The organism is Planktothrix mougeotii LEGE 06226 (genome assembly GCF_015207485.1).
GTDB lineage: Bacteria > Cyanobacteriota > Cyanobacteriia > Cyanobacteriales > Microcoleaceae > Planktothrix.
The window spans coordinates 57672-115342 of sequence record NZ_JADEWU010000003.1 but is presented as its reverse complement, the minus strand read 5'-3'; the positions used below and the strand labels follow the sequence as shown (position 1 = coordinate 115342).

Below are 57671 nucleotides of genomic sequence, written 5' to 3'. Positions count from 1 at the left end.
TTTAAGAGTTCTTCCGTTCGCATACTCGCCGCAATGGTATTTAAAACAATGGCAATACTTTCTGTTAGTTGATCAAAGAACATTAAGTGAATTTCACTAAAGCGACGGAAGGATGCTAACTCAATAACTGCGGTTACTTGTCCTTCAAATAAAACAGGTAAAACCACAGCATTTAAAGGATTTGCTTCTCCTAATCCTGAACTAATTTTAATATAATTATCAGGAACTTCCGTAATTAAAATCCGCTCTTTTTCTAAGGCACATTGTCCCACTAATCCTTCCCCTAAATGGAAACGATTTGCTAAATGTTTCCGTTCCCGATAAGCGTAGGTACTGAGGAGTTTTAAATAGGATTGATTATCTCCAGAGTCCATTAAATAAAATACCCCATGTTGAGCCGAAACTAACGGAGCTAATTCTGATAAAATCAGTTTAGAAACTGTTTCTAAATCGCGCTGACCTTGTAACATTCGAGTGAATTTAGCCAGATTTGTTTTTAACCAATCTTGTTCGGTATTCTTTTGCGTTGTTTCTCGTAAATTGGCAATCATTTGGTTAATATTATCTTTCAGAATTGCCACTTCTCCTTGTGCTTCAACGGAAATAGATCGAGTTAAATCTCCTTTTGTAACAGCCGTTGCCACTTCTGCGATCGCCCTTACCTGAGTTGTTAAGTTCGCTGCCAGTTCATTTACATTATCCGTTAAGTCTCTCCAGGTTCCCGACGCGCCTGGTACTTTCGCCTGTCCGCCCAGTTTTCCTTCTATTCCCACTTCCCGCGCCACTGTCGTTACCTGGTCAGCAAAGGTCGCCAGGGTATCAATCATTTCATTAATCGTATCAGCGAGGGTTTCAATTTCCCCCTTGGCTTCTAACATTAATTTACGCTTCAAGTCCCCATTCGCAACCGCCGTCACCACCCGCGCAATACCCCGCACCTGGGCTGTTAGGTTTCCGGCCATTGAGTTAACATTATCGGTGAGGTCTTTCCAGGTTCCCGCTACCCCTCGAACTTCTGCTTGACCTCCGAGTTTTCCTTCGGTTCCCACTTCACGGGCTACCCGTGTTACCTCAGAAGCAAAGGAAGATAATTGATCGACCATTGTATTAATGGTATTTTTCAGATCGAGAATTTCACCCTTAACATCAACAGTAATTTTTTTAGACAGATCTCCATTCGCAATAGCAGTCGCAACTTCCGCAATATTTCGCACTTGAGCAGTTAAATTTCCCGCCATTAAATTAACATTATCCGTCAAATCTTTCCACGTTCCAGCAACCCCTTTTACATAGGCTTGAACCCCTAATTTTCCTTCAGTTCCCACTTCCCTCGCCACCCGTGTTACCTCAGAAGCAAAGGAATTTAACTGATCTACCATTGTATTAATCGTATTCTTCAGTTCTAAAATTTCACCCTTGACATCAACGGTAATTTTCTTAGACAAATCTCCATTAGCAACAGCCGTCGTTACTTCAGCAATATTTCGCACTTGGGCTGTTAATGAACCCGCCATAAAGTTAACACTATCCGTCAGATCTTTCCAGGTTCCAGCAACCCCTCGAACTTCCGCTTGTACCCCTAATTTTCCTTCTGAACCGACCTCTCGCGCCACCCGTGTTACTTCTGACGCAAAAGAGTTAAGTTGATCGACCATTGTATTAACAGTATTCTTCAGTTCTAAAATTTCACCCTTGACATCTACTGTAATTTTTTTCGATAAATCTCCATTCGCCACAGCCGTTGTTACCGCCGCAATATTTCGCACTTGGGCTGTTAAGGAACCCGCCATAAAATTAACACTATCAGTTAAATCTTTCCAAGTCCCTGCAACTCCTCGAACATCCGCTTGTACCCCTAACTTTCCTTCTGAACCGACCTCTCGCGCCACCCGTGTTACTTCTGACGCAAAGGATGATAATTGATCCACCATAATATTAATAGTATTTTTCAGTTCTAAAATTTCACCCTTAACTTGAACAGTAATCTTTTTAGATAAATCACCATTAGCAATAGCCGTCGCCACTTCTGCAATATTCCTAACTTGTGCGGTTAAATTACTGGCCATCGAGTTAACATTATCGGTGAGATCTTTCCAAGTTCCTGCTACTCCTCGAACTTCCGCTTGTACCCCTAATTTTCCTTCGGTTCCTACCTCTCTTGCGACCCGTGTTACTTCGGAAGCAAAGGACGACAATTGATCGACCATTGTATTAATAGTATTCTTCAGTTCTAAGATTTCACCCTTGACATCAACGGTAATTTTTTTAGACAGATCACCATTAGCAACAGCCGTCGTTACTTCTGCAATATTCCTGACTTGAGCGGTTAAATTTCCGGCCATTGAGTTAACACTATCGGTGAGATCTTTCCAAGTACCTGCAACCCCCCGAACTTCTGCCTGTACGCCTAACTTGCCTTCTGTTCCTACTTCCCTTGCAACTCTTGTTACCTCAGAAGCAAAGGAGTTTAACTGGTCTACCATTGTATTAATAGTATTTTTCAGTTCTAAAATTTCCCCTTTCACATCTACTGTAATTTTTTTAGACAGATCACCATTAGCAACAGCCGTTGTTACTTCTGCAATATTCCGCACTTGTCCCGTTAAAGAACTCGCCATAAAATTAACACTATCGGTGAGATCTTTCCAAGTACCAGCTACTCCTCGAACTTCCGCTTGACCTCCTAATTTTCCTTCTGAACCCACCTCTCGCGCCACCCGCGTTACTTCGGAAGCAAAAGAGTTAAGTTGATCCACCATAATATTAACGGTGTTTTTCAGTTCTAAAATTTCCCCTTTGACATCTACTGTAATTTTTTTCGATAAATCTCCATTAGCAATAGCAGTCGCAACTTCCGCAATATTTCTCACCTGTCCCGTTAAGTTTCCCGCCATTGAGTTAACACTATCGGTGAGATCTTTCCAAGTACCTGCAACCCCTCGAACTTCCGCTTGTACCCCTAATTTTCCTTCGGTTCCCACTTCCCTCGCTACCCGTGTTACCTCGGAAGCAAAGGAGTTAAGTTGATCCACCATTGTATTAATCGTATTCTTCAGTTCTAAAATTTCCCCTTTCACATCAACGGTAATTTTTTTCGATAAATCTCCATTAGCAACAGCCGTCGTTACTTCTGCAATATTTCGCACTTGGGCTGTTAAGGAACCCGCCATAAAATTAACACTATCGGTTAAATCTTTCCAAGTACCAGCCACCCCTCGAACTTCCGCCTGTCCTCCTAATTTTCCATCTGCACCAACCTCTCTGGCGACTCGTGTTACTTCTGAAGCAAAGGAGTTTAATTGGTCTACCATTGTGTTAATCGTATTTTTCAGTTCGAGAATTTCACCCTTAACATCAACGGTAATTTTTTTCGATAAATCTCCATTCGCTACCGCCGTCGTTACTTCTGCAATACCCCGCACCTGGGCTGTTAAATTTCCCGCCATTGAGTTAACATTATCTGTCAAATCTTTCCAGGTTCCAGCAACCCCTTTTACTTCTGCTTGAACGCCTAATTTTCCTTCGGTTCCCACTTCTCGCGCCACCCGTGTTACTTCGGAAGCAAAGGAATTTAATTGATCGACCATTGTATTAACAGTATTTTTCAGTTCGAGAATTTCACCCTTAACATCAACAGTAATTTTTTTCGATAAATCTCCATTAGCAATAGCCGTGGCAACTTCCGCAATATTTCTCACCTGTCCGGTCAAGTTTCCCGCCATTAAATTAACATTATCGGTGAGATCTTTCCAGGTTCCAGCTACTCCTTGAACTTCCGCTTGAACTCCTAATTTTCCTTCGGTTCCCACTTCCCGTGCGACCCGTGTGACTTCTGAGGCGAAAGAGGAAAGCTGATCCACCATTGTATTCACAATTTTGGCGGTTTGTAGAAATTCGCCTTTGAGGGGCCTATCCTCTATATCTAAAGCCATTTTTTGGGAAAGATCACCATTTGCCACAGCACGAATAACACGAGCCGTTTCTGAGGTGGGTTGGACGAGATCGGTGATCAGGGTATTTACGGAGTTAACACTCGCTTCCCAAGCACCTCCGGCTGACCCCAGGGAAGCTCGTTGATTAATTTGGCCTTCTTTACCGACAACTTTACTGATGCGTTCCAGTTCGGCGGCCATTCTTTGGTTAAGTTCAATAATATCATTGAGGGTATCGGCAACTTTCCCCGCTATTCCCGTTTGATCTAAGGGCATTCGCACGGAAAAGTCGCCTTTTTTAACTGCAACTAAGGTTTTCAGGAGTTGTTTTTCGTCGAGTTGATCGCTGACTTTGGCTAATTGTGCTGTAGACATAAGCTGACGTTTAGGGGGTATTATTTTTAATAAAAGTAAATCGATGACTTAGACTAATTGCTGAAATGAGATGGCATCTATTATCAGGTATAAACCTATGCTAAGTATCTCTATCTAAAGATAGAAGACTTATAACCTGAAGTTTTGCTAACATTTTTTAGAATAAATATTTATAAAAAAATTAAATATCCTTCTTAGCCAACTCATCAGCTTAAGGAACCTTAAAATAGTGTTCATAACCTACGCCATACTCTTCTGCTGATCCTGTTGAAAGAAATAGGGGAAGAAATTGTATAAAAGAATCCTCAAAATTATTAACAAAAAAATACTTATAGCAAGTCTAAATCAGTTGTAGAAATGATTTAAAATCCAATTCATCGTAGGGGCTCGCCTCGCCCCTACACCTGGATTTTTATCCCTTTTTTTTAAAGTTGGGGTATCTAAAACTTGAGAAAAGAAAAGTTAATAGTCAACTATCAACGGTTTTAAAAGCTGCTATTAGCAGGAGATAGATTATTTTGATAGCCATCCTGAATACCGACTCGATAACCGGAGGTATAGCCTGTTCTATATTCCGAACTTGTTCCCGGAACACTGGTATTTACTACATTGGGGTTAGGAGTTGGATTAGAAGAATTTGTGTTAGGATTATTGGGGTTATAATTTTGAATTTGTTGTACTCCTTGTTGATAGCCATCATTAAACCCTTGGACACATTCTGTGGCGTTATTATCTCCTGTATATCCTGTACAAACGCTTGTCCTAATGGGTACAGGAACAGCCCCAACGGTCAAAGGATAAGCTAGGAGTAAAGTTGATACTCCTAATAACATTTTAATTCCGTTTTTTGATAAATCTTGAATCCGTTTCATTTGTGTCCCTTAGCCTCCATTAATCTTCATAATCATTCCCTTAAGGTAAGGGAAAACACTAATATTAGGATTCTCTCAAAAGGTTGAAGTTTACCTCAAGATTTAGTCTGTCTTAATGAATATTAAGCCAGTAGAGAAAATAAGTAGATTGATGGGATAGCAGTTGATTGGCTGAGTTTAAATCTAAATGTATTTTACTTGTATTGTAATACATTTAAAAAGTAAAGACAATCCATCAGGCATGACAGGATAGGATGGATCACCATCGGGAAGCGGGTTAATCACATCCTGAATTCTGGATATCTCCGTCGTAAGTCCCTAAAAAGGGGAGATTCTAAAGACGTGAACTTTCGCCTCCAGACGGGCAAATTTTCAGAACATTCGTTACCCTGGACTTAGGCGCAAAATATTTCCAGTTTTAGTCCTAGATTACAAATGACATAGACAACAAGAAAACGTCCCGTTCTCCTTAGCTCCCAAATCCCAACTCCAGAATCATAATGACTCAGGAATTTCACATTTCCGTCACCCCGGTTGGGGATAATGAATATTTAGTGCGAACGGAAAAAGTCGCATCCGGTGTTCCTTTAGCCGAAGAACAAGTTAAATGGCCTGTGGATGAATGGTTAGCCCACACTCGCCAATTAATGAATGATCCCCTTTTAGGGTTATTAGAAGGCCAAACGGTGGTTCCGTTTCGGGCTGTGGGGAAAAAAACAGAAACTCAATTAACCAGTGACCCCCCTTTATTAAGTTTAGTTGAATTGGGTCAACAGCTTTATCATGGGCTATTTCAAGGAACGTTACGGGATAGTTGGACTTGTGCCCAAGCGATCGCCCAAAATCGTCGGGAATTATTACAATTACGATTAGGCTTAAAAGGTAGACGGTTATCGAGTTTACCTTGGGAAGTGTTACACGCCGCAGATCGTCCCCTAGCAACAGGAACGGATGTGGTGTTTTCCCGTTACCAACCGGGGATGAATTCTATTCTCCACACCCAGGTTAGAAAACCCAATCAACCCTTAAAAATTTTAATCGCCATTGCGGCACCCACTGACCAGGATACGCTACACCTAAAGCGGGAAGTGCTGCATTTACAAGAAGAACTACGACGGGAAAATGGACGCAGTAGAAATACCTTAGAACCGACAACTCCTGATATTCAACTGACTATTTTAGAACAACCTGATCGCGAACAACTCACCCAAGCCTTAGAACAAGGTCAATATCAAGTTTTTCATTACGCCGGACATAGCAATTTAGGTGCTTCTGGGGGAGAATTATATTTAGTCAGTCGTCGGACGGGGTTAACAGAAACCCTGAGTGGGGATGATTTAGCGGGATTATTAGTTAATAATGGGGTGCAGATGGTGGTGTTAAATTCCTGTCGAGGCGCCTATGGAAATACACCCAATGTTAGTGATGATACCGCCCAATTAAATCTGGCTGAATATGCAGTTAAACGGGGAATTCCAGGGGTGTTAGCCATGGCTGAACGCATTCCTGATGATGTGGCGCTGACCTTAACGCGGTTATTATATCGAAATCTGAATCAGGGTTATGCGATTGATTTAAGTTTAAGTCGAGCTAGACAAGGATTAATTTCCTCTTACGGTTCCCATCAATTATATTGGGCTTTACCGATTTTATATTTACATCGAGAATTTGATGGATATTTAACCGCCAGTCAACCCCATGATTCTATTGTGCAAGTCCCGGAATTTTTACCCTTGCCTTCTACCCCCCCCGAACCCAGCTTAAAGTTAAAATCACCTTCTAAAACCCTATCATTATCTGAATGGGATAGTATGAACGAGGATGATGTCGAAGAGCTATTAGATGATCTGGTTTATGATGATCATTTAGGCGATCTTGTTGAAGATCGATTAGATGATTTTGTCCCTGAAGATGAGGGAAGCAATGAATTAGGAAATACAGATTTTATTGGGGATTTTTTGCGTCAGTCAACGGTGACAGAATCTACACCCAAACCGACAACGGTTGAAAAATCCGACTCGTTAAAGGTAACGTCAGTCTCGCCAAAATCAACTTCTTCTCCATCGAGTCTCACCTCTGTTGATGGGTTAAAGGGAAAACGATTATTATGGGGGCTGCCGTTGCTCTTCCTGGCCCTCGGTTTTGGGATTTGGTTCGGTCAAAATCAAGCTTTACAATCCCAACGATTAGACCGTGAAGGAACGCCTTCTGAAACCACCTTAGTTCGAGCGAATTCTAATCAACCTCAAGCTACAGATTTAAAAACAGCTAATACAGATTATGTTTTAGGTATTGCCGTTGAACAATTTTATCAACGAAATCTATTAGCGGCTGAAGAAGCTACCACAGAATTATTAGATCGAAGAGCATTAGAAAAAGCAAAAGCAGCATTAGCGGCGGTGCAGGTTCAGGATCTTAATCATCCGATTGTTAATTTTCTCAATGGTCGGTTAGCTTGGCAATCCATTCAACAGGGAAGTGCAGATTATAAAATTGATGATGTGCGTCGATATTGGGAAAAAGCGGCTCAACAAAATCCTCAATCCGTTGAATATAAAAATGCCTTGGGTTTTGCCTATTATACCGAAGGAAAGTTAGAAAATGCTTATCAAGCTTGGACTCAAGTTTTAGAGATTTCTGAACCTGCTTTAGTGGGGAAAGCGAAACCGGGAACGGCTAATAATACCCTAACTCAAGTACAACAACATGATAAGTTAACTGCTTATGCGGGTTTAGGATTAGTTTGGCGAAAATATTCTCAAACTTTACCTAAAAAACAAAAAGAATTTATGTTAAGTAAAGCGGCTAAATTTGGTGATAAAGTTATGAGTGAATCTCCCACAAAATTTAAAACCAATCAATTATCTAAAAATTGGATGTGGTCTAAAGAGTTAATTCGAGATTGGCAATTATTACAAGAAAATAAATAAAATAATTAATTGATGTAATAACTACTTTGAACTAAGCCTAAAGCACTTTTAAAAATCAATGCTCATCATCAAAAGGAAATTTTTTGTAAGAAAGACAATACTTTTCAAAATTTACTAAACTGGTACTATCACTTTTTGATGAATTTCCATCAGTAGATCCAGATGATAAGGTCGTGTCAGATATTTTATTTAACTAGAGGATGTAATCTCGTTGCTAGTATCATTATCTTCAAGTCCAAATCTTTGATACAGGTCATTGATTGTTTGTGGTTGAACTGTTCCTGCCTTTGAACGTTCCAATGCTGAAGTTAAGCGAGCAGCATTTAACTTCTAACCCATTGCCTATTCCCTATTCCCTAAAATAATTATCAATATAATCAGTAATTTCTTGATAAAAACCCTGCCCTTTTTCGCGACTGCTCGTTGCAGTAACCAATAACCTTAAGGTTTCCATCAGTGAAGTCAGAGCAGCATCATAAACCAAGTCAAAAAGTTGCCCTAAATCATCTTGGTTTTGTTGTCCATAAGCCAACGCATTAATATAATCATTGCGAATTTGGTTATGAATGACTACAATCGGATAACCTGCACGAATTAATAGTAAATTCATTAATAATCTAGCCGTCCGACCATTGCCATCGCGAAAAGGATGAATCGAAACAAAGCGATAATGGGCGATTGTTGCATACTCGACCGGATGGAGTTTTAAAGCTGTTTCTGAGTTCAGCCAGATTACAAAATCTCTGATTAATTGAGAGAGTAAATAATGGGGAGGATAACGATAATTTGTTCCGGCTGCCATTACATCTAAATTTCGATAACTCCCCGCTTCATTGGGGTTGATTTTTCGGAGAATTAGATTGTGGATTTGTTTAATTTCCCATTCATTAATTGCCGTATCTTTTTGGGCTAAACCTTCAATATAATCAATCGCCTCCTGATGTCCAATTACTTCTAAATGTTCGTCGAGGGTTTTGCCCCCAACGGTAATCCCCTTTGTTAAAACTAACTCGGTTTCACTTTGAGTTAACGTATTCCCTTCAATGGCATTAGAATGATAAGTAAATCGGACATCATAAAGTTTTTTGAGTTCGGCGACAATCATGGGTTCAAAGGGTCTAAAGCTATCTAACCAAGTTTTTAGTTTGTCGATTTGCTCTAATTTAACTTGATAATTCATCGTTAAATAGCTATTAATTAAAGCAGTTAATGAAAATTCTTTTTGCTGATTTAAAACGATGATTTGTTGAATAAATTTATCATAGCATTGAGAAGAAGATCCCAACAAATTATCGTCCCTGGCACTAACCAAAGACTGATTGATTCTAGTCCGATTTTTACCCTGCTGTTTAAGATCAGTTTCTCTTGTCTCCATATTTTTGAACATCCTTTGCGGATAACAAAAATTAAAACAGGTTTCAGCATTTCCTATCTCTGGTTTCCAGGTTGAACCTAGAAACCAGAGGTGATTACAAATCAATAAAGGGTTCAGTGTCGTCAATCATGGGTTCGGGAGGCGTTTCAACGGCTGGAGTCGAAACGTTATTATCCGTTGGATTTTCAACAGGTTGGGTGGAAATATTATTATCTGTTGGTTCTTCAATAGGTTGGGTAGAAACGTTATTATCTATTGGTTCTTCAACAGGTTTAATTAAGGCACTATTCGCCCTTACAAAACAGTTTGCAGGTGTGCCATCGGGTTTTTTCTTAACAAAAATCCAAGGTAGAAATTGATCATCAAAGGTAATTACAAAACCGCCATAGCTCGGTTGTGCCCGGAACACTTCATCCGGTTTTAAAGTGGTGACAGCCGGCCAACTACTAATAGCAGGAAATCCGGGGTTATCAGGATTCCAAATCTCTTCAATCGGGGCATTTCCCATGCGACAATTTAATCCATTTGGATCGGAATCAACCACTTGCCAATACAAATGATCAGATTTAGTCATATAATTTCCTCGATCATTCGGTTCAGGTAGAGACTTCGCCGCCCAAACAGGTGTGATTCCCAATAGGAAAACCAACCCTAAACCTAAAATCACTATCCTATAAATTGCTTTGAATCGGTTTAGCATCATAGTCCTCATTGCATTAGGATTGTTCAACAGTAAGGAATATACCGTTTTATTTAGCTTGGAAGCAACCCCGGTCTAGGGTCACAAAAAATTGGGTAGCACCATAGGTCTATCCGTTCCTATTATTCTAACACTTCTATAGAATTTCCTTAAATAATATCCTCGTAGGAAATACTCAATAATAATACTGATTTATCTCCTCTAACAATCACAATCCTTGGCTCTGTTGCTGTTAAACTATTTCTAATTAAAGAATTCTCTGTTGAATAAATTTATTATATTGAGGAGCTTCTTGTCAATGGTGAGTGATCAATTTCCACCGGATTTTATGTGGGGAGTGGCGACAGCATCTTATCAAATTGAAGGTGCTGTGGCGGAGGGAGGACGAAAACCCAGTGTTTGGGATACCTTTAGTCAAACACCTGGACGAGTATTAAATGGAGAAACGGGTAATCCCGCTTGTGATCATTATCATCGTTATGAAACAGATATTCAACTGATGGTTGAATTAGGGATTAAACATTATCGATTTAGTATTGCTTGGCCGCGAATTATTCCCGATGGACGAGGAACCGTTAATCAAGCGGGAATCGATTTTTATCAACGTTTAGTTGATAGCTTATTAAACAATGGAATTACCCCCCATGCGACTTTATTTCATTGGGATAGTCCCCAAGCTTTAGAGGATTTATATGGGTCTTGGCGCAGTCGAGAAATGGCTCAGGATTTTGCCGATTATGTGGCGGTTGTTGTTAATAAATTAGGCGATCGCATTACCTCTTGGATGACCATCAATGAAATTCCTTGTTTTACCCATTTAGGCTATCAAGTGAATGCCCTTCCTCCCCATGCACCGGGAACCGTTGTTTCCCGCCCTAAAGACGTTTGGCAAACCTCCCATCATGCCTTATTAGCACATGGGTTAGGAGTGCAAGCCATTCGAGCAAATTCGACGTTTCCTTGTACTATTTCTTTAGTCGATAATTGTGCGGTAACAGTTCCCATAACCGAAAGTCCAGAAGATATTTTAGCGGCTCAAAAAGCCTTTGCCCTTTGTGGTCAAAATGGGGGAATTACATTTCCGGCTTTAACCGGTTCCTATAGTCCCGTTTTATTGGAATTATTAGGAAATGAAGCCCCAGATATTTTACCCGGAGATTTAGAAATTATTCATCAACCCTTAGACCAATTAGGATTAAATATTTACTCAGCAACTTATGTTCGTGCATCTGATAATTCTCAGGGGTTTGAATTTTTAGGGCTACCTAAAGGATATCCTCGCATGAATATGCCTTGGTTGAATATTGTTCCTGAGTGTATTTATTGGGGAATTCGTCATATTAGTGAAACCTTAGATCGATCAGATTTACCGATTTTAATCACGGAAAGTGGCTGTGCAGCCGAAGATGAATTAACTCCCCAAGGAGAGGTGATTGATACGGATCGGATTATGTATTTACGTCAGCATTTTAAATCAGCTTATCGTGCCCTTGTTGAAGGATATCCCTTAAAAGGATATTTCGTTTGGAGCTTAATGGATAACTTTGAATGGGCTTGGGGTTATCAACGGCGTTTTGGCTTAATTTATATGGATTATATTACACAAAAACGTATCCCTAAAGCTAGTTTTCAATGGTATGCTGAATGTATTCGGCAAAATCGGGTGGTTTAGCCTCATCTTTAAGCCTAGGGGAAGTTAGAAACAACTTAGACTCAAAGGGTTAGAAACAATTCAATTTTAACCGAGGGTTTAATGTTTTGATCTGTTTCTCCTAGCTCCCTTATACTCAATCTGCGTAATTTTGATTGCTCTGCAAATATTCTCTTTTAACCTTCAATGAAATCTCCATCGTTAATATGAAAAGAATTTTGATTTTTAGCTTATTATTTATAATAAGTTTGGTTTTAGTGACCTGTGCGGAACAGTCTCAACATTTATCTCAAAATACCTCTACTTCTAATCCCCAGTCGCCTTTAACTATTTGGTGGACAAAAGGGTTTTATCCCGAAGAAGATGAAGCGTTGCAAACGGTGATTAAAGCTTGGGAACAACAAGCTGGACTCAAAGCAAAACTGACATTATTTAGTGATGATGAAAACTTAAAACAAACACTAAACGCCTTAGAAACCGAAAATTTTCCTGATATTGTTTATAATAGACGGTTAGAATTTGCCGTCAATCCTAAAGCGGCTTGGGAAGGTAAAGTTGCTGAAGTTTCCGATATTATTAAACCGATCAAAACCCTTTATACTCCCAGTGCGATTCAATCGGTTTATCTCTACAATCAAAAATCTAAAAAATTTAGCTATTACGGTGTACCTCTTCAGCAGCAAACCTTACATCTTCATTATTGGCGAGATTTACTGGAAGAAGCCGGATTTCAAGACAGTGATATTCCTAAAGATTGGAATAATTTCTGGGCGTTTTGGCAAGAGGTACAAAGCCAATTAAGAAAACAAGGAAAATCGGATATTTATGGTATTGGTTTAACGTTTTCTTCCGAATCTAATGACACCTTTTATGAGTTTGAACAAACCTTGGCTGCATCAGGAATTCAACTGATGAATCAACAGGGAGAACTGTTAGTGAATAATCCTGAAGTTCGTCAAGGAATTCTTGATAGTTTAATTTGGTATACTCAATTTTATAAACAGGGATATGCGGCGCCAGATTCTATTGATTGGCTCCCAGAAGATAATAATATTAACTTCCTGAATCGTCGCCTGGTCATGACTCTCAATCCTACCCTTTCTATTCCCGCTTCTCAAAAAACTGATCCTGATGTTTATGCTCAACAAATTGCCACGATTGAACTTCCGAATAAACCCAATGGCGAACCGATGCCAAACTTTGTTTCCATTAAACAAGTTATCACCTTTAAAAACTCTCCCCATCCCCAGCAAGCTAAAAGTTTCCTCTCTTTTTTAGCCAAACCCGAAATCCTTTTAAACTATTTAAAAGGGTCTGCTGGACGTTATTTCCCCGTTATGCCACAACTGTTATCCGATCCATTTTGGAATAATACGAATGATCCCCATCTCAAGGTCGCAGCAGAGCAATTTCGTTTTGTTGCGCCGTTGTCTTCGATTCTGTTTGCACCCTATTCCCAAATTTTTGCTGAAAATGTATGGGGAAAAGCCATAGAACAGGTTATTGTTGAGGGTTTATCTCCAGAAGCAGCAACGGAAATGGCTATTGCTGAAATTCAAACAATATTTGCCGAGTGGAAAGCTCAGGAGTAAACTAATAAAAGATAGCTTTTTAAAGTTGCCTGATTCTAAAGCCTCAATTTCTCCGCATTTCCCCAAGGATTCTAACCATGAGAATAAACTTATTTTCCCGTCACTTTGCAGGATTTATAGCCTTGGTAATGATCAGTTTCATTTTAATCACTTGTACAAGTCAACCCCCTAAAAAACTTGAGAATATTCAACAAAAATCAGAATTAACCATCTGGTGGAATCGAGGATATTATCCAGAACAAGATGAAGCAATTGAAAAAGTGGTCGAGAACTGGAAACAACTCACGGGGAATCAAGTTAAGCTGTCTTTTTTTAGTGAAGAGGATACCTTAAAAGAAGCGATTACAGCCTTAAAAGTCGGAAATCCCCCAGATATTTTATTTTCCGAACGGGCTGATTTTACCTTAATTCCTCAATGGGCTTGGGAGGGAAAATTAGCGGATGTTTCTGGGGTGATGGAACCGATTCAAAGCTTATATGAACCCAGTGCGATCGCATCAGTTTATCTGAAGAATAAAGCCACTCAAAAACGGTCTTATTATGCCATTCCCTTAATGGAGCAAACCCTTCATATTCACTACTGGCGAGAATTGCTTCAACAAGGGGGGATTGATCCTCAAAATTTACCTCAAAATTGGTCAGAATTTTGGCAGATTTGGCAACAAGCTCAAGCTAATTTAAAAACGTCGGGACAAACAGAAATTTATGGTTTAGGTTTACCGATGTCCGTTGAATCTTCAGATACTTATTTAATTTTTGAACAATTTTTAATTGCCCATGATGTTCAACTTTTCGATCAACAGGGATATTTACAATTAGATCAACCCACCGTTCGTCAAGGAATTATAGATACCCTGAATGAATATACTAATTTTTATCTTCAGGGAAATGTTCCCCCGGCTGCGATTAATTGGTTGAATGCGGATAATAATACTAATTTCTTGAACCGTAGTACCATTATGACCCTCAATCCGAGTTTATCCATTCCAGGTTCTCAACGAGAAGATCAAGACATTTATCAACATCAACTGATAACAGCACTCTTTCCTAATACCCCCAAGGGTCAACCGATGAAACATTTAGTTTCTGTTAAAGAAGCGGTGGTTTTTTCAGAAGCTCAGAATCCAAAACTAGCACAACAATTTCTAACCTATCTCATTGAACCCAAAAATCTGAGTGCTTATGTTCAAGGCACTGGAGGAAGGTATTTTCCGGTTATGATGCAACTTTGGAATGATCCGTTCTGGCAAAATCCTAATGATCCTCATTTAAAAGTGGCATCTCAACAATTTCAATCCAATAAAACTCAACCTTTATATCATGTTATTAACCCCGCTTATGCTCAGGTTCAAACGGAAAATATTTGGGGTCAAGCCATTAAAGCCGTATTAACTCAAGAGGTCTCTCCAGAACAGGCAACCGATCAAGCTATTCAACAGATCAAAGAAATTTTTGATCTGTGGCAACAGAAGTGATTACCTCCCGATTGATCGTAACATTTTATTCCCTTTCATCTATTCTGATTTTTCCTATGAATCTTTGGAAAAAAAGCTTATTATTCCAGCTTGTGAGTTCTTTTCTGATTTTATCGTTAATCATTGTTTCTCTTGTTGGATATATGGCTTTTTATCAAGCTAAAGAATCCTTAAAAAACTCAATTTTTAATGAACTGAATATCGCAGCTTCCTTAAAACGGGAGGAACTCAACCATTGGGTGTTTGATCAAAGTCAAGTGGTTTTAGCTATAGCTCAAATGCCTGAACTTCGGACTCCTGCAAAAACACTATTTACCCTGGATAAATCTACTGAGGATTATAAAAATATTCAAAGGTCATTACAAGCTTCTTTAAGTTCATTCACGAGAGAAAAATCGGGGTTAAAAGAAATTTTTATTTTGTCTCGTGGCGGTCGAGTTTTAGTTTCAACTGACCCTTCTCAATTGGGTAAATATCAACCCTTAGTACAATACAGTGATATTCAATCGGACAATCAAAACTCTTTTGTTTCTAATTTTTATCGTTCACCCCTTACAGGTTATCCCCAAATTACGTTAGTCGATCAAATTTTAGATCAAGATGGTAAACGCTTAGGACTTTTAGCGGCCCATTTAAACTTAGAACGAGTTGATCAGGTGATTCGTCAACGCACTGATTTAGATAAAACCGGAGAAACTTATTTAGTGGGAAATATGGGAAGTGGTTTATCCAATCGTTATGTTCTAATTGCGTCTCAAACGTTAGGATCAGATGAATTTCCTGATGGAATTAATAGTGATGGAATTGAACAAGCTATGCAGGGAAAAAGTGGGGAGGGGTTATATCGGAATTATCGAGGGGTTCCTGTGATCGGGGTTTATTATTCTTTATCTAATAAAGATTTAGCTTTAATTGTAGAACGCTCTCAAACAGAAGCCTTTACTCCCGCCCGTAAGTTAGCCAGTTCTATTTTATTGATTGGATTAATTTTATCAGGATTTATGGCGATCGCCATGTTCTTTTTAGGTCGTCAAATTGTGCAACCGATTTTAGCGATTGTAAAAACAGCCCGTGTTATTAGTCAAGGGAATTTTCAACAAACAGTCCCCATTTTAAGTGAGAATGAAATTGGGTTACTCGCCCGAACCTTTAATCAAATGACGATTCAATTACAAATTTATTATCATCAGTTAGAAGATTATAATCGAAATTTAGAATTAAAAGTAACTGAACGGACTCAAGAACTAGAAGATAAAAATCAACGACTGATTCATGCTTTAAAAGAATTAAAACAAACTCAATCTCAACTGATTCAAAATGAAAAAATGGTCAGTTTAGGGCAGTTAGTAGCCGGGGTTGCCCATGAAATTAATAATCCTGTGAGTTTTATTTATGGCAACCTAGATTTTGCCTCGGATTATGGTAAAAATTTAATTCAATTGGTAGAAGCTTACCAAAAAAATTATCCCGAACCCCAGGCAGAAATTGAAGAGATTATTGCTGAAATTGATTTGGAATTTATTAAAAGAGATTTACCCCAGGTTTATCAATCTATGAAAGATGGCGCTAACCGCATTAAAGAAATTGTTTTATCTCTCAAGAACTTTTCCCGTTTAGATGAATCTGAACAAAAAAGAATTAATATTCATGAAGGAATTGACAGTACCTTACAAATTTTACAAACTCGTCTCAAATCTCTCCCTTATTGCCCTGAGATTCAAGTGATTAAAAACTATGCTGATTTACCTTTAATTAATTGCTATCCCGGTCAACTCAATCAAGTTTATATGAATTTGCTCTCCAATGCTATTGATGCTTTACAAGAAGGTTGGGAACCTCAAAATCCAACCTGTGTGATCAAACAACCTCAAATTATAATTCAGACAACGGTGATGGATCAAGAATGGATTACTATTGAAATTCGGGATAATGGTTTAGGAATTCCCCCGGATATTAAAGGGCGAATTTTTGATCCCTTCTTTACGACAAAACCCGTTGGTAAAGGCACTGGGTTAGGATTATCTATTAGTTATAAAATTATTGTTGAACAGCATCAAGGTCAACTTAAATGTGAGTCCAAAATGGGAGAAGGAACACAATTTATCATTACACTCCCTATTCTTCGTTCTGAGTCAGGGTGACTTGGGGAAGTTGATCAATTCCGAGACGACGAATAATTGCACTCAGGGACATGGGAGAACAAACCCCTTCTACAATTCGTGCTGATTGGGGCGGTGCATAGATAAAACTCAATGATCCGATCACGACTCATAGCTCAATCTCAAACCGTAATCTTAGGGGAAACTTTCTAATGAATTTTTAATAAAATTTTAATGAATAGAGTTTTGTCAAATAATTTTAAGCCGGAATACTCAAACTTCAAGAACCAGGTATCATAAAAAAACAATGTTGACCTAAACCGTAACAACATTGTCTCTAGGGAACTCTAAAAACAAAATTTCGTAGAAACTCAGTCAAGTTATCCCTTCCCCTGTGATGATGATCACACCATTCAGTTGATTAAATCACAGAATTAACCCGATATCTATCACTGTATTTCCCTCAATTCCCTATAGAATTAATATCGTAGAATCTTATTTCTACTGTTGTCTAACTTTTACCCCCTCTTTTTTGTAGGAACCTCAATTATGATTTCCCCTAAACAAGCACAACTGATTCAATTTTTACGGTGGGAGTTAGCGATCCCGGCTTCTTCAATTGCAATGGCACTCCGCCACCCAGAACAAGATTCAGGTCAGTTACCGATGATCCTGTGGCAGTATGGGTTAATTACACTCGAACAACTGGATCGAATTTTTGATTGGTTAGAGCGATTTGGCAGCATCATGGAAACAAAACCGACAATGTATCCCCATCCTGAACACTACGAATCTTCAGGAACGGAAACCGTCAATCTTTCAGTTTCTTTAGTGGCTTAATTCTTCAGGGGTTAAACCATTTTAGAAAAGTGTCTTAATCCAATATGAAAAAATTTTGTTTATGTCAAGACGTTTAACAAAACGATTTCAACGCTCACAATCTCAATTTAACACCCCAAAGTCAGCCTTCTGTGAAAGCTGACTTTAATCTTATGAAAGGATTAAAAATTATTCCACCCCTATCTATTTAAACCTTCAGTCGATTTTTCAGGAATTGTTTTTGACACGACATCACCCTGAATCATTCACCCTTGGGTTACAGCAGAATAAACCTGACGAAATATCGCTTTATCTCCCCATCTCCTCAAAGAACTCAAAATTAACCTTATGATAGAAAAGTTCAGGATACACTCTTAGTAATGAACTTGGTTGCATCTGTGATCATGATGAACTTTGAAGAGGCTCTGACAATTACCGATACATTGGTTTTTGAAAAAACCGGAAAACACCTGAGTGATGCACAGCGAGCGGTCATTCAGGGAACTTGGTATTGTCAGAAATATCATGAAATTGCTTTAGAGTATCGCTGTACTCCTGAGTATCTCAAGCAGGATGTCGGGCCAAAATTATGGAAATTGTTATCGGATGAGTTAGGGGAAAAGGTCACTAAAAAAAATTTTCGTACCGTCATGGAACGCCGCACGTTGGAAGAAGAGGAGGGGGAGAGAGGGAGTAGGGAAGTAGAAGCAGTAGAGGAAGCAGGGGGAGACAAGGGGACAGGGAGACAACCGGAGGAGGAAAAGGAAAGACTCACCCATCGTCAACCGTCAATCTCTCCCCACGTAGACTGGGGGGAAGCAACGGATGTGTCTCAGTTTTATGGCAGAATTGAAGAACTGGCTCAACTCCAACAATGGATTTTACAGGAAGAATGCCGCCTCATTGCGGTGTTAGGAATGGGGGGAATTGGAAAAACTTCTTTATCGGTACAGTTAGCTCAAAAAATTTATCCCCAGTTTGAATTTGTGATTTGGCGATCGCTGCGAAATGCACCGCCTTTAACAGAAATTTTAATGGATTTAATTCAATTTTTTGCTAAGGAAACGGAGTTAAATTTGTCTCCCGACCCCCATCGGCAAATTTCCCAATTGATCGATTTTTTACGCACTTCTCAATGTTTAATTATTTTAGATAATATAGAATCAATTTTACAAGAAGGAAATCGAGTTGGGCGCTACTATCCCGGCTATGAAAATTATGGAGATTTATTTAAACGTTTAGGAGAAACCCAACACCAAAGCTGTCTCCTGCTTACCAGTCGGGAAAAACCTAGAGAAATTGCTGCGTTAGAAGGTCAAACCCAGAAAGTTCGGTCTTTACCTTTATTAGGATTAGAGCCGGAAAATTGTCAAGAAATTATTCAATCTAAAGGTGTAGGAGGTTCCTTTGAACAATGGCAAACGTTAATTGAACGCTATGCGGGAAATCCCCTCGCCTTAAAAATTGTTACGACCACGATTTATGATTTGTTTGGGGGAAATGTTGGGGAATTTTTAGACCAAATTCAGCAAGGGACGGCGATTTTTGGCGATGTTAGAGATATATTAGAACAACAATTAGGGCGAATTTCAGAACTTGAATTAGAAACCATGCACTGGTTAGCGATTAATCGAGAACCCTGTACCGTTGTTGATTTAAGAAAAGATTTATTATCGATTATTTCTCCGGTGGAATTAATTGAAGCCTTAGAATCCTTAAGTCGGCGATCGCTGATTGAAAAAAGTGCGGGCAGCTTTACCCAGCAACCCGTTGTTATGGAATATATGATTGAGCGGTTAATTGAAACAATTTTGCAAGAAATAGAAACGGAAATTATTAATATTTTAAATCAATATCCCCTAATTAAATCTCAAGCCAAAGATTATATCCGAGAAAGTCAAACTCGGTTGATTTTACAGCCCATTGTTCAAAAACTCTTAAGCCGTTATCGAATTTCAGGAGAACTAAACCAAAAGTTTAAAATTCTGATTGAACGGTTAAAACAAAATCGTCATTCTTCAGGTTATGGTGGCGGCAATATTATTAATCTTTGCCATAGTTTAGACTTAGATTTAGCAGAATATGACTTTTCTCAATTAACCATTTGGCAAGCCTATTTACAAGATGCCAATTTACAAAACGTTGATTTTTCCGGTTCCGATTTATCTCGATCCGTGTTTGCCAAAACCCTCGGTCATTCCCTCACCGTTGCCTTGGGTGCTAACGGAATTTTAGCCACTGGAGACGCCGAAGGTAAAATTATTTTATGGACAGTCGAAGACGGTCAACAACTGTTAGTTTGTCAAGGACAAGTGGGAGGAGTTAAATCTGTCACCTTCAATCAGGATGGGACTTTACTCGCGAGTGGGAGTGATGATGAAAGTGTGCGACTGTGGAAAGTGTCAACGGGAGAATGCTTAAACCGTTGGCGGGAACATCAAGGAAGCGTTAACTGTGTTTGTTTTAGTCCCAGTGGGGATTGGTTGGCCAGTGGTAGTAATGACAAAACCGTCAGGGTTTGGGATACTCGTTCAGGACAATGTGTGCATCACTTCACCGATCACACCGACAGCATTCGCAGTATTACCTTTAGTCCCGATGGTCATACCTTGGCCAGTTGCAGTGAGGATCAAACCGTTAAACTCTGGAATCTGCAAACGGGAGATTGTTTACGCACCTTCTATGGACATAACGCTTGGAATTGGGCCGTTACTTTCGTGCGTTCTGCTTCAACTCCGGGTAAAATTCATGCGATCGCTAGTAGTACCGATGAAGAAGCCGTCCGGCTGTGGGATATAAATACAGGTCACAGTTTTCATACCTTTCACGGTCATCAAGATTCGGTGTGGATCGTGGTATTTAGTCCTGATGGAGAATTATTAGCCAGTAGCAGCGATGACCAAACTGTAAAACTCTGGAATGTGAGAACGGGAACTTGTTTAAAAACCTTACCCGGATTAGAAAGTCAAGTCTGTTCCTTAGCCTTTAGTCCCGATAGCCAAACCTTAGCGACGGGGAGTGTGGATCGCATGGTGCAGTTATGGGATGTACAGACGGGACAACGGTTGAGAACCTTACGGGGTCATCGTCATCAGGTGTGGTCGTTTGTTCTCAGTCCCAATGGCAGACGTTTGGCCAGTGGAAGTGATGACGATCAGGTGCGACTCTGGGATGTGCAGACGGGTCGCTGTCTCAAACAGTTACAAGGTCATACGGACTGGGTATGGTCAGTCGCATTTAGTCCCGATGGCAGTTTAATTGCCAGTGGTAGTTATGACCGCACGGTGAAACTCTGGGATACCCAGACGGGGGAATGTTTGAAAACCTTGCATGGCCATAGCGATCGCATTCAAGCGGTAACGTTTAGTGCTGAAGGTAGGCTATTGGCGAGTGCCAGTGATGACCAAACGGTGAAAGTCTGGGATGTGCAAACGGGTGAACTGTTACAAACCTTAGAAGGACATCAGCGTTGGGTGGGTTCAGTTGCCTTCAGTCCTCAAACTTCAATTTTAGCCAGTGGCAGTAATGACCAAACTATTCGACTGTGGGATGGGGAAACAGGCCACTGTTTAGCCGTTCTTGAAGGCCATAATGATCGGGTTCATGTTCTGACTTTTGCCTCCCAGGGTTCGATTTTAGTCAGTGGGAGTTATGATCGTTCGGTGAAATGTTGGGATGTGGAAACGGGCGAATGTCTGCAAACTTGGCGCGGTGAAATTGAACGAGTTCAGGGAATTTTATTGACCCTTGAAGGTCAGATTTGGGTCAGTGGTAGTCATGATCATGATATTAGATTATGGGATATGGCGACGGGAAACTGTGTGAAACGTTTAGAAGGTCATAGCCATCCTGTCTGGTCAGTTCATGTTGATGCTCAGGGCCGTTTTTTAGCGAGTGGCAGTCATGATCAAGGAATTAAGGTTTGGGATTTACACACCCAGGAGTGTTTGAAAACCTTACGCGCTGATAAGCCTTACAATGGTTTGAATATTACGGGTGTGACGGGAATCACTACAGCACAAAAAGTTACATTGAAAGCGTTAGGCGCGGTGGATCTTAACCCAGAACGAATATTATAAGAACAGCTTTACTGAATCTTTACAATTAATGACTGATTTTTGTTAAATCTTTATTGGAGTGGGGTGGATTTATCACTAAGATAAAAGTATTAGAAACACAGCTACACGCCACCCCAAATTTTCAGTCATCCTTAAAGTTCGGGTTTCACCCCAAGTCTGGTGTTATCAGGGAAAAGTCGGGTAGGGTATAACAGGATGTTATATTCTCCGCTACAGTCAGTCAGGGTATCTCAAGAAGCAAGCAATCGGAAGCGATAAAATGTTACTCGTTTTCAAATCCAGATCCAGGGGAACACAAGGCACTAAGGAGAAAATACCGAGAATTGGGATGTGAGGTCAGAGTGTGTAGCCCAATCCACCTATCCCTGACCCAAGAGGGGTTCTACCGTGAATAATTCGGGGTTTAGCCAGTATTATCATTCATCGGATGAGCAGGTCATTTATGCTCATCTACAAAGTTGTGTCGAAATTGAACAACCCCAACACCTGATTCAACGGTTCTTTAATTTGTTTATCCAAGGAGGAGAATACCCTGATTTGGCTGTTAATTTAGCATTAGGTCGGATTGTCGATTCGGATTTAGCCAATATAGAATTTCAGTATGTTCTCAACCGCAGTTGCTATATTTTAATTAATCGGTGGCGCAAACAACCTCGGCATCAATGGGCTATTCCTGAACTGATTAATAGTTTTGAACAAACCCCATCGGGTTTACCTTCCTGTTGGACAGCAAAACGGTTACGTTCTTTAGTTAAACGGTTTATTGAAACGGAACAATATCAAGCTCTTCGCCGTTTGAGCAAGGTCTTTGAGGAAAAAATAGAAGCAAACCAAAAAGAAAAAAACGATAATGTAGAAGGTTTAATTAGTCGTTATCCCTATTTATATGATCACTGTTTTTTAACAGATGATAGTCCTGATGAGCAACGTCAGGAAATCCGCGAGATGCGAATGCAAGCTCAAGAAACCTGGGAGCATGATTTATCTCAATATCTCACGTTTAAACGCACTCCCCGCGAACAACGCTTAATTTTACCAGGGGTGGAAAATCCCACGTTATTAACAGACAAAAAGTTGAATTTTGCGGTTAAACATTTTACCGGAAAAGTAGATGGTTATCATACTTATAATGATTTAGCCTACATTTTTGCAAATCAAAGCCAACAGGCGCGAACCTATCGCACGTTTAAAGAAGAATTTTATGAATATTTGAGTAGTACGGTTGATACTAAGTATGGAAAAAACCATTTTAATAATCGTTTATATCGAGAACTACAAGCCACTTTATCCCATAATGATAGTCAAAAAGTGAATGCTACTCTGATAGCGGGAACCTGTCGTAAATTATTAAATTTCTTGGTTGTGGAAAGTCCCCAACAACCCCATCATTTTGTCTTTTTAGATTTAAGCAGTAATATTGGAGTCACTCGTTCTATTGGGTTGTTATTAAAAATCGTCTTGTTTTGTCGCAAAGTTAAATCAGATTTAGAAAAACGGTTTTCGATTTTATTTAATCACTATTCTACTTTTTCCAGAAATAAGGTGTTTTGGCTGGTGGAAGCGTTAGAAAATCTTAATATTGCTTTTAGTCTCAATTGGGGAAGTTTAAAATTTAATTAAGTTTTGCCTTAATTCTGGCAATTGCGACTATAATACAGGACTATATTATTATTGATTTTACACTAAAAGCGATCGCTGTTGATCATAAAAATAGCGATCGCTTAATTATAAGGGAATAACCCTTGACACTCCCCAGCCTGAAGGCGTGGGGATTCTTGGTTCAACGAAACCACTTAATCAAAGTACCTTGCAGTGCTTTAACCAGAGGTGGGATTCTCCCCAAGCGTAAATTCGGATATGCCCTATCCTATTCGCATGAATGCGAGTTCTTTTTTACCTGAAACAAATTTGTTTCAAAAAACTGGTTGTCTAGTCCCAAGAATCTTTTACCAACTGCTGGGGGAAACTAGAACTGTGCAGTAGAACCCTATAGATTCAATTGTCAAGGTGAGCGCGTTTTGCCGTTAGGCGACTAGGTTTTTAGACAGGTTGTTTACCTTTCCTGTTACCGAAAATAGTAGCACAATCAGATGTTAATAGACAACCTACAACCCAATATAAAGCCGTCCTATAAGGACGGGGTTTTAAACCCATTTTTCTGATAAAGTTAACTGATCTGTTCACTCGCACGGCTTAACATGGCTTCATGAAGATGATCATCATGCAGACGTTCCTGAATTAATAACTCCCGTGCTTGTTCCTGGGTTTGTTCAATCAGATTTTCTTCTTCCGCCGCCCGGTTTCGCATGGTTTCCTGGACGTGTTCTTGGTGTTGACGATCTTGAACCAAGAGTTCCCGTGCTTTGTCTTGCATAGTCATGGCTAGATTCTCCTAATTCCTGTTCAATATTTCTCTATCTAAAATTTTTACATAATTTTAGCAAAATGTATCATAAGTAACAGAAATTTTTATAATTTTAGTAAATAAGTATTTCGACTCATCCTGAATAACTCTAACCCCAGTAGTATCCCCCAACGCTTCGGATAGCTAGAAAGTCCAAATAAAAAAATTTTGCCGTACCTATTGAGAATACTTTGCATTTGAGTTATGCTGATCACTATTGGTTGACGGGTAAAAGTAATGGATTATCCCTAGGCTTCCCGTCTCTGTTAGTGAAAATAGATTTCATTTGAGTAAGACTTATGAACTCATCTCATCTTGACGAAAGGGCGATTTGTGAGGTTTTTGGAATTAACTGGGTAGACCGTTGGCTTGTTTATAAACGATTACAAGAGTTAGAGATTCCCTGCTGGTGTCGAATTAACCAACCATTACAGGTTCAAATTAATACCCCAAAAGATACAATTCAACTCTTGAGCGTCCTCCGACAATTCAGCCAGTCTCATCAGAATTTAGTCGAGTGCTTAGAACACTGTTGGCATTGTCATTCGATTTGAAATCCCAAAGTTTTTTAACGTTTTCTCGAATTTTCTGATAAACAGATATTGACTAGGCGTGAACTTTTTTAAGTTTGTCTATCGCTGTTTTCCCTTAAGTACAGTTTGAAATTTTACTGACCCATTACCTTTAGTAAACTCATGTGTAAATCCAACAAAAGCTATACAGAATTTAACTTAACAGGAACGATAAAAAATGTGTGGATAAAAGCGGATAAACCTAAATTAATGACGCTACAAACTCCTGTAGGATTATTGCTGATTAAACTGTCTAAAGCAGCGCGGATGATGGGGATTTCTAATTTAGCTCCGGGTAAGGAAGTGCGTGTCAAAGGTCAGAAAAAACAAGATTTTAAAACCGGAAAGATTAAATTAAAAGCTGAACAGATACTTCCAGTTTTCCCACCTATATCAACTTTAACTCCTGTATTCTATGATGAAAGCAAAAAAACTGCCTCTGAGGATTTAGTTCTTTCATATCCTTTGAGTGTTCAAACTTCTAATAGTTTAAATTCCCCAATTCAGGAAGACTGTGAAACCTCGGAAATTTGCTCTTTAGTTATTCCCGGTGAACCTGTACAACAGCCTGCGGTTAAACCCGCCAAAATCTTAATCTGTCAAAAATCCGATTGTCGTAAACGCGGAGGCGATGAGATTTGTACCCTATTGCAACAAGAGTTAGCCCAACGGGGATTAGAAGATCAGGTAATAATTCAAAAAACAGGATGTTTGAAAAAATGTAAAGCTGGCCCGAATTTGGTGATGTTACCGGATAAAACCCGTTATAGCAAAGTTGAACCGGAAGAAATTCCGGCGTTGATTGAGCAACATTTTTGAAATTATTTAGGATACGGGAGATCAAAGAAACGTTCATCTTACTTGTTCTTAGACAAAAGCGTGCTTTGCAAGAAGAACAGAAAAAACAACAAGAAAATCAAACACCTAGCTGAAAGAAATAGGGTTTCTGTTTTAAACTCTGATTTTTTCACAAACCTTTTTTGCGGAATGATCTGAAGTTTTTTTTATAAGTAAAGCTAATAGATTATAGATACTTGTTTTAAATTTTAAAAGAATTCGAGAAAAATCGGATTTTTTATTGAAAATGGCTTGCAATTACTTGACGAAACCAATGGGTTTGAGATAGACTAAAAAAAACGCACCCAAGGGCTTATTGTGTCTATCAGCAAAAATAGAGGCTGAAACCCTTTAAACTCGTTCAAGATTGAGAAAATTTAATCGGTTTATAGCTACTGCGATGCACGAGTTTTTTGGACAAAAGGATAAGTCACGAGTTAGGGTATTGACAAAATCAATAATTTGTGCATCAGTCAGAAAATCAAGTTTCACGGAAAATTAAAAATTGGGTTGCTTGCGTGTCCCAAGTAGTGACAAGAAACGTTAGTCTTGCTTGTTCTTCTCCTATAATTTGGAAATTAACCCGTTATTCAAAAGTAGAATAGGAGATAACAATGCCTCCAGAAATTAAGATGAAACTTTCAGCAATCAAGTTTCTGCCTCAATCTGAGGAAGTTGAAGTTAACCAGTCTAATTCTAAGGAACAACGATATCGAGATCGAGAAGAACGGAAATATCTTCAGGGTATCTTTGCCGGGTCAGATGAAGATGCGAAGGGAATTGCGAGAGTTTGGTTTTGTTCCGATGAAGAAATTGAAGTAGCCTGGACTATTGCTCAAGAAGGAAAAGGTATTCTTGTTGTTGGCGATTATCTTGGGGAAAAGGAGATGAATTCTGGCAAGAAAACTATTGGTTTAGAAAATGCGCGAATTGCCCGTTATGATGCGAATGGAAAGTTTGAGCTTACAATTCCAGGTCAATCAGAACCTGAGATCCTAGAAGGAAATCCAGAAAATCTAGTAATTTTAGAAGTAGTGGGTCGTGTCGTGTTGATTCAACCCTCTATGTCAACTTCCAGTGGTTCTGGTCATCAATCAGGTCTTAGGCAAAGGCACGCTTTACGAAGACAACAACAAGAAAACCAAACACTTAGTTGAAAGAAACCCGGTTTCTACATCAGAATTTATATTTCATTTTCAACATTTCAGGAGAAACCCGATTTCTGTAAGCGACAAACCACTTTATATTAAATATTCTTATTGGCACATTACTTTTCTTTTAAATTTTAAAACAATTTAAGAAAAATCGGATTTTTTATTGAAAATGGCTTGCAATTACTTGACGAAACCAATGGGTTTGAGGTATACTAAAAAAAACACACCCAAGGGCTTATTGTGTCTATAGGTAAAAATAGAGGCTAAAACCCTTTAAACTCGTTCAAGATTGAGAAAATTTAATCGGTTTATAGCTACTGCGATGCACGAGTTTTTTGGACAAAAGGATAAGTCACGAGTTTGGGTATTGACAAAATCAATAATTTGTGCATCAGTCAGAAAATCAAGTTTCACGGAAAATTAAGAATTGGGTTGCTTGCGTGTCCCAAGTGGTGAGATGATTGAGATGCAGTCTGAGGGGAATTCCAGAGCCAATTCTGGCGTAGAATCTGAACTCGTTGAGATTCGATGCTTCGGCACTCACGCACTCACTAAAATTTACAGATAACAATAATTATGGCCTCACTTGAAGAACTTTGCATAAATTCGATCCGCTTCCTTGCCATTGATGCCGTAGAGAAGGCAAAATCCGGCCACCCTGGATTACCGATGGGTGCTGCGCCGATGGCATTTGTGTTGTGGGATCGGTTTATGCGGTTCAATCCCAAAAATCCTAAATGGTATAACCGCGATCGCTTCGTCCTGTCAGCCGGTCATGGCTCAATGTTGCAGTATGCCCTGCTGTATCTGATGGGATACGATAGCGTTTCCTTAGACGATATCAAACAATTTCGTCAGTGGCATTCTCAGACTCCGGGCCACCCAGAAAACTTTGTTACCGCCGGGGTTGAAGTCACCACTGGCCCATTAGGTCAAGGGATTGCCAATGGTGTTGGGTTAGCTATGGCCGAAGCCCACATGGCTGCGACCTTCAATAAACCCGATGCCAACTTAGTAGACCATTATACCTATGTGATTTTAGGGGATGGTTGCAACATGGAAGGGGTTTCGGGTGAAGCCTGTTCTTTAGCCGGACACCTGGGACTCGGTAAATTAATTGCCCTCTACGACGATAACCATATTTCCATTGATGGAAATACCGAGATTTCCTTTACCGAAGATGTCAGCAAACGCTTTGAAGCCTATGGTTGGCACGTTCAGCACGTTGAAAATGGCAACACCGATTTAGATGCCATTGCAGATGCCATTGCCAAAGCGAAGGAAGTCACTGATAAACCGTCTTTCATTAAAGTCACCACCATCATTGGCTATGGTTCTCCCAATAAACAAAACACTGCGGGAGTTCATGGAGCCGCGTTAGGGGGAGATGAAGTCGCAGCCACCCGTAAAAATCTGGGTTGGGACTATGAACCTTTTGTCGTTCCCGATGATGCCTTAGCTCATTTCCGTAAAGCCGTTGAACGCGGGGCCAATTTAGAAGGAGAATGGAGCAAAACTTGGGAAAACTATAAAGCCAAATATCCCCAAGAAGCTGCTGAATTTGAACGTCGCATCACAGGAAAACTCCCCGAAGGTTGGGAAAAAGCCCTACCGACCTTTACCCCCGAAGAAAAAGGTAAAGCCACCCGTCAATACTCAGAAGGGGTTCTCAATGCCTTAGCCCCGGTTCTGCCAGAATTGATTGGAGGTTCGGCGGACTTAACCCACTCCAACTTAACGGAAATGAAAGGGTTTGGTAATTTCCAAAAAGGACAATATCAAAACCGTAACCTGCGTTTCGGTGTCCGTGAACACGGAATGGGTGCAATTTGTAACGGAATTGGTCTGCATTACTCTGGTTTAATTCCCTATTGCGCGACGTTCTTAGTGTTTGCGGACTATATGCGGGCGGCGATTCGTTTATCTGCCTTATCCGAAATTGGGGTGATCTATGTGATGACCCACGACTCCATCGCCCTTGGAGAAGATGGCCCCACCCACCAACCCGTCGAAACCATTGCGTCCCTGCGGGCTATTCCTGAGTTGTTAGTGATGCGTCCGGCGGATGGAAACGAAACCTCTGGTGCTTATAAAGTCGCCGTTGAAAATCGGAATCGTCCTACCTTGATTGCGTTAACTCGTCAAGCGTTACCGAACTTAAACGGTAGTTCCGTTGATGTGGTCAGCAAAGGCGCTTATGTTCTGTCTGACTCGGAAGGCACTCCCGATTTAATTTTGATCGGAACTGGAAGCGAAGTGTCTCTGTGTGTGGAAGCCGCTGCTAAATTAACGGCTGAAGGCACGAAAGTTCGGGTGGTTTCTATGCCCTGCTGGGAACTGTTTGAAGAACAAGATGCCGCTTACAAAGAATCTGTGTTACCTAAAGCTGTGACAACACGGTTAGTGGTGGAAGCCGCCAGCCGTTTCGGTTGGGAACGCTATATTGGCGATCAAGGCGACATGATCAGTATTGATCGCTTTGGTGCTTCTGCTCCGGGTAACGTGTTGATGGAGAAATTCGGTTACACCCTTGAGAATGTTTTAGACAAAGCGAAAGCCTTATTAGGTTAAGCCTAAAGTTTAAGGGAATAGGAAACAGAGAACAGTTCTGTTTCCTATCTTCTTCTTATTGAGTGTGGTAGATAACCGCACTTTTTTTATTGAACTTGAGCACCATGAGAACGAGGGTCAACCGCACTGGGTTTATCGGGAGTAATAGGGGAATTAAAGGCAGAAACTTGACCTGTTGATTGAGTATAGGGGAGAGGATTTTCAGCGATTAAAGCGTCTAAATTTGCCTCTAGGATATTGCGGGGAATTTCACCAATAGTTTGTGCAATGGTATCCGCATTTTGATTCAAATAAACAAAATGAGGAATTCCATCAACTCGATATTTCAGCAGTTCAGGCAACCATTTACTATTATCTACATTCAACATAACAAAATTCAGTTGTTCAGCATATTGCTGTTTAATTTCATGCAATTCTGGCGCCATCGCTTGGCAACTGGTACACCAATTAGCATAAAATTCAATTAAGGTGGGTTTTCCATTCCTCAAGGCGACATCCATCGGAACAGATTCTTCTGCGAGTTGAGGAAGAGAGGTTGTAGTCGCATCCATCCGTACCCCCAGGAAAACGGCTACAGCCAAAATAATCGCAGCCATGGCAATTAAAAAGTTTCTAATGCGTTTGGCTAAATCGGAGGGTTGAGTTGATGTTGTTGAATGCAATGGATTTTCGTTCATGTTCCTAAATTAAAAAATGATCACCTATCCTAGGAATGACACAGGAGACAGAAGCAGAAAGAATTCACGGCTGACTCTGACTCCTGGCTTCTGATTATTTTAGTTTAACTATATTTTTCTGAAAATTTTTAACAATTCCCTTGAAGTTGCAGTAAAATAGGATCAAAATAAATTAGCTCTAAAAATAATCCCAAAAAGTGTAATAGCTATAAATTCGTAATTCGTAATTCGTAATTCGTAATTCGTAATTCGTAATTCGTAATTTTTAATTTTATAACAATGAAAAAAAGAGTCACTTTAACCTTTCCTAAACGCTCTATTCAAATGCCGATTACCTATCGATTGGCGAAAGATTTTAATGTGGCTGCTAATATTATTCGGGCTCAAGTCGCCCCCAATCAAGAGGGAAAATTAGTGGTAGAATTGTCAGGGGATATTGATGAACTAGAAGCCGCTATTGAATGGATGCAAACTCAAAATATTGGGGTTTCTTTAGTAGGACGAGAGATTTTAATTGATGAAGAAAGTTGTGTTGATTGTGGATTATGTACTGGAGTTTGTCCGACAGAAGCCTTAACGCTCAATCCTGAAACCTTTTATTTGACGTTTACCCGTTCCCGATGTATTGTTTGTGAACAATGTATTCCCACCTGTCCCGTTCAAGCGATTTCTACGAATCTCTAAACGGGAATTCAATACAAAACTTGTTTTTTCTCTTAATTTTTCAATGAAATCACAAAAAGAACTAACAATTATTACTTGGGTTTCCTTTGGATTACTGCTCCTAACTTGTCTTCATTTTGGTTGGTTTTTATTTGAATCTCATCTATATTCTATAATTTCAGGTATAATTTTAGCCTTAATTTGGGCAGTAGATTTATTCTTTACGATTCCGCTTAACTTTTTTCAAAATATAGTATTAAAATGGATTAGAACTGATCTAGGAACATTCTTAATGATTGTTTTTATCTCAATCTTAGGTGTGTTTATGGTCACTTGGCTACAGATTTCGATTAATATTTTATTAATGCTTTCAGCCACAGCATTAGCGAGGTTAGAATTGCAAACCTCCAGATTTAGTAATTGGCAATCTTTTATTATTTTATCGATATTATCTACCTTTGGTTTAACATTAGGATGGGTACTGAATTATTATTTTTCTGTAGATCATTTAGAATTCCAATTGTGTTTCCCCTTTGATTTAGGATGTCTTGAAATTCCCTATAGTGCAGAAACTCCACCTGCTCAAGAGTAACAAGGGTTAAGAGATTAATGTTATTGGGTGCGTCAGCTTGACGCTAACACACCATTTTTATTATTTTAAATCTAATAATCCACTACTTTTGAGTTTGGGATTAAAGCGAATTTCTTCTTGTAATCCCCGTTCTTGGAGTTGAGTTAAAATTTCTTCTTCCACACGACGAGCAACTTGTTTTAACAGTTTTTCTTGACCGATTTCATCGTTTTTTTCATAAGCTATTTTTTCTTCGGCTGTCATTAAAGGTTTGACTTGAATGGGATGATTCCACAGCATTTCATCTTCTGCATTTCCCAGAGGAATTGAACCATTTTCAGTAATCCAAGCTGCTTTAATTTCTTCTAAAATTGTTCGATTTGGACGAGTAATTGTTTGTAACTTCAGCCAATAACAGCCTTGATATTGCCGAACAAAATGTTGCTTTAAACTTAGATAAATATCTCTGGAATATCCGACATATTGTAAGATTTTATCTTGATTAAAAATGGCATAAACACCAATTTGACCCTGAAGCAAGTCAAGGATTCTGCCATTTTCATCCAAATAGGAGATATAGTCTAAACTATTAAGAGGAGGAATTTCAGTTGGATTAGTCATTGATACAAAAAACGCTTTTTTCCTAATTTTAAATGGATCAGTACCGATTTAATTATACCGTTTTATTGAATTCTTTTTAACGGCGATTAAATACATGAGGAGAAAAATTTTCCCATTCAACTCAAATATCTGTTATCTTGGATCTTAAAACTCTGCTGAATAACTGGCGAGTCGTAAACTTCTGGAAATCTCAGAGTTGCCTGGTTCAAGACCATACTCCCTCAGTCAAATCTGTATAAAAAAACTCAATGTTTACACAAGTGCATTTAACAGAGCGACATCATCATATCCTGTGGGCAACGATTCGTCACTATATTGCGACGGCAGAACCTGTTGGCTCTAAAGCTTTGGTGGAAGAATACAACCTCAAAGTCAGTCCCGCCACCATCCGCAATAGTATGGGGGTCTTGGAACGCGCCGGACTCCTGTATCAACCCCATACCTCCGCCGGACGAGTCCCCTCGGATTCGGGTTATCGAATTTATGTGGATAAATTAATTACGCCTTCAGAAACCGTAGCCGATGAAGCGCTGCAATTATTACGGGAACAACTCAGTTTAAAAAACTGTAGTTTGGAGGCAATTTTGCGGGGTGCATCGCAAATTTTATCAACGTTGAGTGGGTATATTACCTTAGTAACATTACCCCAACGAATTACAACCCGGTTGCGACATTTGCACCTGGTTTCGATAGAACCCGGAAAAATTATGTTAGTGGTGGTAACGGATTCCTATCAAACCCAATCGAGTTTGATTGAATTATCGTCTCCGAATTACCCTGCTAATTCTAACACAATGGGAGTTAATCCGCTACCCGAAAATCCAGAAGTTTTAGAACAAGAGTTACAATTAATTTCTAATTTTTTAAATGCTCAACTCAGAGGAAAATCTATTTCTGAACTCTCCACTTTAGATTGTACAGAATTAGATCGTGAATTTCAACGCTATTCGGATTTTTTACGCAAATTATTAACGGATTTAAGTCATCGTAGCCAAACCCCAGAATATACTCGAATTCTAATTAGTGGAATTGCGGAAGTTTTACATTTACCCGAATTTTCACAATTGCAACAGGTGAAAACTTTAATGCACTTATTAGAAGAAGAACAGGAACAATTGTGGCCGTTAATTTTTCCCCCGTCCCAAACTGAACGGGTTACAGTTCGGATTGGGACGGAAAATCCCTTAGAACCCATTCAAGGCTGTACTTTGGTTTCGGCTCAATATCGACGGGATAATATTCCGGTGGGAAGTGTGGGAATTTTAGGCCCGACTCGGATGATGTATGAAAATGCCATCGCCGTTGTTGAAGCCGCTGCTGATTATTTGTCGGAAGCACTGAGTTAATGTTTAATTTCTATATTTATGGTCGGTTTAGAATCCTTAGAAAATAGTTTATTTTCCTTTGTCCATCTTCTAAGATTTGGCTTAGAAGCAATTTCGGCTTTTTGCGTCTTTTTAGGATTAATTACCACCTTAAAAATTGCCTTAAAAGCTTTCCATCGGCGGCTAGTTTTTCCCTTTATAGAGTTACGTCTCCACTTTGGAACGTGGTTAGCCTTAGCCTTAGAATTTCAGTTGGGTGCGGATATTGTTTCTACCACAATTACACCCTCTTTTCAGGTATTAGGACAGTTAGCCGCAATTGCTGTGATTCGGACATTTTTAAATTATTTTTTGAATAAAGAACTGGAAAGTGAAACTAACTTTCAGAAAAAGCTAGAGGAGAAATCTTCTATTCAGAAATTATAGAATATAATGGTGAATTCTGACCCTTTAACCATCGCAGAAACAGCAATTATCGAGTTTGAACGTTCAAAAGTTCCTGGGGTTTGGACGGGACTCAATAAACAGCAAATTATTGCCGAAATCCGCTCACGTCTGCTAAATCCCTTTAACATTAATCAAGGTTCTCAACCCTTTTGTGGCCCTGCTGCTATTATTTTTGAATTGGCTCGAAAACATCCTGCTGCTTATATTCAACTCTGTCGAAATCTGTTTCAAATTGGTGGCTTTCATACCCAAACCAATCGTTGGATTCCTTCACCTGTCTATTTACAACAGAGTCAAGTTAATGTTAAGATCCCTCAAGTGGATTGGATGGTATTATCGACATTAAGAGAGTCGGAAAATCTGATTTTTTCCGTTGACCCTAATGCTCCTCAACTCTTCAGAAATTTAGCGGGAATTACAAAGCCTTGGGAAATCGGCGGATGGACTCAAGAAATTTTAGGCTATCAAACAATTCATTATCATTATGCTTATTTATTCGGAGATTTAGAAGCGATTCAAAAGGCAAATCAAATTGTAAAATCTGGGGGTGTAGCCTTTGGATTAATTAATGATTTTGGCTTACTTTTGAACAAACCTCCTGTTTTTTCCTATCCCAGTCATTGGGTGGCTTTGCTAGATGAATTAAATATTGATTACCCTAAGAATATGATTGAGTTTAATCTATTTACTTGGGGTCAACAGATGCAGATTAAGGTTGATATAAAAACCTTTAAAACCTATTTTTGGGCTGTTGTTACTGGGATTTAGGTTAAACAGCAACCTAGTCCCAGAAACCCAGTTTCTAAATTCCTATTAATGAATTGGTAATAATCCGTTTAACGCCTAAATTAACTAAAGTGTTAAAATCATTGAGATCATCCACTGTCCAAACCACAATATCGACCCCTTGATTTTGACTTTGGGTTAGGATTTCTGGATGTTGTAAGACAACAGGATAATGGATGCTTAAAATCGAATTTCCTTTGTTAATTGCTTTTTGAAGCTGTTCTTCAAACTGATTAAAAGCAATTAAAAAATATCCGAGGGTTATTTCGGGATGCTGGTGACGAATTTGATCTAAAAATTTTTCATTAAAAGAAGTCATAATTGATTTTTTAAGGATATTATTTTGAGTTACAAATTCTCCTAAGTTTTGAACTTCTTCCTCTGACCATTGATGATTAGGTTTAATATCAAAATATAAAAAATCCTTAACATTTTTAAAAGTAGCGATCGCATTTTCTAATGTAGGAATACTTTCTCCCGCAAATCGTTCAGCAAACCACGAACCTGCATCTAATTCTTTAAGTTCTGCAACGGTTTTCTCGGAAACTTTACCGGATGTTCCCGTAATTCGATTTAACAATTCATCATGAAAAATCACCGGAATTCCATCCGCAGAAACTTGTACATCAAATTCCAGAGAATTTGCCCCCTGTTGTAAAGCGGCACTAAACGCAACCAGGGTATTTTCCGGCGCCATAACTGAAAAACCCCGATGAGCAATAATTTCTAAATCCATCATTTTACCTCTATTTCTATAATTATTATTTTACCATCATTTGATCTTTTAAAAACGCTTCAACGGTTTGATTAAAACAATCAGGTTCAACTAAAAATGACCAATGATTACCTGCCACCCGTTCAATTTTTAACTGGGTTAAATACTGTTGATAAGGTTTTAATTGCCAGTCCATCCGATTAACTCCCTTTTCCGGTTGAATTAATAATGTGGGAATATTAATATTTTCTGTTAACCCTGGAACTTCCATCACCTGTTCAAAAATTTCATTTCTAGCCGGAATTCCAAATTTACTTCCCCAACTTCCATCAGGTTTTTCCTCTATTCCAGCTTCAAATAATTCCTGTTGTAAATCACTCCATCCTGCAAATTGAGCTAACTGTTTAGCTTGATTTTCCGTCTGTTCAAAACTAGCAAAGGGGCCGATTAATTTTAGACAATCTAACTGACGATACAAAAGGGGTAGAGTTAATTTAAACAAACCGGGAAGTTTCATAATAAAAATTGGATCAACTAAAATCATACTATTAAATCGTTCAGGATTCTGTTTTGCCCAAATCGCTGCCATTTTACCCGTCCAAGAATGTCCTAAAATATGGGCTTTTGACCAATTTAGATGCTCCATTAAGGCTTCTAAATCTTCAATAACCTCAGTAAAGGTATATCCCTTTTCCGGTTTACTACTTTCTCCATGTCCTCGCATATCTGGTGCTATAATATGATAGCGATCGCTCAATTTCTCTCCTAACTTTTTCCAAACCAACGCTTGATCTGCTAACCCATGTAATAATAAAAGATTTGTATCCGACGAACCATTAACCGCAGAATTCCATTCTAAATAAGAGAGGTTAGCCGTTGATAGGGATAAAGTTTTTCTAATAAAACTCATAGTTTTACCCTCTGAAAATAATAAATTGGCAAACTGGATATTTTCAGTATAAAGGATTAGATCTCTCTATATCAATTTGCACCGAGGTTGTAATATCTTATCCTAGGGGTTTGGTTTCCAAACCCAAGGCGCAAAGAGGGTTGGGATACCCAACCCCTACAGAACTTTTTCATAAATCATTTAAGATTGCTATAGCAATCCGCGCCGAGGTTATAATATTTTATCGTAGGGGTGATGTCCCTCCAAACCCAGGCGCAAAGAGGGTTTGGAAACCAAACCCCTACAGAACTTTTTCATAAATCCTACACGGATTGCTATAGTATAGGGTGGGTCATTAGCAAAAGCTCGTGATTTCAGCGATTAAGTTAGGGTTTGTTACTGATCCTGGGTTTAAAAACTATAAAATTTTAGGTAAAATATGAGATAATAATATTAATATTCTCTTAATTTTATTTTGTCAAACACAGTTAGACATCATGCAAGCATCTACAGATTGGCAACAGGTAAAAACTGCCTTTAAAAAGATTTGGGGTTATGATGATTTCCGACCTCCCCAAGGGGAAATTATTAAAAGCTTGTTAGACTCTAAAGATGCCTTAATTGTTATGCCAACGGGAGGGGGTAAATCCATCTGTTTTCAACTTCCAGCCTTATTAAAAACCGGATTAACTTTAGTGATATCGCCCCTAGTGGCATTAATGGAAAATCAGGTTCAAGAACTTCAAGATCTAAAACTTCCCGCCGCCTTAATTCATAGTCAATTATTGCCCCAACAACGTCGGAATACCTTACGTTTAGTTGAACAAAATCAATTAAGACTTCTCTATCTTTCTCCTGAAACTCTATTAAGTTCTCCCGTTTGGAGTGTTATTTCTCAACCCCAGGTTAAAATCAATGGTTTAATCTTAGATGAAGCCCATTGTTTAGTCCAATGGGGGGATACCTTTCGACCCGCTTATCGACGTTTAGGAGCTATTCGGACAACTTTATTAAAACTAAAACCTGCGGGAACAAAAATAGCGATCGCAGCCTTTACAGCCACCGCCGATCCTGATGCTCAAGCTATTATTAAACAGGTTTTAAACCTCAAAAATCCTCAACAATTTCTCCTCAGTCCCTATCGATATAATTTAGAATTAAACGTTAAAACAGTTTGCACTCCCAGAGGACGAAAACAACAATTAATCCAATTTATTAAACCTCGAAAAAACCAAACAGGTTTAATTTATGCCCGCACCCGTAAAGACTGTGAAGAATTAGCCCAATGGTTACAAACTCAAAATTATTCAACCGTTGCTTATCATGCGGGTTTAGGTTCAGATGAACGCCGGAAAATTGAAAAAGATTGGTTACAAGAAAACATTAAATTTGTGGTTTGTAGTAGTGCCTTTGGCATGGGAATTAATAAAAGTAATGTTCGATGGGTTGCCCATTTTCAAGCTCCGTTTTTATTATCAGAATATATTCAAGAAGTGGGACGGGCGGGGAGAGATGGTCAACCTGCGATCGCATTAACAATTATTAGCGAACCTACCGGTTTTTTCTATCCTGAAGATAAACAACGCCAAAACTATTTAAAGGAAAACCTACAAAAACAATATCAATCAGCTAATCAATTAATTAAGAAACTTCCCCTAAAAGGAAATATCGAAACGGTTTCTGAACAATTTAATAATAGTGCGGTCGTCCTTTCAATTTTACACGCCCAAGGACGCTTAATCTGGCGTGATCCGTTTCACTATGAAATGCAATCTAAACCTGCTAAATCAACTTTGGATATAAATAATAAAGCCATTCAACAAATGAACCAATACTTAAAAACTCGTCAATGTCGGTGGCAATTTTTATTACAAGCGTTTGGATTCAATTTAGATCATTCTTTTAAAAGATGCGGTCATTGCGATCGCTGTCAACCCAAAAAATAGTAAAATAAGCTATTCCTCAACCCCATTAACCGAACTCAAACAATGGAAACTAACACCGCCGAACAACACCGTCTGAAAATGCAGCGTCGTAAAGAAGTTCAAGATCAACGGGTAGCAGAACGAAATCAAACTAAAGGATTAATTATTGTTAATACTGGGCACGGAAAAGGCAAAACCACCGCTGCTTTAGGAATGGTGTTGCGTTCCCTCGGTCATGGCTATCGAGTAGCAATTATTCAATTTATTAAAGGCGCTTGGGAACCCGCCGAAAAAGCCGTTTTTAGTAAATGGCCTGAACAATTAGAATTTCATGCGTTAGGGGAAGGCTTTACTTGGGAAACCCAAGACCGAGATCGAGATATTGAAAAAACTCGTGAAGCGTGGAATTTAGCCCTTTCTTTTATTAAAAATCCTGAGTTTAAATTAATCTTACTCGATGAAATTAATGTAGCGATGAAACTGGGTTATTTACCCGTTGAAGAAGTTTTAGCTGGACTTGCAGAGAAACCCCAAGATACTCATATTATTTTAACGGGTCGAGGGGCACCTCAAGCCTTAATTGAACAAGCAGACCTGGTAACAGAAATGTCCCTGGTCAAGCATCCCTTCCGCGAACAAGGGATTAAGGCTCAACCTGGGATTGAATTTTAAATTAAATCTCGTAGAGACGCGCCATGGCGCGTCTCTACATGGCGCGTCTAATTAAAAACCCGGTTTCTTTAAGAAACCGGGTTTTTGAGGTCGTTATATTTAACTGGCTAAATATTCCCGAACTTGAGCTTTGCGACGACGCAGATGGTTTAACGCTTGGTTTTCCAGTTGACGAACCCGTTCCCGGCTAATGTTCATGCGAACACCCACTTTAGACAGGGACATCTCCTTACCATCTTCTAACCCATACCGCAGGGTAATCACTTCCCGTTGCTGAGGGGTCAAGTCCGCCAGTAAATCTTTCAAGTCCTGACGCAGTAACTCTTGAGTCACAAACGTATCGGCGGAGGTGCTTTCATCTTCCAAGAGATCTTGCAATTCCGTATCTTGATTATCTCCCACCCGCAAATCTAAAGACACCGGATGACGAGACGCCAACAAATAATCTCTAATTTGGGCAGGATCTAACTCTAGCGCTTCTGCAATTTCCGCCGCCGTCGGGTTACGGCCTAATTTCTGCACTAAGTCCCGTTGAACTTTTTTAATTTTGTTCAGTTTTTCGGTAATATGGATGGGCAGACGAATGGTGCGAGAATTTTGCGCGATCGCACGGGTAATGGCTTGGCGAATCCACCAATAGGCATAAGTCGAGAACTTATAACCCCGCATGGGATCAAATTTTTCCACACCTCGTTCTAAACCCAGGGTTCCTTCTTGGATTAAATCCAAGAATTCCATATTGCGTTTTTGGTATTTTTTAGCAATGGACACCACTAAACGCAAGTTCGCCTCAATCATTTTTTGCTTGGCTCGGCGTCCTTGCTCCAGGGTGGTTTGAAGTGCAGCTTCGCTCATCCCCACCGCGTCAGACCACTCGTTCTGGCTCGGTTCCCGACCCAGTTTTTCTGCGAGAACGTCTTTCGCTTCCAACTGTTGCATCATCTGTTGCACTTGTTTGCCATAGGTGATTTCTTGTTCGCGTGTTAGCAAAGGGACGCGGCCAATTTCGTGCAAATAGGTGCGAACGGTGTCAGTGGTGGCAGGTCGAGCGTTTTTGGAAGCCGCTTGATCTTTGTGTTTGGTGTTGACAGTTGGCATGGGTATGAATTACACTCCTAAAACAGAATTTACAGGGGTAGCAAATTTTCCTCCTCTATCTACAGGAGGTTTTACAGGACTGGACAACACAGGTTAAGTGGGTTTCAGTCGTAGGGCTGGTTCCAAATCTTGTCTTGCTCTGTAAAAAGTAAAAGTAAAGGTGAATTCTGTCTTATCCGTCTTGTCGCTGCGATTGAATGGTTTTCCTCTAGGGTCTAGGGCTATTATTTCCTTTATAGTGATCGTTTTTTCCTAGTTTTCCCTAAAGCTGAATGACTCCATCAGGCTGTTAGGTTGCCAACCGAGGCTCGGCTTTAGACAGAGAATCCGTGTTGATTTTCCTCTTTTCTCTCCCGCTTCCTGATTCTAGGAAGCTTAAGATTGTTTACATAGATTTACATCTCTCAAAATTATGACATACAACTAGGGGTGAAAGTCAAGGGCTTCAGGGGAGAATTTACCATTATAGCAACTTTTACTTTTGTTTGAATATTTTGATCATGCCCTATTTCTTTTGATAATACAACTGTAGTAATTGAGTAATAACCGAACTTGGGGTTATCGGTTATCAGTCATCAGTCATCAGTCATCAGTTATCAGTTATCAGTTATCAGTTATCAATCATCAGTCATCAGTCATCAGTTATCAATCATCAGTTATCAGTCATCAGTCATCAGTTATCAGTCATCAGTTATCAGTTATCAGTTATCAGTTAAGAATTTTAAAAGCTTTTACCTTCTGCCTTCTACTATAAGTTGAAAAGTGCATCCAAAGTTGGTGTTCACAAATTCCCGAAACCCAAAATTTCCGATAAAAATGCACTTTTCAACTTCCACTATTCCCCAGTTTCAGAGGGATGTTTAAAATCTTTACCAACAATAAAGCGGTTTGTATTTAAAGGATAAGTCTTAACATAAAGTAGGCAACCTGTTGCTGAGGAGGGGCTATAGGAACAATCCGGTGGATATCTAAGCCAACTTCCCGTCGGGTAACTTCCCCAATCATCACTCCAAGTTCCTTCGATCACAAAGATTTCTTTGACCTCAGACTCAACAACGTTTGACAATTTTGCGCCCGGTTGCCAACGTTCAATCGAGACTTTTTCAGGGAAATCCGTTTGTTCATAAACAGGTTTCACTTCAATTTCAGGAATTACATGGGATTCCCAAGGTAAATCATAAATATTAACTCTGACTTGCTGACGAGTTTTTCCACCATGTTGCCTTAGTTTAACAAAGGTTAAACACCCTTGATCACTATAGGGACGATGGTTAAACCCTTCAGGATTAAGCATATAAGTTCCGGGCGGATGCACGCCTGTTTCGTCCGCAAAGTTTCCTTGAAGTACCAAAATTTCTTCTCCACCAGGATGTCCATGTAGGGAGAAAAAACCACCGGGATCGAAACGAGTTAACATGGTTACCGGATGTTCTTGAACTTGCTCATCGGACTCAAAACAGCCAAACCAGATTCCGGTAAACTCTGTTTGATGCCAAATTAATGAAGTTGGTAATACAGCTACACGGCTCAATAAGTCAGTGTAAGTTTTTTGAGGTTGCCATTTAAGTTGGGAAGACGCCATTGTCAAATCTAAAATCATGTACTGGATGAAAATGAATTGTACAATAGTTTAGTCCAATTGCTAAAATCCTAAATCATCTTTTGCTAAAGCTGCTGCTTTTAATACCTTTTCATCGGGCATTTCTTTCCAGTCGGTTTCTCCAATTTCTTGATAGAAGGTTTCATCATAGGGACGAGTACGAACCACAACAGGCATGGGGACAGCATGACCTAACACTAAGGCTTGTTGTTTAGAATCTAATTTGGATAACACAGACCGCAAACTTTGCGCCCCAGAAACCCCGGTAAAAATCGCATCAATATCCTTATCATCATTGAGTAAAGCGGTAATTCGGGTTCCCACTTGCGACATCACTTCCGCATCAATTCCAGAGGGACGTTGATCGACAATTAATAAGGTTACAAAATATTTTCGCATTTCTCGCGCAATGGTTCCAAAAATCGTTGAACGCACAATTGCAGGGTCTAAAAAACGGTGAGCTTCTTCAATGGTAATGACTAACTGTGTGGGACGATCTACGGGATTTTTGGAGGCTAAAAAATTCTCGGCTTTTCTGACATAAGCTTGGTGAATGCGGCGAGTAATCATGTTAGTGACTAACATATAAGATAGCATATCGGATTGGGAACCAAATTCAACCACGACATTTTTTCCCGCATCCAAAGATTGCAAAATGCGATCGACATAATTCGACGGACAAGTCGGACGCATATATTTTAAATTATCCATCCGCATTAATTTTCGTTGCAGCGACATAATCGAACCTTTATGTCCTCGACGTTCATCACAAAACAGTTGGATTTCTTCATTCGTCATGGATAATAATTGTGTTATCCAATCTTTCCCAAATTCACTGCGGAGAATATTAGCATTATCAATGGTCGCTTCGGAAAGATTTAATTCCCGTTGCACTAACATAATATCTTCGACTTCAATTTGATTATAACTCAAATACAATTCTTGAGCGTCTTTAATTCCCCTTCTGCGGGTTGATTCGGGATCAAGGGTATACACTTCCACTTGACCCGGAAATAGTTGTCTTAAACCTTTAACCGTACTAAATTGTTTACCTTCTGATACGGCTTCCCAACCATATTCCGAGTGCATATCAAAGATTAAATTAACCGCCGCTTTTTTCTTAATAATTCCTGATAATAATAATCGCGTTAAAAAGGATTTTCCCGTTCCCGATTTTCCAAATACCCCATTACTGCGTTCTACAAATCGATCTAAATCTAAACAAATGGGCACATCCATATCCAACGGTTTTCCGATGGCAAAATTGCGCCGTGTGGGGTCATCTTCCCAACCAAAAATAATTCTAAAATCCCGTTCACTGGCTTCATGAACTTGGGAAAAATGAACCGGAATGGTTTTTACAGGTAACAGTTCAATTTCTGTACTATTGGTTTGGGGTTGAAAAGAAGCGATGGCGGCTATGCCATTATTAAGAGGGCGAGAAGACCTCGCCCCTACCTGTTGTTGCGTGGCGACACGAATGAGTTCTTCTTCTTCGGAAAATTCCCGACTCAACATTAACATCGGACTCAATTCTATGGTTCCGTAGGTGCTATTTCCGGCTAAAATTGCTTGTAAAAAATCATCATCCGGTTGAGGAGGGTTAGCAATAATTCGGGCGCTGGAGGTTCCCAAGGATACATCGGTCAGCAAACAGAAAAAATGCGATCGCTTTCCCCGCACCACTAAAAATTTTCCCACCCGCATATCCTCGACAGACACATCAGGATGTAAGCGAACTTCTAAACCTTTTGTCAGGGAACCTTGAATGACAGAACCCAGGGGTTTCTCAGTGGTCATAGTTCAGTTTTTGGGGGGTGAGCAACGGGGAACTTTCGTTACGCATTGGGGGTTTATCGGGGGTTGTTGAATTGTTCATGATTCAACATTTTGACCTCAAATCAATTGCAACTCACAATTTCCCTATCAATAATATCTACTGTTTGTTGTTTTCCGTCAAGGGATTAATTGTTGTCAACTTGGAGTTGGTTCTCAAAGTTGTAGGGTTGAGAGGGCTAAAGCCCTCACTACGGTTTGTTGATTCTCAAAGTTGTAGGGTTGAGAGGGCTAAAGCCCTCACTACAATTTTTAGGATGAAAAGCTATAAATGGTTTGGGGTTTTAACTGTTGACAAATGGAAGAAGGGAGTTGAGTCATCGGAAATTGTTTATGCTTGAGTTGTGCTTGTAAATTTGTCAGGGGATCAACCCCAGAAGAAATCAAAAATTGTAATTTTTGCAGATGGGGCCATTGAGTAATTTGATCTAAAATTGTTGTAATCGCTTTTAAGTAAGGATGATCCAATTGTTGATACCAGTGGGGATCAGCAACTCCGGCTTGATCAAAGCCTAAATTAATAATTAATAATGCTTGATCAAACAACGCGATCGCCACAGGTCGAGCTTCTTCTTGGAGTAATAAATCATTGGTTTGGGCTAAAAATCGTAACTTTTCTAACCGTTCATAACGACTTTGTACCGAAGTAGGATGTCTTTGTCGTTCGAGATATTCTTCTTCTAAATTCAAAGATGAGGGTTGAGGTTCATCCCAATTAATTGCAATCGTAATTAAGTAAGTTTGTAATAATAAATGCCCTAATTTTTGAGCTTTAGTTGCTAAATAAACCGTATTATAATCCGTTGCTTCAATAATTAACGGAACTCGATCTACAATTTCAATTCCATACCCCTTTAACCCAGCAATTTTTCGGGGATTATTGGTAATTAAGCGAATTTGCCTCACGCCTAAATCATTTAGCATTTGCGCCCCCATGCCATAATCGCGTAAATCCGGGGCAAAACCTAAGCGTTCATTGGCTTCTACGGTATCGAGTCCAATGTCCTGTAAAGAATAAGCTTTAATCTTATTAATTAATCCAATTCCTCGCCCTTCTTGTCGTAAATAAACAATCACTCCCGACCCGGCATAATCAATCATTTTCATCGCCGTTTGTAACTGCATTCGACAGTCACAGCGCATTGATCCAAAGGAATCTCCCGTTAAACATTCAGAATGAACTCGCACCATCACAGGCATTTCTTTAAATTGTTCAGGATCACCTTTAACTAAAGCAATATGTTCGGTATTATCTAAAGTATTGCGATAGGCATAAATTTTAAAATCGCCAAATTGTGTCGGTAATTTAGCAACACTTTCTCGATAAACAAAACGATCATGTTTGAGGCGATAACTAATTAAATCTGCAATGGTAATTAATTTTAAATGATGAACTTTGGCATATTCCAATAATTCAGGAAGTCGCGCCATTGACCCATCGGAGTTTTGAATTTCACAAATCACACCCCCCGGATATAACCCCGCTAACCGAGATAAATCAACGGCGGCTTCCGTATGTCCGGCCCGTTTCAATACCCCGCCTTCCTTGGCCCGCAGGGGGAAAATATGACCCGGACGTCGTAAATCTTCGGGGCGAGTCCCTGGGTTAATGGCAATTTGAATCGTTTTAGCCCGGTCATCGGCGGAAATTCCCGTTGAAACCCCCATTTGAGGCGACGCATCAATACTAACGGTAAAAGCTGTTTGATTCGCATCGGTGTTTTTCGTCACCATTAACGGCAAGTCTAACTGATCGAGACGTTCACCCGTTAACGCTAAACAAATTAATCCCCGTGCATACACCGCCATGAAGTTAATCATATCGGGTGTGGCAAATTGGGCAGCACAAATTAAGTCGCCTTCGTTTTCGCGGTGTTCATCGTCAACCACCACAATACAACGCCCCGCTTTGAGATCTGCTAAGGCGGCTTCAATGGTGTCAAATTGGAAGGTGGGAGGGGTGTTTGTTGGTAGCACAGACTCGCTCAAAATCGTTTTTTCATCAACGCTTCTTTATTGATTGTAACGCTGTTGAACAATCGAGATCACATTTCTATCGTGTTAAAGCGGATTTTTGAATCTCAGCCTATGGCGAGTCGTGCTAACCTAGAACTACTGGAAAGAACAATGGCAGAAGCTGAGGCTAATGCTGAAGCTATGCAAGCTAGTATTCAAGAAGTTAAGAGAAATTGGAACTTACTATGATGAATCAACCTATAATTCCTAATGTTGAAGTTAGATTGCATTCTGCTACTAAAATGCGAGATTTATGCAAACGTATTGATACAAATATTTTAGATTTAGATGAACTAATCTCACAGTTAGAAACGGATATTCGCAACAGTTCTTTAACCGCTTATCGTTTAGGAAAGTCACAGAAAACTATATAACTATCACCTTCACGCTCAATGATAGCCGTAAATTTTTGGGTTCGGATCATTTTGTTTTCCCCTGGGGATATTTAACCATCAAAAATGTTGAGTTGGAGGGAATTGTTTAACTCATTAGTTATTATAGATCCGATTTTAAATTAAATCAGTTTTATTGAATAGGCCATTCGGGAATGATTTGATCAATCTCTTTCATTATATTTAAGGTTGCTGTTAACGCTACAACGATTTTTTGATAATGCAGAATATCGTCAAAGGATAAACTACGATTAGCTTTTTTTCGATCTTTTAACCATTTATCTAATACTTGATAGCCACCAATTTTAAATTCCCAGATTTCCGGGGGTATTCCTTCAAAATAACGAGTTTTATTAATATAGATTCGTTGCTGTTGGGGTTTGTAGGTGACTTCTGTAACGTTGTTCTCTCCTTCCCCTTGATATTTCGTGATTAAACGATTCAGTTGTTGAGATTCCATTAAATGCAGTTGCACTAATTCTTCGCCTTTTTGGGCTAAATTTTTAAATAATTTCTCATTGCTAGTTAGGGGTAAGCGAGGAAAGTCAATTTTTAGAAATTCGCTGTAAAGTTGTCGATAGGTGGGGCTATGAAAAATAGCATAAGCATAATAAAATATTGCTTCTGGGGTGGGAATATACCCTAATTTAGCTTTGATTTCACTTAGGAAACTGGGAGAAAAGTTAGAAGTACGTTCTGTAAATAAGTTATATTGAGCATTTTCGATATCGGGATAAATGTAGAGAGGAAATAAATAGTTAGCTTCCTTTAAACATAAACTATGATTTTGAATAATTTCAGTTGTACAGAAAATTTGATCATACTCACGTTGAACTTCTATTCCTCTTGCTGTAATTAATACTAAGTTTTTTTTGCCTAAAATATGACGCATCACTTCAAAACGTGGCATACAAATAAAACCTTTTGTTTGCCCTGTATAGTAAGTAAATCTTGTGTCAAAGGGACGATATAAAATAGGAACAATATTTGTATCTTCAATACCATATTTATTTAGATCATTTTGAGCAAGTTTAACTTGCCAATCTCGGGTATCTTTTCCTAAATCATATTTTTTTCTCGCTTCTTCTACAGGAAGTGAAGCAAAATCTTTAACTGTATTTTTTACCTCTTGTTGAGACCATTTTATAGTGAGGGAATCTCTAGCAGTTACTATCCCTACAGAGTTAACTGGCATTATATCAGTAATTTTCCAGCCTTGGTTATATTCTGCTAATAAATCTTTATTTTGAGGAATAAAAAGATAAAAAGGTGAAGTCGGAAAAATTTCTTTCCACTCAATAGTAGTCCAATCATTTTCGTTAAGATAACTATACTTATCTTCCCTTGAACCCCAAATATCAACATGATAATATTTAGTCATTAAATTACCTCAAAAAGATAACGTGCTAATCCTGATTGGCGAATAATTGATTGTAAAGTCCCAATTTTTAATTCTGGATAATTGGGGACAGGAACACTGATAGTTGTCTCATTAGTTTTGAGTTGCATAATGATGTGACTACCCCGTTGTCGGACTTGTACAAAACCATTTTCTTCTAAAATTTTACAGACTTCTTGTCCTGATAAAACTCGTAGCTTACCCAATTGCTACCTCCAATTGAGTCACAAATACTTCTGAACGTAAGCGATTTTGTATTTCTGAAGGATCAGCCACTTCAAAAAACAATTCTAAAGCTTCAATCAAATTATTTCTTGCCTCCTCAATAGAATTACCTTGACTAGCAATATCTAGTTCTGGACATAAAGCAACATAACCATCATCTTCACGCTCAATAATTGCTGTAAATTTTTGGGTTCGGATCATCTTGTTTTCTCCTGGGGATATTTAATCATAAAACAAACTGCGACTCCCTGCTGAATATCAAATACATTTTTATCGGGTAAACCATCGGGAGTCACTTCTTTTTTCTTGCTATTCCCATGTAGATCTATTATATAGATTTCATCAAAGGTTTTCTCTAAACTTTGCCGCATTCCCCGAAAGGTAGGATTATCCAGATAACCATGATTAGTAATAAATGCTAAAATTCCTGAACCTGTACGGTCAATTCGCCATTGTCCAAACCGAATAAACTTAACATAATCATCTTGTAAGTATTTTGGGTTACGTTCTCCTAATGGTACACCATCTACATAATAATAGTCTTTTACTAATCCTGATATCCATTCACTGTTATTGGCAGAATGTCCCGAATAAGGGGGATTACCGATGACTATCATAACCGGAAAATCTCGTTTAATAGCAGCGGCTTCATTGGCTTCTTGGGCGACATATTGACCAAATAAAATCTCAGATTTTTTTAACGCTTCATCTAAGGTATTGGTTAAATAAATTCCTAACCGTTGTTTCTGTTGAAATTGATAACCATAATTTTGTAATTGTAATCCTAATTTTAAGTGAGCGATCGCATAAGGAGCCATTAACAATTCAAATCCATATAAACGATTAAATAAATGCTCTTTAACATAATCATTCCAACTACTAGCTAACCCCATTTTATCTAAATTTTGGTAAATTTGATTCACCACAGTATAGAGAAATGTTCCCGTTCCCGTTGCAGGATCAAGAATTTGTACCCTCGGCTGTTTTGTAATTTTATCTATGCTATAATCAGCCAAACCTAATGCTAAATTAAACCGATTTTTGAGAATTAAATCCACTGAACGCACCATAAAAGATACCACAGGTTCAGGTGTATAATAAACCCCTCGACTTTTTCGCAATGCGGCATCATAGGCGGCGAGGAAAGTCTCATAAAAATGTACAACCGGATCTGACTGTCGGGTATTTTTGCCAAAATTTTCTAAAATATTCGTCATATTGACTTGGGCTAAAAGTTGAACTAAATCATCAACAGCCCAATTAATTTGAGAAAGCGCATCCGTATCAACAACCGTATTAAATAACCGCTTTAAAAATGGGTTTGTATCGGGAATATATAACCCGGCGGTGCGTCGTTCAAACGCATAGTTTTGAGGGTTTTGAGCATGACTTACCCTCGCTGTAAATAAACCATAGGCGACAGTTTGAGCATACATATCCGCAAAAGTAGATTGTTCTAAATTCGGTAATAAAACCTCTTGAAATCCCTTTTGGAGTTGATGCAATTCACCCGTCTCTGTTTCAAGTTTTAAGGCTTCTATGACTGCATAACGAATCGCTTTTGTCAACCGTGCCATCTGTTTTGCTAAGTCTTCAGGGTTATTAATAATTTCGCCCTGATAGTTGAGAAAGCCTTGAATTAATTGATTTGTTTGTTCAGAATCAATTAATTGAATTTGATGATTAACTTGTTCTCCTAAAACAGTTTTTAAGCGTAGTTTCCCGTTAACATACCAACGAAATTCTAAATAATTCGTTAAAATTAAATTAGCCCCAATATGGGATTCTCGATACCGTTCTAACTGTTCTGTTTTTTCAACCGTTGATAAATCGACTCCAATATCCTTGGCTTCCACATACCCCATTAATAACTCTCGTTTCCTAACGGTAAAATCAGGAATTCCGGCTTTATTTCCTTTTTCCTCAATACTGGCTTCAATCTGTTCTGAGGGATGATCTAATAAGGTTTTTAAAGCGGGATAGTGGGTGCGTTCACTCCCTCGTTGTAAATTTTTTTGAAGCGATCGCACATAAGTTTCAAAATTCATGCTGATCAGTCCTTAAAACAGATTGTCTTGATCAGCATTATAGGTTAAAATTGCTTGAAGTTGACGATCTAAATTGTTCTATTTTCGATTAATATAATCGGATCAGGTTTAAGATAAAGTGCGATCGCTTCTCGAATATTTTCTAACGCTTCTGCTTCCGTTTGACCTGCGGAAACACAACCGGGTAACTCTGGACACCAAACAGCCCATTCTCCAGTTTCCGGGTCAGGTTCTAAAATAACACGCCATTTCATAAGGTTTTCTCCTGGAGATATTTAACCCTCAAAGATGTTGAGTTCAATCAATTGTTTAACTCATTGTTCTTATCAATTTCTCATCAAATTCTTATCAAATTCTTATTTTTTAAGGAGAATGGATAAGCATGGGGTAAGGAAATAGCCCAAAGTTGAAAAATTACAAAACTGTAATCTAAACAACATTGTTTCTGTAATTTACACAACCGTTAATAGTAAACAAGATAAGTTGTGAGTTAGATCTAAGCCCGACTCTTAACGGAGTAATCCCTTAATTCCGGGTTCTATTAGAGTCATACGAATCCCAAAAATGTAACGAACAACTTAAATTAAATACTTAATTAAGAGAGATTTTATTATGGCTACCAGCACAGAATTACCCATTCTCGAAAATCCCGAAAGCGTCCCAAGTGGGGTAAATAGCCTCAATAATCAAGGAACGAATCAACAAGGGAATAATCCGCCTTTTCCTCCTAATCAAGGCACGAATTCACAAGGGAATAATCTTCCTTTCCCTCCTAATCAAGGAACGAATCAACAAGGGAATAATCCGCCTTTCCCTCCTAATCAAGGAACGAATCAACAAGGGAATAATCTTCCTTTTCCTCCTAATCAAGGCACGAATCAACAAGGGAATAATCTTCCTTTCCCTCCTAATCAAGGAACGAATTCACAAGAAAATAATCCGCTTTTCCCTCCTAATCAAGGAACGAATTCACAAGAAAATAATCCGCCTTTTCCTCCTAATCAAGGAACGAATTCACAAGAAAATAATCCGCTTTTTCCTCCTAATCAAGGAACGAATTCACAAGAAAATAATCCGCCTTTTCCTCCTAATCAAGGAACGAATCAACAAGGGAATAATTCTTTATTCCCTGGGAATGAAGATGATAGTTTAACGGGAACTACTGGGAATGATTATTTAACAGGTTATCGCGGAAATGATACGCTTTTAGGTGACGCAGGAGACGATGTAATCCTAGGGGGACGAGGACGTGATTCCTTAACGGGTGGCGACGGTAATGATTTGTTAGATGGTGGTGGGGGTCAAGATACTTTGATTGGTGGCGGTGGTACAGATACCTTTGTACTGACAGGGAAATTTAGTCCGCCTAACGCTGATTTAGCAGATATTATTATGGATTTTGAACCGGGAACCGATCATATTTTGCTAAAAGGGATTGCAGATATTTCTAATGTCACGATTACTCAAGGTACGGGTCTTTATGCTAATGATACAATCGTAAATATTGCGGATACAGGACAAGTTTTAGCGGTCTTCAAAGGGATCACATCTACAAATCTTAATCTTTCCGATTTTACTCTGGGTTAACAGCATTTTGTTCTAATCCTCACGTCTATTTTAACATTCTCCCCCTGTTGAAAAAAAGGGGGATTCTTGTTATTTTAAAATAAAGTCAGATCGTCAACACCATCTATTCTTTAACTAATTGTTGCACAAAGTCTTGATGGGACTGACTTGCCAATCCTTGTTGTAATCCTTCTAAAACTTGGGCTAAATTTCCTGCTAATAAAGCCGCTTTATCCAACCACAAACCAGGGAAAACTTGCGAATAAATGATACCGTTGCTATCAGATTCAAGTTTAATATATTCTCCGGCATTTAACCTAAACAAATCAAATTCACTATCATAAATTCGCCAGACTAAATATTCTTGTACCCCGTTACGACGGTAAACGTTAAGTTTTTGATGTAAATCTATTGAGGCAGTAGAAGCAGCAATTTCTACAATTAATTCTGGCGCACCTTTGACATAATCATCTTCGCTAATCGTCGATTGTCCACCCTGTTCTATTCTTAATAAAGCATCTGGTTGCGGTTCATTATCGGCATCAAGGCGCACAGTGGCATTATCCAGTGTTTCCACTCCAGGTGTAGCTGCTTCATAGGTTCCTAACCAAGTGACAATGTGAGAATGAGGTTTGCTGTGTTTTTTTGCTCTAACTGGAGATGCCATATAAACAATTCCTTCAATTAATTCTGCCTTTTTTACTTCAGGCATTGCTTGATAACGGCGTTCAAATTGGATACGAGTTAGTTTGTCGCCGTTTTCTAATGGCGGAATTGTTGCCGGAGGAGAAACAGTAGAAGCGATCATGGTTTTTCCAGAAGCGACTTATAATTTATTATAGATTAATTTTGTGATCAAAAGGGCGATCGCAAATTTATCTGGTCTGCGATGAGTGCTAACGCGCTCCGAAGATAGCCAACGCCATCTATTCTTTAACTAATTGTTGCACAAAATCTTGATGGGACTGACTGGCTAATCCTTGTTGCAAAACCTCTAAAACTTTGGCTAAATTTCCCGCTAATAAAGCTGCTTTATCTAACCATAAACCGGGGAAAACTTGCGAATAAATGATACCGTTGCTATCAGGTTCAAGTTTAATATATTCTCCAGCATTTAACCGAAACCAATCAAATTCATGATCATCAACTCGCCAAACTAAATATTCTTGTACTTGATTTCGACGATAAACTTTCAATTTTTGGTTAACATCAATTGACACAGTGCTGGCAGCAATTTCTACGATTAATTCTGGTGCACCTTCGACATAGCCATCCTGACTAATCCTAGATTGTCCGCCAACTTCAATTCTTAGTAGTGCATCAGGTTGAGGTTCATTATCCAAATCGAGACGTACTGTAGCATTATCCCCCAATTCAATTCCTGGTGTACCCGACCAATAGTATCCTAACCATGTCATGATTCGAGCGTGAGGATTGCCATGATTAGTGATTCGCAAAGGCGATGCCATATAAACGACTCCTTCAATTAATTCTGCCTTTTTCTGATGAGGCATAGCAGAATAACGACGCTCAAATTCAGCACGGGTTAGTTGATCTCCGTTTTCTAAAGGAGGAATCGTTAATTTAGGAGAAATTGTTGTTGATATCATGTTTGATTTTTCTCCCGAATTAGACAATAATTATACTCTTAAATAATAGCAAATCTAACTTTAGTTTTCTTCGGCTTTGTTTGTCAAGGGGAAATAACAAAGTATCAGAACAATGTTAAGCAACCAACAATCAGAGCTTCTCAATGATGGGAGTATTCAAGATCAGGACTGGGGGTCTGCTAAGGTTTTGACCTGAAAGCCCCAAGGCACTAAGAGACTTGATAAGGCCGCTAGTAGCTGATAATCATCATCGACAATCAAGATTTTGGCTTCCGGTTTCTGGGGGCGGTTGAGTTCGTAACTAACGGCTTTGAGAATTTCTTCTGGACATATATAGCAAGTCTAAATCAGTTGTATAAATGTCTTAAAATCCAATTGATCGTAGGGGCGAGGCACGCCTCGCCCCTACACGAGGATTTGTGTCTATTTTATCGTAAAGTGTACAACTTTATTGTTGTTTGACAACATTTGTACAAAATCTAACCGAATTATTCTACAGTTACAGATTTCGCTAAATTCCGAGGTTGATCTACATCTAACCCTCGCCGTGCTGCAATATGATACGCTAACAATTGTAGGGGAATAACGGTTAAAATTGGGGATAATATTTCATCAACACAAGGAACCCCTAAAACATCATTAAAGGTTTCCTTGGCTTCCGGTTCTTCCTTCGGCATCACCCCAATTAAACGAGCATCTCGTGCCTTGGCTTCTTGAGCATTAGAAATCACTTTTTCATAGACACTTCCCGGCATTGCGATCGCCACAACAGGCACTTTTTCATCTAATAAAGCAATGGGGCCATGTTTCATTTCTCCCGCCGGATATCCTTCAGCATGAATATAACTAATTTCCTTTAATTTTAATGCCCCTTCTAAAGCGATCGGAAAATTAATTCCTCGCCCTAAAAAGATAAAATCTTGAGTTTCATTAAAATCATGGGCTAACTCCTCAATATGTTTTTCTTGATCCTGTAGTAACTGTTCCATTTGAGCCGGAATTTGTCGCAGATCTTTGAGAATTTCTAACAACCGAGATTGCGGTAACGCTTGACGATGCCAAGCTATATCTAAGGCTAATAAATAAAAGGCAATTAATTGAGCCATAAAGGTTTTTGTTGCTGCTACCCCAATTTCTATTCCGGCTCTGGTATCAATAATATGGGGAACTAATTGAGCTAAAGAACTTTCGGGACGGTTTGTAATTCCTAATAGTTTTGCTGCATATTCAGGGCGCGCATTAACTCGCCGATGCTGTTCCATCGCTAGAGAAGCTAGGGTATCAGCCGTTTCTCCTGACTGTGTAACCCCAATGGTGATTGTATTTGGTCTGAGGGGAGTGGGTGCATAACGCGCTTCTGAAGCATATTGTACAATAGTAGGAATACCTGCTAATTGTTCTAGTAAATATTTGCCAACTAAACTCGCGTGCCAACTGGTTCCACAGGCTAAAATTTCAATTTGTTCTAAATCTTGATACCAGCTTGAGGGAATACTTAAATGAATGGGTGAGGGTGTTTTTTTCTCAGAAGATTTTTTAGCGGATTTTTCTAAGGTTTTTTCAAGATCTCCTTCCCATTCCTGATCTAAATAAGCTTGTAAACAATCCCGAACAACTCCCGGTTGTTCATGGATTTCTTTGAGCATGAAATGTTTGAAAACGTGCTTTTCAACTAAAGACGGACTCCAATTGAGAATCCGAGGAACTTTATGCAAACGTTCTCCAGCAAAGGTATAAATTTCCACACCCAAATGAGTTAAACGGGCAATTTCACCATTTTCTAAACTTAAAACAGCTTGGGTATAAGGAACTAAAGCGGGAGTATCGGAGGCACAGAAAAATTCCCCTTGACCTAACCCAATGGATAAGGGAGCTTGTTGACGGGCAACAATTAATTCATTAGGATAATCTGCACATAAAACCGCAATCGCAAAGGCTCCTTCTAAGCGATTAACGGCTTTAATAACAGCCTCTAAAAAGGTGGTTTTTTCCGAAGTTTTAGTTGCCAAAATATCGGCAATTAAATGGGGGATAACTTCTGTATCCGTATCCGATTTAAACTCATAACCTTTAGCTTTTAATTCTTCTCGTAATTCTCGATAATTTTCGACAATTCCATTCTGAACAACCGCCACTCGTCCTTTATGATCCAGGTGAGGATGGGCGTTGCGTTCTTCCGGTTTGCCATGGGTCGCCCAGCGTGTATGACCAATGCCAATACTAGAAGGCATTTCAATCTGGGCTAATTTTTCCCGCAGATTATAGAGTTTTCCTTTGGCGCGGACAGAATGGATATTTCCTTCCCAAATGGTCGCTAAACCCGCAGAATCATAACCCCGATACTCCAGTTTTTCTAATCCTGCGATTAAAATGTCACTGGCGACTTGAGTTCCAATATAACCTACAATTCCACACATAACTTCACAACTCCTACTTTAATGGTCTTTGCCGCAAATTTTAATCCTAGTTTATTCCCTTTATCCTACAATTGATAACTATTCTATTCCGGTGGAGGAGCAAGAAGCGAGATTAACACTGAAAAGGTTAGGGAAAAACTTCTTTCACATTATTTTTTAATAAAACTAAATTATAAAGAAATCGGAATTTTATTGTGGGGAGTTTGTTGACGATAGCGATAATAAGCCGCACAAGCTCCTTCAGAAGAAACCATCGGCGCGCCTAACGGATGTTCAGGAGTACAACGGGTTCCAAAAGCAGAACATTCATGGGGTTTTTTAATTCCTTGTAAAATTTCTCCACTAATACACTCAGCACAGGGGGAAGAAACGGGAATTAACTGTTGAGAATTAAACCGTTTTTGAGCATCAAAATTAATATATTTGGGTTTAATTCCTAACCCACTTTGGGGAATTTCCCCCAACCCTCGCCATTGACGGGGGACAATTTCAAACACTTCTTGAATAATTGTTTTAGCGGTTTCATTTCCTTCTCGACGCACGGAACGATTATATTGATTTTCGAGTTTATATTCGCTGTTTTCTAACTGTTGAATACAGAAATAAATCCCTTGTAAAATATCAACAGGTTCAAACCCTGTTACCACCATAGGAATTTGATATTTTTCAACAATAGGTTCATATTCCGTATATCCCATAATCGTGCAAACATGACCCGCCGCTAAGAAGCCTTGAACTTGACAATTAGGACTAGATAAAATAGCTTCCATCGCTGGAGGAACAAGCACATGGGAAACTAACAGGGAGAAATTATTAATGTTTTGTTGATCAGCTTGATAGACTACCATTGCGGTTGTTGGGGCGGTGGTTTCAAAACCAACGGCGAAGAAAATTACTTCTTTTGTCGGGTTTTGTTGGGCAATTTTTAAACAGTCTAAGGGGTTATAAACTATTCTAACATCTGCCCCGGTTGCTTTAATACTTAATAGGTCTTTTTCACTCCCTGGAACCCGTAACATATCGCCAAAGGAACACAGGATAATATTAGGTAAAGAAGCGAGAGCAATGGCTTGATCAATAATATTAATATCCGTCACACAAACGGGACAACCAGGGCCATGAATTAAGGTAATTTCTGAGGGTAATAACTCATCAATGCCATATTTAACAATGGAGTGGGTTTGTCCGCCACAAATTTCCATAATTGTCCAGGGTTTTGTGGTAATAGCTGCGATCGCTTTGGCATAATCCTGAGCTAATTTAGCATCCCGATATTCATCAACAAATTTCATAATATCTTGATAATAAATGGCTGAATTATAACTATATTATAATGACATTTTTAAATATTTGCGACTAATAAGCAATGGGGGAAATGGACAGGAAATAGGAAACAGGCAAGATGCCTGTTCCACTTCTCTCTTCCCTATTCCTTCTTTAACACTAAACTAAACTATGACCCAGTTTATAAGAGGTAATTGTCTTCATGTATTGAGCGCGTTCGTAGGCAGATTCATCATCACAATGGAGTTGAGACATAGAACCCTGCATTTGTTTCACGGACTCATATTCGTGTTCTTCCATCCAGTGTTTCATTTCATCTTCCATGACTTTAATATAATTAAAACCATGTCGAAGTAAGGCGGAACAAACTTGAGTCACTTTTGCACCAGCCATTAACATTTTAATGGCATCATGACCCCGTTGAACACCACTGGTACAAGCTAAATCAGCGTTAATTCGACCATATAAAATTGCAATCCAACGCATGGGTAAACGCATATCATGGGGACTGCTTAAAACTGAACCCGGTTCAACAATTAATTCCTCTGGGTTAATATCAGGTTGTAGGAAACGATTAAATAAGACTAAACCATCAGCCCCAGCATCGCAAAATTGTTTAGCCATATTCGCCATATTGCTAAAATAAGGGCTCACTTTTAACGCAACGGGAATACTAACTTCTGCTTTAACTTCTCGCAAAGTATTCAGATAGTTTTGTTCGACTTGTTCTCCGGTTAAATCAAAGTCCGTAGGAACATAATAAACGTTTAATTCAATTGCATCAGCCCCGGCTTGTTGCATTAATTGAGCATATTCCACCCAACCCCCCGAAGAAAAGCCATTTAAACTGGCAATAATCGGAATATTCGTGCATTCTTTGGCTTGACGAATATGTTCTAAATACAGTTCTGGCCCAACGTGATATTCATCGGGTTCAGGAAAATAACTTAAGGCTTCTGCAAAGCTATTAGTTCCGTATTCTAAATGATGATGAAGTTCAAATTTTTCTCGGAGTAATTGTTCCTCAAATAAGGAATGTAAAACCACCGCCGCCGCCCCAGCATCTTCTAAGCGCTTAACATTATCAATATCTTCTGAAAGGGGTGCCGCCGCAGAAGGAACGATGGGAGTCCGTAAATTTAAGCCGAGATATGTTGTTGTTAAATCCATTGTTTTTTGTCCTCGGTTTGCAGATGGGATAAGAATTAAGAATTACGAATTACGAATTACGAATTACGAATTACAATTCTTAATTCTTATGTTGATTTCAACTAACAGTTAGTTAGAAACCGGGTTTCTGGTTTATACAGGTGTGGTTTCAGGGGGTTTTGTTTCAGAGGGTGGGGTCGATTTTGCCTCTGAATGACCGTTAGAATGCCCGTTATGCTCCTTAGTTTCTAAGGAACGAGCGGCCATGTATTCATACAGTTTCCAACGGGTATTAACGTCCTG

General features: G+C 39.1%; 46 protein-coding genes (2 of these 46 cut by a window edge). 21 read left to right on the top strand and 25 right to left on the bottom strand.

Annotation, left to right across the window (positions count from 1 at the left end; translation table 11 throughout):
• On the bottom strand, window positions 1-4307 hold the 5' portion of the coding sequence (locus tag IQ236_RS02425) for a hybrid sensor histidine kinase/response regulator (protein ID WP_193867802.1). 2488 nt of this gene lie to the left of the window's left edge; the window shows 4307 of its 6795 coding nt (coding positions 1-4307); it begins with the start codon at window positions 4305-4307; the stop codon falls past the left edge of the window.
• 485 nt (window positions 4308-4792) lie between these two features.
• A complete protein-coding gene (locus IQ236_RS02420) occupies window positions 4793-5179 on the bottom strand; it encodes a hypothetical protein (protein ID WP_190523881.1) in 387 nt (128 codons plus the stop codon).
• Window positions 5180-5679: 500 nt separating this feature from the next.
• On the opposite strand from IQ236_RS02420, the gene IQ236_RS02415 reads away from it, so the two are divergent.
• Window positions 5680-8109, top strand: a complete 2430-nt coding sequence (locus IQ236_RS02415; protein WP_193867801.1) for a CHAT domain-containing protein — start codon at window positions 5680-5682, stop codon at window positions 8107-8109.
• A gap of 349 nt (window positions 8110-8458) precedes the next feature.
• On the opposite strand, the gene IQ236_RS02410 is transcribed toward IQ236_RS02415, so the two are convergent.
• Window positions 8459-9484: a Fic family protein gene (locus IQ236_RS02410; RefSeq protein ID WP_193867800.1), complete on the bottom strand. Its 1026-nt coding sequence runs from the start codon at window positions 9482-9484 to the stop codon at window positions 8459-8461.
• A gap of 94 nt (window positions 9485-9578) precedes the next feature.
• Window positions 9579-10187 carry a hypothetical protein gene (locus IQ236_RS02405; protein WP_193867799.1) on the bottom strand — a complete coding sequence of 203 codons (609 nt, stop codon included), beginning with the start codon at window positions 10185-10187 and terminating at the stop codon, window positions 9579-9581.
• Between the two features lie 295 nt (window positions 10188-10482).
• Between IQ236_RS02405 and IQ236_RS02400 the strand changes: the two genes are divergently transcribed.
• The 4 genes from IQ236_RS02400 (at window position 10483) to IQ236_RS02385 (ending at window position 17043) form a co-directional block, all read left to right on the top strand.
• Entirely contained in the window at window positions 10483-11856 is a 1374-nt protein-coding gene (locus IQ236_RS02400; RefSeq protein WP_193867798.1) for a GH1 family beta-glucosidase, read from the top strand.
• A gap of 185 nt (window positions 11857-12041) precedes the next feature.
• The gene (locus IQ236_RS02395; protein WP_193867797.1) at window positions 12042-13427 is read left to right on the top strand and encodes an ABC transporter substrate-binding protein; all 1386 of its coding nucleotides are present in this window, start codon (window positions 12042-12044) and stop codon (window positions 13425-13427) included.
• Window positions 13428-13504: 77 nt separating this feature from the next.
• The gene (locus IQ236_RS02390; RefSeq protein WP_193867796.1) at window positions 13505-14902 is read left to right on the top strand and encodes an ABC transporter substrate-binding protein; all 1398 of its coding nucleotides are present in this window, start codon (window positions 13505-13507) and stop codon (window positions 14900-14902) included.
• Between the two features lie 92 nt (window positions 14903-14994).
• Window positions 14995-17043, top strand: coding sequence for a HAMP domain-containing sensor histidine kinase (locus tag IQ236_RS02385; protein WP_322744070.1), 2049 nt, complete (start codon window positions 14995-14997; stop codon window positions 17041-17043).
• Here the strand turns inward: IQ236_RS02385 and IQ236_RS02380 are convergent.
• Window positions 17018-17167: a hypothetical protein gene (locus tag IQ236_RS02380; protein WP_190523921.1), complete on the bottom strand. Its 150-nt coding sequence runs from the start codon at window positions 17165-17167 to the stop codon at window positions 17018-17020. The two genes, IQ236_RS02385 and IQ236_RS02380, sit on opposite strands and share 26 nt — an antisense overlap.
• A gap of 383 nt (window positions 17168-17550) precedes the next feature.
• On the opposite strand from IQ236_RS02380, the gene IQ236_RS28135 reads away from it, so the two are divergent.
• From IQ236_RS28135 to IQ236_RS02365, 3 genes are all read left to right on the top strand, one after another.
• Window positions 17551-17841 (top strand): DUF2949 domain-containing protein, encoded by a 291-nt coding sequence (locus IQ236_RS28135; RefSeq protein ID WP_309236054.1) that lies wholly within the window; start codon window positions 17551-17553, stop codon window positions 17839-17841.
• Between the two features lie 383 nt (window positions 17842-18224).
• Window positions 18225-21899, top strand: coding sequence for a WD40 domain-containing protein (locus IQ236_RS02370; RefSeq protein WP_228041382.1), 3675 nt, complete (start codon window positions 18225-18227; stop codon window positions 21897-21899).
• Between the two features lie 387 nt (window positions 21900-22286).
• Window positions 22287-23519: a hypothetical protein gene (locus IQ236_RS02365; RefSeq protein WP_193867794.1), complete on the top strand. Its 1233-nt coding sequence runs from the start codon at window positions 22287-22289 to the stop codon at window positions 23517-23519.
• Between the two features lie 547 nt (window positions 23520-24066).
• Here IQ236_RS02365 and IQ236_RS02360 read toward each other — a convergent pair.
• Window positions 24067-24279: a hypothetical protein gene (locus IQ236_RS02360; RefSeq protein ID WP_193867793.1), complete on the bottom strand. Its 213-nt coding sequence runs from the start codon at window positions 24277-24279 to the stop codon at window positions 24067-24069.
• 323 nt (window positions 24280-24602) lie between these two features.
• On the opposite strand from IQ236_RS02360, the gene IQ236_RS02355 reads away from it, so the two are divergent.
• From IQ236_RS02355 to tkt, 4 genes are all read left to right on the top strand, one after another.
• Window positions 24603-24857 (top strand): Asr1405/Asl0597 family protein, encoded by a 255-nt coding sequence (locus tag IQ236_RS02355; RefSeq protein WP_193867792.1) that lies wholly within the window; start codon window positions 24603-24605, stop codon window positions 24855-24857.
• 141 nt (window positions 24858-24998) lie between these two features.
• The gene (locus tag IQ236_RS02350; protein ID WP_228041381.1) at window positions 24999-25694 is read left to right on the top strand and encodes a (2Fe-2S) ferredoxin domain-containing protein; all 696 of its coding nucleotides are present in this window, start codon (window positions 24999-25001) and stop codon (window positions 25692-25694) included.
• A 632-nt stretch (window positions 25695-26326) separates the two neighbouring features.
• On the top strand, window positions 26327-26869 hold the full coding sequence (locus IQ236_RS02345; RefSeq protein WP_193867791.1) for a hypothetical protein: 543 nt from the start codon (window positions 26327-26329) through the stop codon (window positions 26867-26869).
• A 573-nt stretch (window positions 26870-27442) separates the two neighbouring features.
• A complete protein-coding gene (gene tkt / locus IQ236_RS02340) occupies window positions 27443-29437 on the top strand; it encodes a transketolase (protein ID WP_193867790.1) in 1995 nt (664 codons plus the stop codon).
• Window positions 29438-29523: 86 nt separating this feature from the next.
• Here the strand turns inward: tkt and IQ236_RS02335 are convergent, their stop codons facing one another.
• On the bottom strand, window positions 29524-30114 hold the full coding sequence (locus tag IQ236_RS02335) for a thioredoxin family protein (RefSeq protein ID WP_193867789.1): 591 nt from the start codon (window positions 30112-30114) through the stop codon (window positions 29524-29526).
• A 279-nt stretch (window positions 30115-30393) separates the two neighbouring features.
• Between IQ236_RS02335 and IQ236_RS02330 the strand changes: the two genes are divergently transcribed.
• Window positions 30394-30798: an NIL domain-containing protein gene (locus IQ236_RS02330; RefSeq protein ID WP_072720928.1), complete on the top strand. Its 405-nt coding sequence runs from the start codon at window positions 30394-30396 to the stop codon at window positions 30796-30798.
• A 43-nt stretch (window positions 30799-30841) separates the two neighbouring features.
• A complete protein-coding gene (locus IQ236_RS02325; protein WP_193867788.1) occupies window positions 30842-31369 on the top strand; it encodes a hypothetical protein in 528 nt (175 codons plus the stop codon).
• A 60-nt stretch (window positions 31370-31429) separates the two neighbouring features.
• On the opposite strand, the gene IQ236_RS02320 is transcribed toward IQ236_RS02325, so the two are convergent.
• Window positions 31430-31969, bottom strand: coding sequence for a GIY-YIG nuclease family protein (locus IQ236_RS02320; RefSeq protein WP_193867787.1), 540 nt, complete (start codon window positions 31967-31969; stop codon window positions 31430-31432).
• A gap of 248 nt (window positions 31970-32217) precedes the next feature.
• Between IQ236_RS02320 and hrcA the strand changes: the two genes are divergently transcribed.
• The 3 genes from hrcA to IQ236_RS02305 are packed head-to-tail and all read left to right on the top strand — an operon-like array spanning window position 32218 to window position 34509.
• Window positions 32218-33315 carry a heat-inducible transcriptional repressor HrcA gene (hrcA, locus tag IQ236_RS02315; RefSeq protein ID WP_193867786.1) on the top strand — a complete coding sequence of 366 codons (1098 nt, stop codon included), beginning with the start codon at window positions 32218-32220 and terminating at the stop codon, window positions 33313-33315.
• A gap of 18 nt (window positions 33316-33333) precedes the next feature.
• Entirely contained in the window at window positions 33334-33720 is a 387-nt protein-coding gene (locus IQ236_RS02310; protein ID WP_190520677.1) for a DUF1622 domain-containing protein, read from the top strand.
• Window positions 33721-33726: 6 nt separating this feature from the next.
• Window positions 33727-34509, top strand: a complete 783-nt coding sequence (locus IQ236_RS02305; protein WP_193867785.1) for a hypothetical protein — start codon at window positions 33727-33729, stop codon at window positions 34507-34509.
• Window positions 34510-34543: 34 nt separating this feature from the next.
• On the opposite strand, the gene IQ236_RS02300 is transcribed toward IQ236_RS02305, so the two are convergent.
• The gene (locus IQ236_RS02300; RefSeq protein ID WP_228041380.1) at window positions 34544-35266 is read right to left on the bottom strand and encodes a glycerophosphodiester phosphodiesterase; all 723 of its coding nucleotides are present in this window, start codon (window positions 35264-35266) and stop codon (window positions 34544-34546) included.
• Between the two features lie 22 nt (window positions 35267-35288).
• A complete protein-coding gene (locus IQ236_RS02295; protein ID WP_193867784.1) occupies window positions 35289-36152 on the bottom strand; it encodes an alpha/beta fold hydrolase in 864 nt (287 codons plus the stop codon).
• A gap of 476 nt (window positions 36153-36628) precedes the next feature.
• Between IQ236_RS02295 and IQ236_RS02290 the strand changes: the two genes are divergently transcribed.
• Together IQ236_RS02290 and cobO are read left to right on the top strand one after the other, a co-directional pair.
• On the top strand, window positions 36629-38077 hold the full coding sequence (locus IQ236_RS02290; RefSeq protein WP_193867783.1) for a RecQ family ATP-dependent DNA helicase: 1449 nt from the start codon (window positions 36629-36631) through the stop codon (window positions 38075-38077).
• Between the two features lie 42 nt (window positions 38078-38119).
• A complete protein-coding gene (gene cobO / locus IQ236_RS02285; protein WP_193867782.1) occupies window positions 38120-38728 on the top strand; it encodes a cob(I)yrinic acid a,c-diamide adenosyltransferase in 609 nt (202 codons plus the stop codon).
• 99 nt (window positions 38729-38827) lie between these two features.
• Here the strand turns inward: cobO and IQ236_RS02280 are convergent, their stop codons facing one another.
• From IQ236_RS02280 to ribBA, 4 genes are all read right to left on the bottom strand, one after another.
• Window positions 38828-39826: an RNA polymerase sigma factor, RpoD/SigA family gene (locus IQ236_RS02280; RefSeq protein WP_193867781.1), complete on the bottom strand. Its 999-nt coding sequence runs from the start codon at window positions 39824-39826 to the stop codon at window positions 38828-38830.
• Window positions 39827-40661: 835 nt separating this feature from the next.
• Window positions 40662-41408 (bottom strand): cupin domain-containing protein, encoded by a 747-nt coding sequence (locus IQ236_RS02275; protein ID WP_193867780.1) that lies wholly within the window; start codon window positions 41406-41408, stop codon window positions 40662-40664.
• Between the two features lie 60 nt (window positions 41409-41468).
• Window positions 41469-43226, bottom strand: coding sequence for a helicase HerA domain-containing protein (locus IQ236_RS02270; protein ID WP_193867779.1), 1758 nt, complete (start codon window positions 43224-43226; stop codon window positions 41469-41471).
• Window positions 43227-43514: 288 nt separating this feature from the next.
• A complete protein-coding gene (ribBA, locus tag IQ236_RS02265) occupies window positions 43515-45239 on the bottom strand; it encodes a bifunctional 3,4-dihydroxy-2-butanone-4-phosphate synthase/GTP cyclohydrolase II (RefSeq protein ID WP_193867778.1) in 1725 nt (574 codons plus the stop codon).
• Between the two features lie 227 nt (window positions 45240-45466).
• On the opposite strand from ribBA, the gene IQ236_RS02260 reads away from it, so the two are divergent.
• Entirely contained in the window at window positions 45467-45652 is a 186-nt protein-coding gene (locus IQ236_RS02260) for a hypothetical protein (RefSeq protein WP_228041378.1), read from the top strand.
• 151 nt (window positions 45653-45803) lie between these two features.
• Here IQ236_RS02260 and IQ236_RS02255 read toward each other — a convergent pair whose 3' ends face one another.
• The 5 genes from IQ236_RS02255 to IQ236_RS02235 all read right to left on the bottom strand — a co-directional run bounded on the left by IQ236_RS02255 (window position 45804) and on the right by IQ236_RS02235 (window position 49596).
• Window positions 45804-47051: a type ISP restriction/modification enzyme gene (locus IQ236_RS02255; protein WP_193867776.1), complete on the bottom strand. Its 1248-nt coding sequence runs from the start codon at window positions 47049-47051 to the stop codon at window positions 45804-45806.
• Window positions 47051-47275, bottom strand: a complete 225-nt coding sequence (locus IQ236_RS02250) for a type II toxin-antitoxin system HicA family toxin (protein ID WP_193867775.1) — start codon at window positions 47273-47275, stop codon at window positions 47051-47053. Before IQ236_RS02250 ends, IQ236_RS02255 begins: the two co-directional genes overlap by 1 nt.
• Window positions 47268-47495 carry a type II toxin-antitoxin system HicB family antitoxin gene (locus tag IQ236_RS02245; protein ID WP_193867774.1) on the bottom strand — a complete coding sequence of 76 codons (228 nt, stop codon included), beginning with the start codon at window positions 47493-47495 and terminating at the stop codon, window positions 47268-47270. Before IQ236_RS02245 ends, IQ236_RS02250 begins: the two co-directional genes overlap by 8 nt.
• Window positions 47492-49342 carry an N-6 DNA methylase gene (locus IQ236_RS02240; protein WP_193867773.1) on the bottom strand — a complete coding sequence of 617 codons (1851 nt, stop codon included), beginning with the start codon at window positions 49340-49342 and terminating at the stop codon, window positions 47492-47494. The genes IQ236_RS02245 and IQ236_RS02240 overlap by 4 nt, the downstream gene beginning before the upstream one ends.
• Window positions 49343-49410: 68 nt before the next feature.
• Window positions 49411-49596 carry a type II toxin-antitoxin system HicB family antitoxin gene (locus IQ236_RS02235; RefSeq protein WP_193867772.1) on the bottom strand — a complete coding sequence of 62 codons (186 nt, stop codon included), beginning with the start codon at window positions 49594-49596 and terminating at the stop codon, window positions 49411-49413.
• 358 nt (window positions 49597-49954) lie between these two features.
• Here IQ236_RS02235 and IQ236_RS02230 point away from each other — a divergent pair, with 358 nt between their 5' ends.
• A complete protein-coding gene (locus IQ236_RS02230; protein ID WP_193867771.1) occupies window positions 49955-50929 on the top strand; it encodes a hypothetical protein in 975 nt (324 codons plus the stop codon).
• A 103-nt stretch (window positions 50930-51032) separates the two neighbouring features.
• Here the strand turns inward: IQ236_RS02230 and IQ236_RS02225 are convergent, their stop codons facing one another.
• The 6 genes from IQ236_RS02225 to nifJ form a co-directional block, all read right to left on the bottom strand.
• The gene (locus IQ236_RS02225; RefSeq protein ID WP_193867770.1) at window positions 51033-51716 is read right to left on the bottom strand and encodes a Uma2 family endonuclease; all 684 of its coding nucleotides are present in this window, start codon (window positions 51714-51716) and stop codon (window positions 51033-51035) included.
• 118 nt (window positions 51717-51834) lie between these two features.
• Complete coding sequence (locus IQ236_RS02220) at window positions 51835-52518, bottom strand: Uma2 family endonuclease (RefSeq protein ID WP_193867769.1); 684 nt, start codon at window positions 52516-52518, stop codon at window positions 51835-51837.
• A 488-nt stretch (window positions 52519-53006) separates the two neighbouring features.
• Complete coding sequence (gene glmS / locus IQ236_RS02215) at window positions 53007-54935, bottom strand: glutamine--fructose-6-phosphate transaminase (isomerizing) (RefSeq protein ID WP_193867768.1); 1929 nt, start codon at window positions 54933-54935, stop codon at window positions 53007-53009.
• A 170-nt stretch (window positions 54936-55105) separates the two neighbouring features.
• Window positions 55106-56227, bottom strand: coding sequence for a hydrogenase formation protein HypD (gene hypD, locus IQ236_RS02210; RefSeq protein WP_193867767.1), 1122 nt, complete (start codon window positions 56225-56227; stop codon window positions 55106-55108).
• A 151-nt stretch (window positions 56228-56378) separates the two neighbouring features.
• Window positions 56379-57389: a dihydroorotate dehydrogenase-like protein gene (locus tag IQ236_RS02205; RefSeq protein ID WP_193867766.1), complete on the bottom strand. Its 1011-nt coding sequence runs from the start codon at window positions 57387-57389 to the stop codon at window positions 56379-56381.
• Window positions 57390-57521: 132 nt separating this feature from the next.
• Window positions 57522-57671, bottom strand: partial view of a pyruvate:ferredoxin (flavodoxin) oxidoreductase gene (gene nifJ / locus IQ236_RS02200; RefSeq protein ID WP_193867765.1) — the end only. The gene runs 3507 nt beyond the window's last position; only the last 150 of its 3657 coding nucleotides appear in the window; the start codon falls outside the window, past its right edge; it ends in the stop codon at window positions 57522-57524.

Excerpts from the sequence above, each read along its gene's own strand:
- IQ236_RS02360 (WP_193867793.1), bottom strand. The coding sequence starts at position 24,279 with ATGACTATGCAAGACAAAGCACGGGAACTCTTGGTTCAAGATCGTCAA.
- IQ236_RS02330 (WP_072720928.1), top strand. The coding sequence starts at position 30,394 with ATGAAAAAAAGAGTCACTTTAACCTTTCCTAAACGCTCTATTCAAATG.
- IQ236_RS02325 (WP_193867788.1), top strand. The coding sequence starts at position 30,842 with ATGAAATCACAAAAAGAACTAACAATTATTACTTGGGTTTCCTTTGGA.
- IQ236_RS02405 (WP_193867799.1), bottom strand. The coding sequence starts at position 10,187 with ATGATGCTAAACCGATTCAAAGCAATTTATAGGATAGTGATTTTAGGT.
- IQ236_RS02320 (WP_193867787.1), bottom strand. The coding sequence starts at position 31,969 with ATGACTAATCCAACTGAAATTCCTCCTCTTAATAGTTTAGACTATATC.
- IQ236_RS02260 (WP_228041378.1), top strand. The coding sequence starts at position 45,467 with ATGAATCAACCTATAATTCCTAATGTTGAAGTTAGATTGCATTCTGCT.
- IQ236_RS02390 (WP_193867796.1), top strand. The coding sequence starts at position 13,505 with ATGAGAATAAACTTATTTTCCCGTCACTTTGCAGGATTTATAGCCTTG.
- tkt (WP_193867790.1), top strand. The coding sequence starts at position 27,443 with ATGGCCTCACTTGAAGAACTTTGCATAAATTCGATCCGCTTCCTTGCC.
- IQ236_RS02225 (WP_193867770.1), bottom strand. The coding sequence starts at position 51,716 with ATGATCGCTTCTACTGTTTCTCCTCCGGCAACAATTCCGCCATTAGAA.
- IQ236_RS02290 (WP_193867783.1), top strand. The coding sequence starts at position 36,629 with ATGCAAGCATCTACAGATTGGCAACAGGTAAAAACTGCCTTTAAAAAG.
- hrcA (WP_193867786.1), top strand. The coding sequence starts at position 32,218 with ATGTTTACACAAGTGCATTTAACAGAGCGACATCATCATATCCTGTGG.
- IQ236_RS02300 (WP_228041380.1), bottom strand. The coding sequence starts at position 35,266 with ATGATGGATTTAGAAATTATTGCTCATCGGGGTTTTTCAGTTATGGCG.
- IQ236_RS02355 (WP_193867792.1), top strand. The coding sequence starts at position 24,603 with ATGAACTCATCTCATCTTGACGAAAGGGCGATTTGTGAGGTTTTTGGA.
- IQ236_RS02245 (WP_193867774.1), bottom strand. The coding sequence starts at position 47,495 with ATGATCCGAACCCAAAAATTTACAGCAATTATTGAGCGTGAAGATGAT.
- cobO (WP_193867782.1), top strand. The coding sequence starts at position 38,120 with ATGGAAACTAACACCGCCGAACAACACCGTCTGAAAATGCAGCGTCGT.
- IQ236_RS02305 (WP_193867785.1), top strand. The coding sequence starts at position 33,727 with ATGGTGAATTCTGACCCTTTAACCATCGCAGAAACAGCAATTATCGAG.
- IQ236_RS02410 (WP_193867800.1), bottom strand. The coding sequence starts at position 9,484 with ATGGAGACAAGAGAAACTGATCTTAAACAGCAGGGTAAAAATCGGACT.
- IQ236_RS28135 (WP_309236054.1), top strand. The coding sequence starts at position 17,551 with ATGATTTCCCCTAAACAAGCACAACTGATTCAATTTTTACGGTGGGAG.
- IQ236_RS02255 (WP_193867776.1), bottom strand. The coding sequence starts at position 47,051 with ATGACTAAATATTATCATGTTGATATTTGGGGTTCAAGGGAAGATAAG.
- IQ236_RS02420 (WP_190523881.1), bottom strand. The coding sequence starts at position 5,179 with ATGAAACGGATTCAAGATTTATCAAAAAACGGAATTAAAATGTTATTA.
- IQ236_RS02230 (WP_193867771.1), top strand. The coding sequence starts at position 49,955 with ATGGCTACCAGCACAGAATTACCCATTCTCGAAAATCCCGAAAGCGTC.
- hypD (WP_193867767.1), bottom strand. The coding sequence starts at position 56,227 with ATGAAATTTGTTGATGAATATCGGGATGCTAAATTAGCTCAGGATTAT.
- IQ236_RS02275 (WP_193867780.1), bottom strand. The coding sequence starts at position 41,408 with ATGGCGTCTTCCCAACTTAAATGGCAACCTCAAAAAACTTACACTGAC.
- IQ236_RS02205 (WP_193867766.1), bottom strand. The coding sequence starts at position 57,389 with ATGGATTTAACAACAACATATCTCGGCTTAAATTTACGGACTCCCATC.
- IQ236_RS02400 (WP_193867798.1), top strand. The coding sequence starts at position 10,483 with ATGGTGAGTGATCAATTTCCACCGGATTTTATGTGGGGAGTGGCGACA.
- IQ236_RS02280 (WP_193867781.1), bottom strand. The coding sequence starts at position 39,826 with ATGCCAACTGTCAACACCAAACACAAAGATCAAGCGGCTTCCAAAAAC.
- IQ236_RS02310 (WP_190520677.1), top strand. The coding sequence starts at position 33,334 with ATGGTCGGTTTAGAATCCTTAGAAAATAGTTTATTTTCCTTTGTCCAT.
- IQ236_RS02235 (WP_193867772.1), bottom strand. The coding sequence starts at position 49,596 with ATGAAATGGCGTGTTATTTTAGAACCTGACCCGGAAACTGGAGAATGG.
- IQ236_RS02335 (WP_193867789.1), bottom strand. The coding sequence starts at position 30,114 with ATGAACGAAAATCCATTGCATTCAACAACATCAACTCAACCCTCCGAT.
- IQ236_RS02415 (WP_193867801.1), top strand. The coding sequence starts at position 5,680 with ATGACTCAGGAATTTCACATTTCCGTCACCCCGGTTGGGGATAATGAA.
- IQ236_RS02370 (WP_228041382.1), top strand. The coding sequence starts at position 18,225 with ATGATGAACTTTGAAGAGGCTCTGACAATTACCGATACATTGGTTTTT.
- IQ236_RS02345 (WP_193867791.1), top strand. The coding sequence starts at position 26,327 with ATGCCTCCAGAAATTAAGATGAAACTTTCAGCAATCAAGTTTCTGCCT.
- IQ236_RS02270 (WP_193867779.1), bottom strand. The coding sequence starts at position 43,226 with ATGACCACTGAGAAACCCCTGGGTTCTGTCATTCAAGGTTCCCTGACA.
- IQ236_RS02240 (WP_193867773.1), bottom strand. The coding sequence starts at position 49,342 with ATGAATTTTGAAACTTATGTGCGATCGCTTCAAAAAAATTTACAACGA.
- glmS (WP_193867768.1), bottom strand. The coding sequence starts at position 54,935 with ATGTGTGGAATTGTAGGTTATATTGGAACTCAAGTCGCCAGTGACATT.
- IQ236_RS02220 (WP_193867769.1), bottom strand. The coding sequence starts at position 52,518 with ATGATATCAACAACAATTTCTCCTAAATTAACGATTCCTCCTTTAGAA.
- IQ236_RS02395 (WP_193867797.1), top strand. The coding sequence starts at position 12,042 with ATGAAAAGAATTTTGATTTTTAGCTTATTATTTATAATAAGTTTGGTT.
- IQ236_RS02350 (WP_228041381.1), top strand. The coding sequence starts at position 24,999 with ATGTGTAAATCCAACAAAAGCTATACAGAATTTAACTTAACAGGAACG.
- IQ236_RS02295 (WP_193867784.1), bottom strand. The coding sequence starts at position 36,152 with ATGAGTTTTATTAGAAAAACTTTATCCCTATCAACGGCTAACCTCTCT.